At 67.1% G+C, this 56,990-nt stretch carries 51 protein-coding genes (2 of these 51 only partly in view); 23 read left to right on the top strand and 28 right to left on the bottom strand.

Translation table 11 applies throughout. The features are described 5' to 3' along the window. Positions 1–1,128, bottom strand: partial view of a PAS domain-containing sensor histidine kinase gene (locus E5790_RS21295; RefSeq protein WP_032961901.1) — the 5' portion only. Its footprint begins 975 nt before the window's first position; only the first 1,128 of its 2,103 coding nucleotides appear in the window; its start codon is at positions 1,126–1,128; its stop codon lies beyond the left edge, outside the window. 130 nt (positions 1,129–1,258) lie between these two features. Here E5790_RS21295 and E5790_RS21290 point away from each other — a divergent pair, with 130 nt between their 5' ends. Beyond that, positions 1,259–4,018 (top strand): GGDEF domain-containing phosphodiesterase, encoded by a 2,760-nt coding sequence (locus tag E5790_RS21290; RefSeq protein ID WP_136191799.1) that lies wholly within the window; start codon positions 1,259–1,261, stop codon positions 4,016–4,018. Positions 4,019–4,142: 124 nt separating this feature from the next. Here the strand turns inward: E5790_RS21290 and E5790_RS21285 are convergent, their stop codons facing one another. From E5790_RS21285 to E5790_RS21255, 7 genes are all read right to left on the bottom strand, one after another. Further along, positions 4,143–4,649, bottom strand: a complete 507-nt coding sequence (locus tag E5790_RS21285; RefSeq protein WP_111206874.1) for a hypothetical protein — start codon at positions 4,647–4,649, stop codon at positions 4,143–4,145. Positions 4,650–4,716: 67 nt separating this feature from the next. Beyond that, on the bottom strand, positions 4,717–4,932 hold the full coding sequence (locus tag E5790_RS21280; RefSeq protein WP_014647074.1) for a hypothetical protein: 216 nt from the start codon (positions 4,930–4,932) through the stop codon (positions 4,717–4,719). 98 nt (positions 4,933–5,030) lie between these two features. Further along, on the bottom strand, positions 5,031–6,221 hold the full coding sequence (locus E5790_RS21275) for a methyl-accepting chemotaxis protein (RefSeq protein ID WP_005416472.1): 1,191 nt from the start codon (positions 6,219–6,221) through the stop codon (positions 5,031–5,033). 218 nt (positions 6,222–6,439) lie between these two features. Then, positions 6,440–7,054 carry a high frequency lysogenization protein HflD gene (hflD, locus tag E5790_RS21270; protein WP_049439883.1) on the bottom strand — a complete coding sequence of 205 codons (615 nt, stop codon included), beginning with the start codon at positions 7,052–7,054 and terminating at the stop codon, positions 6,440–6,442. Positions 7,055–7,066: 12 nt separating this feature from the next. Then, the gene (mnmA, locus tag E5790_RS21265; RefSeq protein WP_111206873.1) at positions 7,067–8,194 is read right to left on the bottom strand and encodes a tRNA 2-thiouridine(34) synthase MnmA; all 1,128 of its coding nucleotides are present in this window, start codon (positions 8,192–8,194) and stop codon (positions 7,067–7,069) included. Next, a complete protein-coding gene (locus E5790_RS21260) occupies positions 8,191–8,652 on the bottom strand; it encodes an NUDIX hydrolase (protein ID WP_014647078.1) in 462 nt (153 codons plus the stop codon). Before E5790_RS21260 ends, mnmA begins: the two co-directional genes overlap by 4 nt. A 1-nt stretch (position 8,653) precedes the next feature. Further along, positions 8,654–9,127, bottom strand: coding sequence for a hypothetical protein (locus tag E5790_RS21255; protein ID WP_014647079.1), 474 nt, complete (start codon positions 9,125–9,127; stop codon positions 8,654–8,656). 112 nt (positions 9,128–9,239) lie between these two features. Between E5790_RS21255 and clpS the strand changes: the two genes are divergently transcribed. Continuing rightward, positions 9,240–9,566 carry an ATP-dependent Clp protease adapter ClpS gene (clpS, locus tag E5790_RS21250; RefSeq protein WP_006444529.1) on the top strand — a complete coding sequence of 109 codons (327 nt, stop codon included), beginning with the start codon at positions 9,240–9,242 and terminating at the stop codon, positions 9,564–9,566. Between the two features lie 161 nt (positions 9,567–9,727). Here the strand turns inward: clpS and E5790_RS21245 are convergent, their stop codons facing one another. Next, positions 9,728–10,540, bottom strand: a complete 813-nt coding sequence (locus tag E5790_RS21245; RefSeq protein WP_111206872.1) for an APH(6) family putative aminoglycoside O-phosphotransferase — start codon at positions 10,538–10,540, stop codon at positions 9,728–9,730. A gap of 138 nt (positions 10,541–10,678) precedes the next feature. Between E5790_RS21245 and clpA the strand changes: the two genes are divergently transcribed. After that, positions 10,679–12,964: an ATP-dependent Clp protease ATP-binding subunit ClpA gene (clpA, locus tag E5790_RS21240; RefSeq protein ID WP_032961881.1), complete on the top strand. Its 2,286-nt coding sequence runs from the start codon at positions 10,679–10,681 to the stop codon at positions 12,962–12,964. 72 nt (positions 12,965–13,036) lie between these two features. Here clpA and E5790_RS21235 read toward each other — a convergent pair whose 3' ends face one another. Beyond that, positions 13,037–13,411: a hypothetical protein gene (locus E5790_RS21235; RefSeq protein ID WP_229653760.1), complete on the bottom strand. Its 375-nt coding sequence runs from the start codon at positions 13,409–13,411 to the stop codon at positions 13,037–13,039. On the opposite strand from E5790_RS21235, the gene E5790_RS21965 reads away from it, so the two are divergent. Beyond that, entirely contained in the window at positions 13,404–13,565 is a 162-nt protein-coding gene (locus E5790_RS21965) for a hypothetical protein (protein WP_154344210.1), read from the top strand. The two genes, E5790_RS21235 and E5790_RS21965, sit on opposite strands and share 8 nt — an antisense overlap. A gap of 55 nt (positions 13,566–13,620) precedes the next feature. Here E5790_RS21965 and infA read toward each other — a convergent pair whose 3' ends face one another. After that, on the bottom strand, positions 13,621–13,839 hold the full coding sequence (gene infA / locus E5790_RS21230; protein WP_005409596.1) for a translation initiation factor IF-1: 219 nt from the start codon (positions 13,837–13,839) through the stop codon (positions 13,621–13,623). Positions 13,840–13,925: 86 nt separating this feature from the next. Next, complete coding sequence (gene aat, locus E5790_RS21225; protein WP_014647084.1) at positions 13,926–14,666, bottom strand: leucyl/phenylalanyl-tRNA--protein transferase; 741 nt, start codon at positions 14,664–14,666, stop codon at positions 13,926–13,928. A 72-nt stretch (positions 14,667–14,738) separates the two neighbouring features. Here aat and E5790_RS21220 point away from each other — a divergent pair, with 72 nt between their 5' ends. Then, the gene (locus E5790_RS21220) at positions 14,739–16,007 is read left to right on the top strand and encodes a hypothetical protein (protein WP_111206870.1); all 1,269 of its coding nucleotides are present in this window, start codon (positions 14,739–14,741) and stop codon (positions 16,005–16,007) included. Between the two features lie 90 nt (positions 16,008–16,097). Here the strand turns inward: E5790_RS21220 and E5790_RS21215 are convergent, their stop codons facing one another. Next, positions 16,098–17,222: a GNAT family N-acetyltransferase gene (locus E5790_RS21215; RefSeq protein ID WP_049439873.1), complete on the bottom strand. Its 1,125-nt coding sequence runs from the start codon at positions 17,220–17,222 to the stop codon at positions 16,098–16,100. 193 nt (positions 17,223–17,415) lie between these two features. Here E5790_RS21215 and E5790_RS21210 point away from each other — a divergent pair, with 193 nt between their 5' ends. After that, the gene (locus tag E5790_RS21210; RefSeq protein WP_229653761.1) at positions 17,416–18,948 is read left to right on the top strand and encodes an N-acetylmuramoyl-L-alanine amidase; all 1,533 of its coding nucleotides are present in this window, start codon (positions 17,416–17,418) and stop codon (positions 18,946–18,948) included. 78 nt (positions 18,949–19,026) lie between these two features. Here E5790_RS21210 and trxB read toward each other — a convergent pair whose 3' ends face one another. Next, positions 19,027–19,998, bottom strand: a complete 972-nt coding sequence (gene trxB, locus E5790_RS21205; RefSeq protein WP_014647087.1) for a thioredoxin-disulfide reductase — start codon at positions 19,996–19,998, stop codon at positions 19,027–19,029. 233 nt (positions 19,999–20,231) lie between these two features. Between trxB and E5790_RS21200 the strand changes: the two genes are divergently transcribed. The 5 genes from E5790_RS21200 to E5790_RS21180 all read left to right on the top strand — a co-directional run bounded on the left by E5790_RS21200 (position 20,232) and on the right by E5790_RS21180 (position 27,690). After that, positions 20,232–22,592, top strand: coding sequence for a DNA translocase FtsK (locus E5790_RS21200; RefSeq protein WP_014647088.1), 2,361 nt, complete (start codon positions 20,232–20,234; stop codon positions 22,590–22,592). A gap of 39 nt (positions 22,593–22,631) precedes the next feature. After that, entirely contained in the window at positions 22,632–24,575 is a 1,944-nt protein-coding gene (locus tag E5790_RS21195) for a DUF3857 domain-containing protein (RefSeq protein WP_111206869.1), read from the top strand. Between the two features lie 111 nt (positions 24,576–24,686). After that, positions 24,687–25,325 (top strand): outer membrane lipoprotein chaperone LolA, encoded by a 639-nt coding sequence (gene lolA / locus E5790_RS21190; protein ID WP_005413289.1) that lies wholly within the window; start codon positions 24,687–24,689, stop codon positions 25,323–25,325. A gap of 490 nt (positions 25,326–25,815) precedes the next feature. Further along, on the top strand, positions 25,816–27,093 hold the full coding sequence (locus E5790_RS21185) for a replication-associated recombination protein A (protein WP_229653762.1): 1,278 nt from the start codon (positions 25,816–25,818) through the stop codon (positions 27,091–27,093). A gap of 225 nt (positions 27,094–27,318) precedes the next feature. Then, positions 27,319–27,690: a DUF805 domain-containing protein gene (locus E5790_RS21180; RefSeq protein ID WP_111206867.1), complete on the top strand. Its 372-nt coding sequence runs from the start codon at positions 27,319–27,321 to the stop codon at positions 27,688–27,690. A 74-nt stretch (positions 27,691–27,764) separates the two neighbouring features. On the opposite strand, the gene E5790_RS21175 is transcribed toward E5790_RS21180, so the two are convergent. Further along, positions 27,765–28,139: a hypothetical protein gene (locus E5790_RS21175; protein ID WP_014647092.1), complete on the bottom strand. Its 375-nt coding sequence runs from the start codon at positions 28,137–28,139 to the stop codon at positions 27,765–27,767. 281 nt (positions 28,140–28,420) lie between these two features. Here E5790_RS21175 and E5790_RS21170 point away from each other — a divergent pair, with 281 nt between their 5' ends. From E5790_RS21170 to E5790_RS21130, 9 genes are all read left to right on the top strand, one after another. Beyond that, positions 28,421–29,449, top strand: a complete 1,029-nt coding sequence (locus E5790_RS21170) for an alpha/beta hydrolase-fold protein (protein WP_032961047.1) — start codon at positions 28,421–28,423, stop codon at positions 29,447–29,449. Between the two features lie 122 nt (positions 29,450–29,571). After that, on the top strand, positions 29,572–30,948 hold the full coding sequence (locus tag E5790_RS21165) for an ATP-binding protein (protein WP_111206866.1): 1,377 nt from the start codon (positions 29,572–29,574) through the stop codon (positions 30,946–30,948). A 51-nt stretch (positions 30,949–30,999) separates the two neighbouring features. Then, positions 31,000–32,046, top strand: coding sequence for an ABC transporter substrate-binding protein (locus tag E5790_RS21160; protein ID WP_111206865.1), 1,047 nt, complete (start codon positions 31,000–31,002; stop codon positions 32,044–32,046). After that, entirely contained in the window at positions 32,043–33,086 is a 1,044-nt protein-coding gene (locus E5790_RS21155) for an iron ABC transporter permease (protein ID WP_046430486.1), read from the top strand. Before E5790_RS21160 ends, E5790_RS21155 begins: the two co-directional genes overlap by 4 nt. Then, positions 33,083–33,844 carry a heme ABC transporter ATP-binding protein gene (locus E5790_RS21150; RefSeq protein WP_111206864.1) on the top strand — a complete coding sequence of 254 codons (762 nt, stop codon included), beginning with the start codon at positions 33,083–33,085 and terminating at the stop codon, positions 33,842–33,844. Before E5790_RS21155 ends, E5790_RS21150 begins: the two co-directional genes overlap by 4 nt. Before the next feature lie 63 nt (positions 33,845–33,907). Then, complete coding sequence (locus E5790_RS21145; RefSeq protein ID WP_111206863.1) at positions 33,908–34,657, top strand: hypothetical protein; 750 nt, start codon at positions 33,908–33,910, stop codon at positions 34,655–34,657. A gap of 445 nt (positions 34,658–35,102) precedes the next feature. Next, positions 35,103–37,139: an elongation factor G gene (fusA, locus tag E5790_RS21140; protein WP_111206862.1), complete on the top strand. Its 2,037-nt coding sequence runs from the start codon at positions 35,103–35,105 to the stop codon at positions 37,137–37,139. A 252-nt stretch (positions 37,140–37,391) separates the two neighbouring features. Next, a complete protein-coding gene (locus E5790_RS21135; protein WP_005409616.1) occupies positions 37,392–37,664 on the top strand; it encodes a hypothetical protein in 273 nt (90 codons plus the stop codon). Between the two features lie 110 nt (positions 37,665–37,774). Then, positions 37,775–38,530 carry a SapC family protein gene (locus E5790_RS21130; protein WP_032961063.1) on the top strand — a complete coding sequence of 252 codons (756 nt, stop codon included), beginning with the start codon at positions 37,775–37,777 and terminating at the stop codon, positions 38,528–38,530. Here the strand turns inward: E5790_RS21130 and E5790_RS21125 are convergent, their stop codons facing one another. The 12 genes from E5790_RS21125 to E5790_RS21070 form a co-directional block, all read right to left on the bottom strand. Continuing rightward, the gene (locus tag E5790_RS21125; protein WP_049439938.1) at positions 38,531–40,840 is read right to left on the bottom strand and encodes an ATP-binding protein; all 2,310 of its coding nucleotides are present in this window, start codon (positions 40,838–40,840) and stop codon (positions 38,531–38,533) included. A 14-nt stretch (positions 40,841–40,854) separates the two neighbouring features. Continuing rightward, the gene (locus tag E5790_RS21120) at positions 40,855–41,481 is read right to left on the bottom strand and encodes a response regulator transcription factor (protein ID WP_032961138.1); all 627 of its coding nucleotides are present in this window, start codon (positions 41,479–41,481) and stop codon (positions 40,855–40,857) included. A gap of 266 nt (positions 41,482–41,747) precedes the next feature. Then, entirely contained in the window at positions 41,748–45,227 is a 3,480-nt protein-coding gene (locus E5790_RS21115) for an AAA domain-containing protein (RefSeq protein WP_136191798.1), read from the bottom strand. Between the two features lie 306 nt (positions 45,228–45,533). After that, positions 45,534–46,067, bottom strand: coding sequence for a lipocalin family protein (locus tag E5790_RS21110; protein WP_111206860.1), 534 nt, complete (start codon positions 46,065–46,067; stop codon positions 45,534–45,536). A gap of 8 nt (positions 46,068–46,075) precedes the next feature. Then, positions 46,076–47,149 (bottom strand): class I SAM-dependent methyltransferase, encoded by a 1,074-nt coding sequence (locus E5790_RS21105; protein ID WP_111206859.1) that lies wholly within the window; start codon positions 47,147–47,149, stop codon positions 46,076–46,078. Beyond that, complete coding sequence (locus tag E5790_RS21100; RefSeq protein WP_111206858.1) at positions 47,146–47,931, bottom strand: DUF1295 domain-containing protein; 786 nt, start codon at positions 47,929–47,931, stop codon at positions 47,146–47,148. The genes E5790_RS21105 and E5790_RS21100 overlap by 4 nt, the downstream gene beginning before the upstream one ends. Next, a complete protein-coding gene (locus tag E5790_RS21095) occupies positions 47,928–48,473 on the bottom strand; it encodes a DUF2878 domain-containing protein (protein ID WP_014647125.1) in 546 nt (181 codons plus the stop codon). The genes E5790_RS21100 and E5790_RS21095 overlap by 4 nt, the downstream gene beginning before the upstream one ends. Position 48,474: 1 nt before the next feature. After that, on the bottom strand, positions 48,475–49,734 hold the full coding sequence (locus E5790_RS21090) for a cyclopropane-fatty-acyl-phospholipid synthase family protein (protein ID WP_049405283.1): 1,260 nt from the start codon (positions 49,732–49,734) through the stop codon (positions 48,475–48,477). Further along, on the bottom strand, positions 49,731–50,498 hold the full coding sequence (locus tag E5790_RS21085; protein WP_014647127.1) for a DUF1365 domain-containing protein: 768 nt from the start codon (positions 50,496–50,498) through the stop codon (positions 49,731–49,733). The genes E5790_RS21090 and E5790_RS21085 overlap by 4 nt, the downstream gene beginning before the upstream one ends. Then, entirely contained in the window at positions 50,495–51,772 is a 1,278-nt protein-coding gene (locus tag E5790_RS21080) for an FAD-dependent oxidoreductase (protein WP_049439856.1), read from the bottom strand. Before E5790_RS21080 ends, E5790_RS21085 begins: the two co-directional genes overlap by 4 nt. 1 nt (position 51,773) lies before the next feature. Then, positions 51,774–52,724, bottom strand: a complete 951-nt coding sequence (locus E5790_RS21075) for an acyl-CoA desaturase (protein WP_075075970.1) — start codon at positions 52,722–52,724, stop codon at positions 51,774–51,776. A gap of 81 nt (positions 52,725–52,805) precedes the next feature. After that, positions 52,806–53,573, bottom strand: a complete 768-nt coding sequence (locus E5790_RS21070; RefSeq protein ID WP_111206857.1) for a hypothetical protein — start codon at positions 53,571–53,573, stop codon at positions 52,806–52,808. 134 nt (positions 53,574–53,707) lie between these two features. Between E5790_RS21070 and E5790_RS21065 the strand changes: the two genes are divergently transcribed. The 3 genes from E5790_RS21065 to E5790_RS21055 are packed head-to-tail and all read left to right on the top strand — an operon-like array spanning position 53,708 to position 55,708. Next, positions 53,708–54,331, top strand: a complete 624-nt coding sequence (locus E5790_RS21065; RefSeq protein ID WP_111206856.1) for a sigma-70 family RNA polymerase sigma factor — start codon at positions 53,708–53,710, stop codon at positions 54,329–54,331. Then, on the top strand, positions 54,328–55,002 hold the full coding sequence (locus E5790_RS21060; RefSeq protein ID WP_111206855.1) for a ChrR family anti-sigma-E factor: 675 nt from the start codon (positions 54,328–54,330) through the stop codon (positions 55,000–55,002). The genes E5790_RS21065 and E5790_RS21060 overlap by 4 nt, the downstream gene beginning before the upstream one ends. Positions 55,003–55,015: 13 nt before the next feature. Continuing rightward, the gene (locus tag E5790_RS21055) at positions 55,016–55,708 is read left to right on the top strand and encodes an oxidoreductase (RefSeq protein ID WP_032961090.1); all 693 of its coding nucleotides are present in this window, start codon (positions 55,016–55,018) and stop codon (positions 55,706–55,708) included. Positions 55,709–55,710: 2 nt separating this feature from the next. Here E5790_RS21055 and E5790_RS21050 read toward each other — a convergent pair whose 3' ends face one another. Further along, positions 55,711–56,990, bottom strand: the 3' portion of a protein-coding gene (locus tag E5790_RS21050) for a response regulator (RefSeq protein ID WP_111206854.1). It continues 1,120 nt past the right edge of the window; only the last 1,280 of its 2,400 coding nucleotides appear in the window; the start codon falls outside the window, past its right edge; its stop codon occupies positions 55,711–55,713.

Raw genomic sequence — 56,990 nt, 5'->3', positions numbered from 1 at the left:
CAGCACGTGCTCGTCGGAGAGGATCACCACGCCGTCGGGCAGTACCCGCACCAGCTCGCGGAACTGTTCCTCGCGCTCGCGCAGCAGGCGCCGCGACTGCTCGCGCTCGGTCACGTCCTGCAGCGTCCCCAGCACGCGGCTGCGGCCGGCTTCGTCGATACCGCTGGCCGCCCGCAGGTGCACCATCAATGCACGGCCGTCCATCGACAGCAGCGGCAGCAGCACGTCCACCTGTACCGGCTCGCCGGAGCACAGTTCGGCCAGCAGCTGTTCGGTCTGGGTGGCGGTGGCCGGGTCGGCCGGCACCAGCAGCTCATCGAAGCGGTGCCAGCGCCGGGCCTCGGGCGGGCGGCGGCCGAGCAGGCGATAGACCTGGTTGGAATAGCGGCCCAGCCCGGTGGACGGGTCCAGTTCCCAGGCGCCGATGCGGGCCAGCTCATGGGCTTCCTCCACCCGGGCCAACGCCTGGTCGCGGCGCAGCTGGGCCAGATCCTCGGCGGTGCGGTCGATGGCGATCAGCAGGCGGGCGTTGTGGCCGTCGTAGCTGATGGCGTTGGAGCGCAGCTCCATCTGCCGCAGCGCGCCATCGCGCAGCTGCAGCTGAGCGCGCAGGATGCACAGCTCCTCGGGCGCCTCGCGGATCGCCTCCAGCTTGGTCTGCAGGGCCTGATCCTGGCCCGGCGGCCACAAGGCGTCGATGGTCTGTTCCAGCAGCTCGTCGCGGTCCCAGCCGAAGGCGCTGCAGGCGGCGGGGTTGGCATCGAGGATCGCCAGCGTGTCCAGGTCGTAGACGAGGATCGGCCCGGGGTTGCCCTCGAACATCTGCCGCAGGCGCAGCTCGGAGGCCTGCTGGCGCGCATGGGTATGCAGCACGTGTTCGGCCAGCGGGCGCAGCAGCAGATAGAGCAGGCCCGCGCTGGCCAGCGCGAAGAACGAGCCCTTCAGGCCCTGCCACAGGGCCGCCTGCTGCGGATCGGGCACCAGCGCCTGCACCACGCTGTCGGTGGAGATCATCCAGGCCAGCGCCATCACCAGGTAGCTCAGCACCACCCGGCGCCGGTCACGGCTCAGCGCCTGCGCCATCCGCGGGTCGGGAACTGGGGCGTTGCCGGTCGGTTCTGCGGGCATGGACGGGGCGGGTGACAGGGGCGCCGGTCATCTTACCCCGCAGCGTGCCGTGACCACTCAATTATCCGCCGCAGGCGCCGTTAACCACTGCGTGCCCCGCTGACGGGCGTGTCATCCGGAGCAAGATCGCGTGGACCAAGGGATCATCGCCAGCCTGCTGCAGCACCCGCTTGCGTCGGCGCTGGTCATCGTCGACCGTGCCGGGCGCCCGCTGGCGGCCAATCCGGCCGCGCGCGAGCATGGCCTGCCGGCCACCGTGGCGGCCTATGCGCCGATGCTGGAAGATCTGCGCCTGATGGCCGCCGATGGTGGCATCGTTGCCTGCACGCTGCCGGGCGGCCCACGGGGGCACTATGACGGCCACCTGCGTGCGGTGCACGACGGTGCCGGCAACCTGCTGGCGTTCACCCTGAGCATTCCCGAGCCGGTGCCGGTCGATGGGGGCGGGCGCTGGGAGCTGGCACTGGACAGCGCCGGCCACAGCCTGTGGGACTGGGACATCCCCAGTGACCGGGTGGCGCGCACGCCGGCGCCGGGCGACGAGACCGCCACTGAATTGCTGTCTCGCGTGCACGGCGAGGACATCGCCCAGGTGCGCGCCGCGCTCGACGAGCACCTGCGCGGGCACAGCGAGCAGTACAGCGCACAGTTCCGTTTCCGCCAGGCCGATGGCCAGTGGCGTTGGGTGCTCGATCGTGGCCGCGTGGTCGCTCGCACCGCCGATGGCCAGCCCCTGCGCATGGTCGGCACGCATACCGATATCGAGCAGCAGAAGCAGCTCGAATCGCTGCTGCAGGAACAGCAGCTGCACCTGAGCGAGGCCCAGCGCATCGCCAGCATGGGCAGCTGGTCGTTTGATCCCAACAGCGGGCATTTCTGGTGGTCGCCGGAACTGCGTTCGCTGCTGGCCCTGGAGCAGGGCGCCGTTCCAGGCCAGCGGCGGTGGCTGAAGCAGCTGCATCCACGCTCCCGCGGCGCGCTGCGCGCGGCATGGCGGCGGTTGTGGCGCGATGGCCGCGCTGCCAACCTCGAGCTGGAGCTGACCCGCGGCCATGAGCCTTCGCAGCACCTGCGCCTGTGGATGCAGCCGCTGCTGGACATGGACGGGCAACCCAAGCGCCTGCTCGGCCAGGTACAGAACATCACCGAACAGCACCAGACCGATGCGTTGATCCGCTGGCGCACCGAACTGCTGAACCGGGTCTCCGCGCTGGGCCGCATCGGCGGCTGCGAGATCGAAGTGCAGACCCGCAGCATGCAATGGACCGAGGAGTGCTACCGCATCCATGGCCTGCGCAAGGAACCGATCACCCTCGACCAGGCGCTGGCGCTGTACACGGAGGACTCGCGCAACGCGTTCGAGGCGGCGCTCGCCCGTATCGCCAACGGCGGCCTGCCCGAGCAGCTGGACCTGTGCTTCTACCGCCAGTCCGGCCTGCGCGTCTGGGTGCAGGTGCTGATCGAACTGGACCGCCGTGACGGCCTGCCGCCGCGGTTCGTTGTCCTGTTCCGTGACATCACCCGCGAGCGCGAAGCCAACGAACGCATCGAACTGCTGGCCCACTACGACCTGCTGACCGGCCTGCCCAATCGCGTACTGCTCGGCGAACAGACCGCCGAAGCCATCGAGGAAGCACGCGACCGCGGAACCTCGCTGGCCATGCTGTTCATCGACCTGGACGGCTTCAAGACCATCAACGACAGCTTCGGCCACGCCACCGGCGATGCGCTGCTGAAGGCCGCAGCCACCCGCCTGCACCAGAACCTGCGCAACAACGACCTGTTCGGCCGCTTCAGTGGCGATGAGTTCATCGTGGTGCTGCGCGACCTGGCCGAGCCGGAAGATGCCGGTCATGTCGCCCGCAAGCTGATTGCCTCGCTGGCTGAGCCGCTGCGCCGTGGCGAGACCACGTTGAAAGTCGGCGCCAGCGTCGGCATCGCGATGCTGGGCGATGCGCAGACCGATTTCGACTCACTGCTGCGCGCGGCCGACGCCGCGATGTATGCGGCCAAGGAAGCCGGGCGCAACACCTACCAGTACTACAGCCAGGACGCCCTGGCCCGCATCCAGCGCCGGCTGGACGTCGAGCATGCCCTGCATGGGGCGATCGAGCGCGACGAGTTCAGCCTGGCCTACCAGCCGCTGCTGCACGCCCACCACGGCGAGCCACCGGCGATCGAGGCACTGTTGCGCTGGCACCGCCCCGGCATCGGCTACTGCAGCCCGGCCGAGTTCATTCCCATTGCCGAAAAGTGCGGCGAGATCGTGCGCATCGGCGACTGGGTGCTGAACGAGGCCTGCCGCCAGGCGACCGCCTGGGACCGTGCCGGACTGCACTTTGATCGCATCGCGGTCAACGTGTCGGCGGTGCAGCTGCGTGATCGCGGCTTCGCCGAGCGCGTGATCGAGATCTGCCATGCCCATGGCTGGCCGCCGCAACGGCTGGAACTGGAGCTGACCGAGTCGGCGCTGATCCGTGATACCGACATCCTGCGCCATTGCTTCGACGTGCTGGAACGGCATGGCGTGCCGCTGGCGGTGGATGACTTCGGCACCGGCTTCTCCAACCTCAATTACCTCAATCGCTTCCCGGTGGGGCGCCTGAAGATCGACCGCAGTTTCGTGCAGGGCATGCTGCATGATTCGGGCACGGCCGAAGTCACCCAGGCCATCGTCCACCTGGGCCACGCGCTGGGCATGAAGGTGGTGGCCGAAGGCGTGGAAACCCACCAGGAAGAAGACATGCTGCGCCGCCAGGGCTGCGACGAGATCCAGGGCTACCTGTACTCGCGCCCGCTCAGCCCGCGTGATCTGGCGCAGTGGCTGCGCCAGCAGCGCCCGGCGCCAATGCGCACCGACGCCAGCGGCGAAGCGGTGCTGGTGCGCTGAGGGTCTGCGCTGGCGGATGCCGGCGCGGTGTGGCCTGACTCTGGTGCGCCCAGCCCTGGTGGGTGCCGACCGTTGGCCGGCACGGATGCCCTGGCGCTCGCGATCATCCACGCATGGCGTGGAACTACCTGGGAAACTCCGCCTTCAACTGCATGCGCAGGGCCTCGACGATGGCCGCATAGCGCCGCTTCTGGACCAGGTAGCTGGCCAGGAACAGCGGCAGCACCAGCAGCATCGGTGCCACCATCGGGCGCATCGCCACCAGTGGCAACAGCAGCAGTGACAGGATTGCCACGAACCAGCTGCACAGGCCGATCACCCGCACCTCGTGCCGTCGCGCGTTGAGAACGATGCGTCCACGCATCACCGGGAAGTAGCGCAGGCCGAAGCTCGGTGCGAAGCTCTCGCGGAACGCCATGCTGCCATCGGGCAGCGCATGGAAGGCCAGCCGCAGCCACTTGTCCTGCGGCAGGTCACGTTCCAGGCTGCCCAGCGAGAGCCGGGCCTGCATGGCCGGTGACGCCGCGATGCGTTCGTTGAACAGGGTGATGCCCCAGCTGAAATAGCCGGCCACCCAGGCCATCAGAAGGACGGCTTCGAACAGGAGCACTGCGATCAGGGCGATGGCCATCGGTCTTCCATGAACGGGACCGGTGGATCATGCCATGCGGGACGGCCCATCCACGCAGGACGTGGATCTACTTCAGGGCTTCGCCATCCAGGCCCAGGTCCCATGCCAGGCCCAGCAGTTCATCGTCGGCTCGGGAGGGGGTGGGGCGCGCATCGGCCAGCTGCTGCAGTTCGAGCAGTTCCTCGCGGGCCACGTCTTCCAGCCGCTGCAGCTGCTCACGCACGCTCGCGTTGCGCGGGCGCTCGGTGTCGGTGAGGGCGGGCAGGGCGCGGATCAGGGTCATGGTGCGCGTACAGGATGCATCCAATGGCAGGTTACAGGCAAAGGCCCCGGACGAACCGGGGCCTTGCGGGCTGCCGGCGAGGGCAGCGGACATCAGGATCAGAACAGCTCGACGGTGCCGGCGCCCATGCTCTGCTGGGCGACGGGCTTGTGCGGCGGGCGTTCCCATTCGCTGCGCAGCTCGCGCAGGCGGTTGCCGGTGCGCTGCAGCGCGGTGGCAATCTCTTCGTCGAACACGCCGCCATTGCGGTGCAGCAGTTCCTGCAGGGCCACCGCTTCGCGGTTGATGGCAGTCAGGCGGTCCAGGTGGGTGTGCACGCCGCCCAGCGCCTGGGTGGCGATGTCTTCGAACTGCAGGGCACGCACGGCTTCGGCCACGCTGCCATCGATCGCACGGGCGCACTCGGACACTTCGCGCATGCCGTCGCCCAGCGAGGCGTTGATCTGCGCGACGTTGTCGAGCATCGCTGCCGCTTCCTGGCGGGCTTCGCGGGAGCGGTCCATATCGCGCGAGGCCATGTGCGAGACCGTCTCGCGCACCTTGGCAATGGCGTCCTTGGAGCTGTGCGCCAGCTTGCGGATCTGCTCGTTGAAGGTGGTCGAGCGCTCGGACAGGTTGCGCACTTCGTCGGCGACCACGGCGAAGCCACGACCGGCTTCACCGGCGCGCGCCGCTTCGATGGCCGCGTTCAGCGCCAGAAGGTTGGTCTGGTCGGCGATCGACTTGACGTCTTCCAGCAGCGCGAAGATGCCATCCAGGTGCTGCGCCATCTGGTCGATGTGCTGCACGGTGGTGCTGCTCTGGCCGCTCACCTGCTCCAGCGCTTCCACCAGCTGTTCCATGCGGTGGCTGGCGTGCTGGGCGAAACGGGCAACGTCGAGGCCGGCATTGCCTTCATCACCGGCGCGGTCGACGATGCGCGACAGGGCCTGGCTCTGCTGGCGCGACTTGCGGTTCATGGCATCGAAGCTGCCGCCCAGGCTGGAGACGGCCTGGCGGATCAGGTCACGGGCGCGTTCCACTTCGCCACGCGAACCGTCGATCTCGTTGCCGACGAAGTTGCGCAGCTCGGTCAGCAGCTGGTCCTGTTCGCGCAGGACACGGGCGTGCTCGGGGGAACGATGTGCCTGGGCGCGGGTGGTCCACCACGCAAAGCCGAGCCAGCTCAGCGTCATCGTGGTCAGGATCGCCCAGCGCAGGGCGGCCGGCCATTCGAAACCGATGGCGAAGGGGAGCAGCAGGGTCAGAGCCAGGGGGGCGGCCAGACGGATGAAAATGCGTGAGTACATGGACGTTCTCGGGAGGTGCACGGAGGATGTATCGGCCGTACCCCCTTTCTCTTTAACGTCGATGTGCCTCGAAGTGCATTCTGAATGCGCCGGTTTTCCGGCGCCTTGGCGGCCTCGGGGTCAGAGCCCTTTCCGTGCCGGAAAGGGATCCGACCCCTTGGGCAGGCGCAACGGGGTCGGATCCCTTTTCCATGGAAAAGGGCTCTGACCCCACACCCTCAGGCCAGCAGGCGGTCCACGGCCTCGATCATCGCCTTGCGGCTGAACAGGAAGTCCCAGTAGCTGCCGCCCAGCTGGCGCCACAACACCGCCGAACGCACCGCGGCCAGCAGCAAGGCACGGATCTCCGCCACCACGCCGGCCTGGCCCAGGTAGTGCGGGTTGCCCTGCACCATCACCCGCGGTTTCAGGTGGCTGATGGTGTCGGCATACAGGCCGCCGAGGTTGGCCAGTACGTCCGGGTGGCCACTGTCGCCCAGTTCGGTGGCCTGGCGCTGGGCGCGCTCGATGCCCGAGGCGACCTTGTTCACGGTCGCCCCATCCTGCACGAAGCGGCGCTCCAGCTGCAGCACCGACAGGGCCAGCTTGGGCAGCATCGGGTCCTGGCCCTGGCTGCGGAAGTAGTTGTGCAGCAGGCGCAGGCCGGACTTCAGTGCATGACGGTCACCGAACACCGCCTGCGGCGAGGACGCATCCACGCGGAACACGCTGTCCACGGCGGTGCGCACGGCGGCGGCGTCGGAATGGCCGGTATCGGCGATGCGGCGCACCTGCTGCAGGGCCTGGGCAATGCCGGCCAAGGCCAGGACGCGGTCGTCGACAGTGAAACTCATGCAGCGATTACCTCAAAAGGGGAGGGGGGTGGTGCGCAGGCGTTGTTCCAGCGGCGCATCGGTGGCGGCGATCACCGCGCCGCCCAGGCACACATCACCGTCATACAGCACCAGCGATTGACCGGGGGTAACGGCACGCTGCGGGCGCGCAAAGGTGACCAGCACGCTGCCATCGTCCAGCACCTGGACCGTACACGGCTCGTCGGGCTGGCGGTAGCGGGTCTGGGCGGTGCATTCGAAGCGCCGTGCCGGCGGTGAGCCGGCGATCCAGTGCGCGGTTTCCGAACGCAGGCGGTCGGACAGCATCCACTTGCTGTCGCGGTCCTGGTCCACGTACAGCACGTTGCTGGCCACATCCTTGCCAACCACGTACCACGGCGCGGCCGGGCGGCCACGCACGCCGCCGATGTTCAGGCCCTCGCGCTGGCCCAGGGTGAAATAGAACACGCCCGGGTGTTCGGCAATCACGCTGCCGTCGGCCGGGTCGAGGATCTGGCCGGGCTTGGCCGGCAGGTAGCGGCCGAGGAATTCGCGGAAGTCGCGCTCGCCGATGAAACAGATGCCGGTGGAGTCCTTCTTGGCGTGGGTCGGCAGGCCGACGTCGCGCGCGATCCGGCGCAGGTCGCTCTTTTCCAGGTCGCCGATCGGGAACAGGGTGGCTGCCAGCTGTTCCTGGCCCAGTTGATGCAGGAAGTAGCTCTGGTCCTTGGATCGATCGGCGCCGCGCAGCAGCAGCCACTGGTGGCCGCGCTGGGTCACCCGTGCGTAATGGCCGGTGGCGATGCGCTCGGCGCCCAGCTCGCGGGCGGCGTCCAGGAAATGCTTGAACTTCACTTCACGGTTGCACAGCACGTCCGGGTTCGGGGTGCGGCCGGCCGCGTACTCGGCCAGGAAGTGCTCGAACACGCCCTGCCAGTACTCGCTGGAGAAGTCCCGGAAGTGGAACGGGATGCCCAGCAGGCCGCACACGGCCACCGCGTCGCGACGGTCATCCTCGGCACGGCAATCACCGCTGCCATCGTCGGCCCAGTTCTGCATGAACAGGCCGGCCACGGCCTCGCCCTGCTGTACCAGGCGCCAGGCGGCGACCGAGGAATCGACGCCGCCGGAGACGCCCACCATCACACGCGGAGTGCTCATGCGACCTCCCGGACCAGCGAAAGCGGGTGGCGCTGGCCACCCAGGTAATCCGCCACCACCTGCCACACCAGCGGGCTGCGCTGGCGCTCGCCGGCGGCCTGCAGCTCGGCCGGGGTCAGCCACAGCGCGCGGTCGATGCCGGTGTCCAGCGGCTGCGCCGGATCGTGCGAAACCGGGCGCGCCGCGTAGCAGAAGCGCAGGAAGGCCGTGCCGTCGCCGGCAGTCCACTGGTAGCAGCCAATGAAGTGGGTCAGCTGCACCGTCCAGCCGGTTTCCTCGCGGGTCTCGCGCAGGGCGGCCTCGGCCAGGCTTTCGCCCGGCTCGAGGTGGCCGGCCGGCTGGTTCAGCACCTGGCGGCCGTCAATGGTCTCCTCGACCAGCAGCACGCGGCCGCCGTCGATCACCACGGTGGCAACGGTGGCGTGCGGTGCCCAGCGCGGGTCCGGCGTGGCGTTCAACTCAGAACTCGTCCTTCTTGGTCAGTTCCAGCTCCATCGCGTCGGCGGTGCGGATGGCCGCATCGATGGCGTCGCTGAGCTGGTCGGCGGTGGCATCGGCGTCGATCTTCACCACGAACATGGCAGTGGTGTCCTGCTTTACCCAGCCGCCCATCTTGGCGTCCTGCGAATCTTCCAGCAGGCGGTTGGCCACGGCCACCGGGAACTGCTTGGTCTTGGCGCTGTAGGCCGGCGACCAGATCTCGCGGATGTTGTGGCTGCCGAAGTCTTCCACCGCCGAGCGCACGTAGACCATCTGGGTGCGGTCACCCTCGACGTCGAAGACCATGCGGTAGTCGCCATCCTCGTCGACCTCGTAGGTGTAACCCAGCTTGTCCAGGTGGCGGGCCACGGACTTGTCGGCCTGGGGCGCGGCGGTGGCAGCACCGGCAGCGGCCAGGGTGATCAGCAGGGCGGGCAGAAGGGTCCTTTTCATGAAGATCCTGTGAAGCAGTGTTGAAAGAAGCTGCAATTGTGACGTTGGGCGTGCGTGCCGTCCAATCTGCGGCGGGCCGACGCAGGCGCGGTGCAACCTCTATAATGGATGGATGCCCCATGAGTCCTCCCCCGATTCCCATCACGAGCACGGCGTTGCCGTGGAGCCCGCGCGCCCGGAAGTGGCGCCGCCGCCGTTCTACCAGGTGATGCTGCTCAACGACGACTACACCCCGATGGATTTCGTGGTGGATGTACTGCAGCAGTTCTTCAGCATGGACCTGGACAAGGCCACGCAGGTGATGCTGCACGTCCATACCCGCGGCCGCGGGGTCTGCGGCGTGTTCACCCGCGAGGTCGCCGAGACCAAGGTTGCCCAGGTCAACGAGTATTCGCGGATGAACCAGCACCCGCTGCTGTGCACGATGGAAAAGGCCTGACCGGCTGCCGATCCTCGTCCGGGTACATCGACTCCGAACACGGCGTGCCCACCAAGGTGGGCACCTACCAAGGCAGAAACCTGTAGAGCCGAGCCCATGCTCGGCTGCTTTTCGTCCCGGCGCAATGATCCCGGATGGAGTGCGCCCACCACGCGCGGAGGTCACGCCTCCGCCAACGCCTCCAGCGCCATCCGCGCCACCGCTTCGTCGATGTCGGCGGGGTCGCCATCGTCCCGGAACCACACGGCCGACAGTGCCGCGCTGGCGGCGATCCAGCGCAGCAGGCGCGCCCGTTCCAGCCCAGCCAGCGCGCTGACCTGTTCCAGCCGGGCGGCAAACCGCTCGGGCCGGGTGGCCACATGGATGCCCGGGCCACAGAGGTCCGGGTTGCTGAACATTGTCGTGTAGTCGAACGCGCGGTCGCCCAGCAGCCGCTTCGGGTCGATCGCCAGCCAGCCACGCGCGCCGAAATCCAGCACGTTGTCGTGGTGCAGGTCGCCGTGCAGCGGCCGGATCTCGTGTTCTTCCTGCAACACCCGCTCCGCCAGTGATCTGCACTGTTCCAGCAGTGGCGGCAGCGCGGCCCTTGGCTGCAGCAGGTCGGCGAACCATGTACGCAGGCAGACCAGTTCCGCTGGTGGCGCGCTCCGTGGCCGGTGCAGCTGCCGCAGGACCTGGCACAGGATCGTGGTACAGGCGTCATCGTCGCCCTCGATCGAACGTTGCCGCAGCGAATCGCCGCCGGCACGCTCGATCAGGATCGCCGGCCCCTCGTGGGCCAGCAGGCGGGCGGCACCATCGCCGTCCCACCAGCGCAGCAGGCGATGGCTGTTCTGCTCCTCGGTTTCGCTGCTGACCTTCAGCATCGCCGGTTCGCCGTCGGCGGTCAGCACAGGCCAGAGCTGGGCGTGGGGCGTCTCGATGGCCGCGCCATCACGCCGCAATCGCCAGCGGCTCAGGTAGGGTTCGCTCATGCTGGGTGGGCTGTCTTGGAGTGAATGAAGATCAAGCGATCTGCACTGCTAACGCCATCTGAACGCAGCAATCCGCTAGGGTGATGGAAATCGCGTAGTCAGGCCGCATATTGTCCCCATCTGCCGCCGGAGTAATCCATGTTCAGCAAAGACCTCGAACACACCATCGGCCAGTGCTACAAGCGCGCCCGTGAGGCCCGGCATGAATTCATGACGGTCGAACACCTGCTGTTGGCACTGCTCGACAACCCGTCCGCCCAGGCCGTACTGAAGGCCTGTGGTGCCGACGCCGAACGCCTGCGCCAGGAGCTGGAGCAGGCCATCGAGGCTTCCGTGTCCCGCCTGGCCGAAGATGACGGCCGTGATACCCAGCCGACCCTGGGCTTCCAGCGCGTGCTGCAGCGGGCCGTGTACCACGTGCAGTCCTCGGGCAAGAAGGAGGTCACCGGCGCCAACGTGCTGGTCGCCATCTTCGGCGAAAAGGACTCCCATGCCGTCTATTACCTCAACCAGCAGGACGTGACCCGGCTGGACGTTGTCAATTACCTGTCCCACGGCATCGCCAAGCTGGGCGAGGAAGGCGAGCAGCCGTCCTCCTCCTCCGAGGGCGAAGGCCGCATCGAAGGTGGGGAGGGCGAGCCGAAGGGTGATGCCCTGACCGAGTTCGCCAGCAACCTCAACGAACAGGCGCGGTCCGGCCGCATCGATCCGCTGGTCGGCCGTGCCGACGAGATCGAGCGCACCATCCAGGTCCTGTGCCGCCGCCGCAAGAACAACCCGCTGTACGTGGGCGAGGCCGGCGTGGGCAAGACCGCGATTGCCGAGGGCCTGGCCCGCCGCATCGTCGAGGGCTCGGTGCCCGACGTGCTGGCCGACGCGGTGATCTACTCGCTCGACCTGGGCGCGCTGGTGGCCGGCACCAAGTACCGCGGCGACTTCGAGAAGCGCCTGAAGAGCGTGCTGACCGCACTGAAGAAGGTCCCCAATGCGGTGCTGTTCATCGACGAGATCCATACCATCATCGGTGCCGGTTCGGCCTCGGGCGGCACCATGGATGCGTCCAACCTGATCAAGCCGGCGCTGGCCTCCGGCGAGCTGCGCTGCATCGGCTCGACCACCTTCCAGGAGTACCGCGGCATCTTCGAGAAGGACCGGGCGCTGGCCCGCCGCTTCCAGAAGATCGACATCGTCGAGCCGACCGTGGGCGAGACCTACGAGATCCTGCAGGGCCTGAAGTCCAAGTACGAGCTGCACCACGGCGTGACCTATTCGGACGAAGCGCTGCAGGCGGCGGTGGATCTGTCGGTGAAGCACATCGGCGACCGCCTGCTTCCGGACAAGGCCATCGACGTGATCGACGAGGCCGGTGCCCGCCAGCGGCTGCTGCCGGAAGGCCAGCGCAAGGAGCTGATCGACGTCGAGGAAGTGGAGGCGATCGTGGCCAAGATGGCGCGCATCCCGACCAAGCAGGTCAGTGCCACCGACAAGGATGTGCTGCAGCACCTGGAGCGCAACCTGAAGATGGTGATCTTCGGTCAGGACCCGGCCATCGAGACGCTGTCCTCGGCGATCAAGCTGGCCCGCTCGGGCCTGGGCAATCCGGAAAAGCCGATCGGCAACTTCCTGTTCGCCGGCCCGACCGGTGTCGGCAAGACCGAGGTGACCAAGCAGCTGGCGCTGCAGCTGGGCATCGAGCTGGTCCGCTTCGACATGTCCGAGTACATGGAGCCGCATTCGATCAGCCGCCTGATCGGTGCCCCTCCGGGCTATGTCGGCTTCGACCAGGGCGGCCTGCTGACCGAAAAGATCGTCAAGACGCCGCACTGCGTGCTGCTGCTGGACGAAATCGAAAAGGCGCACCCGGATATCTTCAACATCCTGTTGCAGGTGATGGACCGCGGCGTGCTGACCGATACCAACGGGCGTGAGGCCAACTTCAAGAACGTGGTGCTGGTGATGACCACCAATGCCGGCGCGGCGCAGGCCTCGCGGCGCTCGATCGGCTTCACCAAGCAGGACCATGCCACCGACGCGATGGAGACCATCCGCCGCAGCTTCACCCCGGAATTCCGCAACCGACTCGATGCGGTGGTGCAGTTCCAGGCGCTGGGCTTCGAGCACATCCTGCGCGTGGTCGACAAGTTCCTGATCGAGCTGGAGATGCTGCTGCAGGACAAGCACGTCAGCCTGTCGGCCACGCCGACCGCGCGCGACTGGCTGGCCCACCACGGCTTCGACCCGCTGATGGGTGCGCGCCCGATGGCCCGCGTGATCCAGGACAAGATCAAGCGTCCTCTGGCCGACGAGCTGCTGTTCGGCAAACTGGTCAACGGCGGCAAGGTGAACATCGATGTCCGCGACGACGAGCTGGTCGTCGAGACCCAGGCCGAGCCGGAGCGCCTGCTGCCGGTCACGGTGGAGTGAGCTGACGCCGGGCCTGGCCCGGCGGACCTGAAATGACAAGGGCGGCTTAGGCCGCCCTTGTCATGTGTGCCATCAACGGCCGCGCTGGCGGGCCTTCTTCTGGAAGGTGGCCGCGTCGATCGGTTCGATCTGCGCCACCCGGCAGTGGTCGGCATCGGTGCGCAGCTGGCTGCGGCCGGCGCTGCACAGCAGGCCCTGCTGGCCTTCGGTGATGAAGCTCAGTTTCCGCGAGTAGCCGGCAGTGGAGCAGTCGTTCTGGAAATGCACCACATAGTGGTCCTGGCCATTGCGCAGCAGGATGTTCCGCGAAACGCCGGCGCGCACGATCTGCTGGTCGCTGCCCAGCTGGATGCAGTCACTGGCCGTGGAGGGGGGCTCGGCGGCGCGCACAGGCGATGCGCTGGCGGACGTGGCAACGGCGACGAGCAGGGCGGTCAACGTGAGCATGTTCATGGCGAGGCAGGGGAATGGCGATCCGGACTGGATCGGGTCCCACGATGCCGCCACGGATGAAGATGCGAATCTGCCGCAAGCAGGGCTGACCGACGCCACGGTGCGTTCGGTCACGATGACCTCCGGCAGGGCCGGATTGCAGGCATGACAAAAGGCCAGCAACCAGGGCTGGCCTTGTCGAAGTGGCGCAACGCGCCGACCGCTTACTTCATGCGGTAGGTGATACGACCCTTGGTCAGGTCGTACGGGGTCATTTCAACCTTGACCCGGTCACCGGTGAGGATGCGGATGTAGTTCTTGCGCATGCGGCCGGAAATGTGGGCGATGATTTCGTGCCCATTTTCCAGGCGAACGCGGAAAGTGGTGTTCGGCAGCGTCTCGCTGACGGTGCCCTCGAACTCGATGGAATCGTCTTTCGACATGTAGTCCTGTGCGGTTCAGAAAACGGCCACGCTGGGCCTAAGGCGCAGTATTTTACGCGTGACCGGCCCAGCTTGCAAAGTTTGTGTTAACCCCCGGCCAAACGCTGTGCCGGCAGGCGTCCGACCGCCTGCGTCCAGGGGCCTTCACGGCCGTCATGGCGCACCGCGTGGCGCACGTGCTGCAGGAACGCCGCGCGCGGCAGGTGCTCGGCGCCCATCCGCAGCAAGTGCGGATTCTCCACCTGGGCATCGATCAGCGCCCAGCCCCAGCCGTGAAGCGTGGATGCCAGCGCGGCCAGGGCGATTTTGGAGCCGCCGCTGGCGCCACTGAACATGCTCTCGCCGAAGAACATCGTCCCGATCGCCACCCCGTAGATGCCGCCGACCAGCGTCTGCCGGTCCCAGACCTCGAAGGAGTGGGCAAAGCCGAGGTCATGCAGCTGGCTGTAGGCCTCGACCATGTCGGGGCTGATCCAGGTGCCGTCCTGGCCGGGCCGCGGTGCCGCCGCACAGGCGCGCATCACCCGGCTGAAGGCGGTGTCGGCGGTGACCTCCCATGTGCTGCCGCGCAACTGGCGCCGGAAGCGGCTGGACAGATGCACGCCATCGGTACGGAACACCATGCGCGGGTCGGGCGACCACCACAGGATCGGCTCGCCCTCGCTGAACCATGGAAAGATGCCGCCCGCATACGCGTTGAGCAGGCGCGCCGGGTGCAGGTCGCCGCCCACGGCGAGCAGGCCGTCGGGCTGGCGCAGGGCAGTCTCGGCCGGCGGGAAGGGGGCGTCCGGCGCGTCGGCCAGGCGCCAGGGCAGCTGGCGGGTCATGCCGCCATTGTATTCGCCGTGGTGATGGATGATGTCTGGCACCATCACGCTTCACCGGCAAGGAGCCTGCGAATGAGCGACCCGATCTCAGCCATCCTCGACCTGCATGACACCCCGCGCACGCGCAACGACAGCCAGGGCATGCTGCTGTCGCTGGCCACCGAGCATCCGCACCAGCTGGGTGAGTTGATGCTGCAGGCCATGGCGCGTCGCTCGCCGGGCTCGGCCTTCCTCGATATGGCGCTGGACCTGCTGCCGGACGAGGCGGTGCCCGCAGTCGCGGCCGAGGCCTGGCGCCGCTATCGCGAGGGCGAGCGAGGTGAACTGCTGGCCAGCGTGATGGAGTTCGCCAGCTACCAGGCGCCGCAGGTGCTGCAAGACGATTGGGAGGCGTTGCTGGTGGTGGCCCATGAGGATGAGGTGCAGTTGGCCTCGCAGGTCTGGCGGGGCTTGCCCGGCGCGATTGCCGCGCACTGGGCGCAGTTGCTGGCCGAGGCCGGGGACGATCGGGAGATGGTGCGCGCGAGGGTGCTGCTGCTCGCTGCTCAGCCCGAAACCTATGCCGTTGCCCGGGGCTACCTCGTCGACTGGGGCCAGCTGGATGCCGACATCTGGGCGCACTGGGCTGGCGTGGCCAACGGTCCGCGGCCGCGTCGCCTGCACGGCGAGAAGCCGCTGCACATCCGCTTCGGCCGTGAGCAGCACCGCGCGCAGTTGGCCGACGAGCCAAGCTGGCGCAAGCGCATCTGGCACCTGCACCCGACCTGGAATGGCGGACAGGTGCAGCACGCCGGCCACATGGGCGGACCGCTGGAAGCGCTGTGTGGCAGCTGCCATGCGCCGCTGCAGCGCCTGCTGCGAACCGATGCTGCCGCGCTGCAGCCGGGCGCGGCGGGTGAGATCACGCTGGGCCTGTGCCTGGACTGCTGCGGTTGGGAAGATCCGCCTGTGCGTTTCTATCGCCACGATGCTGCCGGCCTGCCCAGCTGCCACCCCAGCCAGCGTCTGGAGGTGCCGGCCACGCCGACCGACAGCGGTGATCTGATGCAGGCCGAGGTGGGTCTGGCCGCCATGGACGGTGCGCGCTGGCAGCAACAGGACTGGGGCCAGTCCAACCATCGGCAGAACCTGTCGCGTGTGGGCGGCGCGCCCAGCTGGGTGCAGAGCGCCTGGTATCCGGCATGCATCGACTGTGGCGAGGAGATGCCCTTCGTGATGCAGCTCGATTCGACGCTGCCGACCACGGGTGAGGGCACCCTGCTGTGGGGCAACGGCGGCATGCTCTATACGTTCTGGTGCGCGACGTGCCGGGTGAGCGGACACTTCTGGCAGTGCACCTGAGCCTGGCGCGCGCCATTGCTCTGGCAGACGCCAACGTTGTCCCCGCCCAATGCACTGGTGGGTGCCAACCTTGGTTGGCACGCCTTCCCGCTACGGCTCTACGCGGAACGGCCCATGCCCCTGCAGCTCCTGCTGGTAGCGCCGCACATCGCGCCGTTCCTGCCGGCACCAGTCCTGCAACGCCTCGGCGAACTCCGGATCGGCTACCCAGTGCCGGCTGCGCACCAGTGTAGGCAGGAAGCCGCGCGCCAGCTTGTGCTCGCCCTGTGCGCCGGGTTCGAAACGGCTCAGGCCTTCGCGCAGGCAGTACTCGATGCCCTGGTAGTAACAGGCTTCGAAGTGCAGGCCGGGCAGGGTGGCGCCGCCCCAGTAGCGGCCGTACAGCGTGTCACCGCCGCGCAGGCACAGCGCGCCGGCAATCGGCTGGCCTTCCTGCTCGGCCAGGAACAGCACCAGCCCGCGTCCCAATGAAATGGCCAGATGGCGCAGGAAGGGCTCGGTCAGCGCCGGGGCATTGCCGTATTCCAGGAAGGTCTGCAGGTAGAAGCGGTACATCGCCTGCAGGTCGGCGCGACTGGCCTCGTCGCCGTGCACCACGCGGAAGCTGATGCCCTGGCGGGTGACCTTGGCCCGTTCCTGGCGGATGTTCTTGCGGTGCTTGTGGTTCATCGCGCCGAGGAGCTGGTCGAATGTCGCCCAGTCACCCGGGTTCTGCCACTGGAACTGCACGTCCTCGCGCAGCAGCCAGTCATCGCCGAACAGCGCTTCGTCCGCTGCGGTGTGGAAGTTGATATGGGCCGATGACACCTCCAGTGCCGGCAGTGCATCGCGCAACGCCGACAGCAGCGTAGTGCGCTCTGAATCGTGACGGGCCAGCAGGCGCGGCCCGGTGACCGGCGAGTACGGCACCGCGCCCAGCCACTTCGGGTAGTAGTCGCGGCCATGGCGGGCATAGGCATTGGCCCAGGCGTGATCGAACACGAATTCGCCGTGGGAGTTGGTCTTCAGGTAGCCCGGAATTGCGCCGATCAGGCGCTCGCCCTCCCACAGCGTGAAGTGCCGGGGTTGCCAGCCCCAGTCCTCGCGCAGGCAGCCGTGCTCTTCCAGGCCTGAGAGGAAGGCGTGGCTGATAAACGGATTCTGGCCGTCGTGCAGGGCATCCCAGTCGGTGGCGGGAATGGACTGAAGGGAGTGGAGGAAGCGGGTGGAGGGCATGGTTGGCAAGGATAGGCCAGGTGGATCGCGAACGGTGTTGGCGGAGCTGGGTTGGTTTGTTTCGGTTGGAGGTGAGGAAAATTTGAATTCTCCATCCGTGTGCGCTGTGTTGCGGAATCGCCGTCGCGCGGCTGGGCAGGGTGGCGGGACGCCGCATGAGCGGCGTGTGTCCCACCACATGGAGGAATCAACAATGAAGGGATTGAAGCTTGCAACTGCCGCGGTCGCGTGCGGCCTGATCTTTGTGCCGCCCGTGTTGGCTTCTGGAGATCAGCCGGCGAAAGTGCTTGAGGATGCAGGTGCTCACGCGGAGGCGGTTGCGCTGTTGGAGCGTGAAGCTTCGAACCAGCTGACGCGTCATTTGCAGGAGAGGGGTGAACTGCGACAAATCAGCGTCAGCATCCGTCTGGATGTGAAGGCAAGATCGATGGTGATCAGCTTTGGGCCTGGATACCTTCCCGGCCCGGATCGCGGTTATGACGAGCTCTTCCTGATTCCGATGGCGTCTACGTTGAGGTACTACGCCGAGAAGTCGGGACTGGATGTGAATGATATTGACTTCCTGTTTGACGGAAAAACCCTTGAGGAATACTACCCCGAGGATCTGGCCGTTCCGCCGAAGACGAACGAGAAGTCGACGCATACATCAGCTTTGGTGTCAGCAAGCCATGGCTACATCAGCTTGCATCCCAGCAGAGAATGGAAGTTTCAGCGCCCAGCGCCTCTCGGCATTCAGGAAGACACGCTGAGTCCACTGTTTGGTGACGAACTGCAAGGATTGATCGAACAACGTAGCGGTTTGACGGTGCGCCGGGCACGCAGCCGCTCCACGGAACTCCATCCGGAGTCCGGGAAGCCATGGGAGCACATGTCATCCCGCTACCACCTCAAGGCGCTTTTCCCCGAACGCACCGACATGTGGAATGAGTTTCCGAACAGCCCAGAGTCTGCTCGCGAAAAGGAAGAGGACATACGGGCTCGCCCCAACTACGCAAACCATCTGGGTGTGGATGTGATGCTGAGCCTGCACACCAATGGCAGCGATTCAGCCAGTCTGCGTGGAACCGAGGTCTACTATCATCAGGACAAACCGCAGGACAAGGCGCTGGCGGATAGCATTCTCTGTGGGATGCGTGAAATCATCCGAGCGCAACCGGGCTATCGGGATTTCCCGATTCGCGAGAGTTCGACCTCGGCCAGGCACGGCGAGAACCGCATCGGGAAGATGCCCTCGGTGATCATCGAAACCGCCTACCACTCCAATCCTGACGATGTGGCCGCCTTGCAGGACCCCGTCTTCCGCTCGGCGTCGATGAAAGGGGTGGAGAAGGGCTATCGCCTGTGGGCAACGGGAAAGTCGTGTGAGCCGCTGTCCGGGCAGCCGATCGCAGATGTCGACGTTCCATCCGGCGACTCGCGCGAGGTGGACGTGGCGTTTGCGGGCCATCCGCAATTCCCGATCAGCCTGATCACCCGCAATACGCTGTGCCCATCAGGGTGGAGCTGCAGCGGACGGACGGTGGTCATCGATTCGCCTGACCAGCCCAGCAGGATGCAACTCAGCTGCGGTCGCGACAGCGTGGGGACGCTCGGCTGGGAGACGCATGTGTTGGATGCGGATGGGGTCAAGTCGCAGCCCGTGCCTCACACCGTTCGTTGTGTTCCCGATGCGGCCGGCCCTGATCGAAATGGCTTGCCTGAGAATACGGCTGCCGCAGGGATGTAACGAGAAAGGCCGACGCTTTCGCGTCGGCCTTTCTCCTGAGTCGAGCATGGCTCGACTCTACAGAGCATAATCAGCGCTTCAGCTGGCCTTGCCCTGCGCGTCCAGATAGCGCTCGGCGTCCAGAGCGGCCATGCAGCCGAAGCCGGCCGAGGTGATCGCCTGGCGGTAGTGCTGGTCGGCCACGTCGCCGGCGGCGAACACGCCTTCCACCGAGGTCTGGGTAGCGTTGCCGCCCAGGCCCGAACGGATTTCCAGGTAGCCGTTGTTCATCGCCAGCTGGCCGTCGAACAGGGTGGTGTTCGGGTGGTGGCCGATGGCCACGAAGAAGCCGTGGGCATCGATGTCGCGGGTGCCGCCGTCCAGGGTGGACTTCACGCGCACGCCGGTCACGCCGGCGTCGTTGCCCAGCACTTCCTCCACCTGGTGGTGCCAGACGGTCTCGATCTTGCCTTCGGCCACCTTCCTGAACAGCTTGTCCTGCATGATCTTCTCCGCCTTCAGGGTGTCGCGGCGGTGGACCAGGTAGACCTTGCGGGCGATGTTGGACAGGTACAGGGCCTCTTCCACCGCGGTGTTGCCGCCGCCGACCACGACCACGTCCTGGTCGCGGTAGAAGAAGCCGTCACAGGTGGCACAGGCGGACACGCCGCGGCCCTTGAACTCGTCTTCGGTCGGGATGCCCAGGTACTTGGCGGTGGCGCCGGTGGCGATGATCAGCGCGTCGCAGGTGTACTCGTGGCTGTCGCCGATCAGCTTGAACGGGCGCTGCGACAGGTCGGCGGTGTGGATGTGGTCGAAGATGACCTCGGTCTCGAAGCGCTCGGCGTGGGCCTGCATGCGCGCCATCAGGTCCGGGCCCATCAGGCCGTGGGCGTCACCCGGCCAGTTGTCCACCTCGGTGGTGGTCATCAGCTGGCCGCCCTGCTGCAGGCCGGTGATGACGACCGGCTTCAGGTTGGCACGGGCGGCGTAGACGGCGGCGGTCCAGCCGGCCGGTCCGGAACCGAGGATGACGAGGCGCTGGTGGCGGGAGGGCAGGCTGGTGCTCATGTAGACTCGCGAAAAGGTAGATGGGACAAGGCGCTGGCGATGTTTGCGCAGCATCCGTGGCTGGTCATAGAGTGGCGGCTGGGGCAGGGCGATTCAAGCCGATGAACAGAACGCCGTCATCCAGCGGTGGTTTCGGCCCTGTCCGGGCCCGGTCAGAAGTCGCATAACTGAAAACTGACGCCGTCTCATTTATTATCAATCACTAACAGCGCATTCCAAAGGTATGGTCTAAGGTGGCGAAGCAGGTCCCTGAACGCTCCAAGTCGGACGACAGCAAGGCGTCACGTCGCACGGCCGCGGCGGCGACGACCGACAATCCACGCCGCCAGCGCCTCTGGCGCGACCTGGGCCTGATCGCGATCGCGCCGGCCCTGCTCTATCTGGCGGCGAGTCTTTTCACCTATTCAGCGACGGATCCGGGCTGGTCGCATACCGGCAGCGTGGTCGCGCCGGTGCACAACCTCGGTGGTCGCGCGGGCGCCTGGATCGCCGACGTGCTGCTGCAGTTGTTCGGCTACATCGCCTTCCTGCTGCCGGTGGTGCTCGGTGCGCTGTCGTGGATTGCCATGTTCGGCCTCAAGCGCGAGAGCAAGGGCGAGAACGACCTGGACCCGGCGCTGCGCCTGGTCGGCCTGGTCGGTTTCCTGATTGCTGGCACCGGCTTCCTGCATGTACGCCTGTTCAGTGGCGATGTCTCCAGCGCCGGCGGCATTCTCGGCAAGCTGGTTGGCAATTCGCTCACGGTGGGCTTCGGTGCGCTGGGCGCGAACCTGTTCGTGCTGGTGCTGCTGCTGGCCTCGATTACCCTGGCCACCGGGCTGTCCTGGTTCACGGTGATGGAAAAGATCGGCCGTGGCGTGATGTCGCTGGCACCGTTGCTGGCGCGCAAGAAGGAAGAAGTCACCGAGTGGCAGCAGACCCGGGTGATGCGCGAGGAGCGCCAGGAAGTGCGCAAGGCCGATGCCGAGGTCCGCGCCAAGCGCGAGCCGGTGAAGATCGAGCCGCGCCCGGAACCGGTGATCGAGAAGAGTGACCGGGCCAAGCGCGACACGCAGATCCCGATGTTCCGTGGCGTCAACGGCGACGGCTCGGACCTGCCGCCGCTGGCCCTGCTGGACGACCCCAAGCCGCAGCCGGTGGGCTACGACAAGGAAACCCTGGACGCGCTGTCACGGCAGATCGAGTTCAAGCTGAAGGATTTCCGCATCGACGCCCAGGTGGTCGGCGCCAACCCCGGGCCGGTCATCACCCGCTTCGAGATCGAGCCCGCGCCGGGCATCAAGGTCAGCCAGATCAGTTCGCTGGACAAGGACATCGCGCGCGGCCTGTCGGTGAAGTCGGTGCGCGTGGTCGACGTGATTCCGGGCAAGTCGGTGATCGGCCTGGAAATTCCCAACGTCACCCGCGAGATGATCTACCTGTCCGAGCTGTTGCGCTCGAAGGAATACGACAAGTCGGCCAGCGTGCTGACCCTGGCGCTGGGCAAGGACATTGCCGGGCGCTCGACCGTGGCCGATCTGGCGCGCATGCCGCACCTGCTGGTGGCCGGTACCACCGGTTCGGGCAAGTCGGTGGCGGTCAACGCGATGGTGCTGAGCCTGCTGTTCAAGGCCTCGCCGAAAGACCTGCGGATGCTGATGATCGACCCGAAGATGCTCGAACTGAGCGTCTACCAGGGCATTCCGCACCTGCTGGCACCGGTGGTCACCGACATGAAGGAGGCCGCCAACGGCCTGCGCTGGTGCGTGGCCGAGATGGAGCGCCGCTACAAGCTGATGAGCGCGGTGGGCGTGCGCAACCTGGCCGGCTTCAACAAGAAGGTGAAGGAAGCGCAGGATGCCGGCCAGCCGCTGATGGACCCGCTGTTCAAGCCGAACCCGGAGCTGGGCGAGGCGCCGCGTCCATTGGAGACGCTGCCGTTCATCGTCATCTTCATCGACGAATTCGCCGACATGATGATGATCGTCGGCAAGAAGGTGGAAGAGCTGATCGCGCGCCTGGCACAGAAGGCGCGTGCGGCCGGCATCCACCTGATCCTGGCCACGCAGCGCCCGTCGGTGGACGTGATCACCGGCCTGATCAAGGCCAACATCCCGACCCGTATCGCGTTCCAGGTCAGCTCCAAGATCGACTCGCGCACCATCCTCGACCAGTCCGGCGCGGAGACCCTGCTGGGCCACGGCGACATGCTGTACCTGCCGCCGGGCACCGCGCTGCCCGAGCGCGTGCATGGTGCGTTCGTGTCCGATGACGAAGTGCACCGCGTGGTCGAGCACCTCAAGGCGATGGGCCCGGCCGACTATATCGACGGGGTGCTGGACGAGGTGCAGACGATGGGCGACGGCGTGGTCGTCGGTGCCACCGGCCTGCCCGAGACCAGTGCGGCCGGCGACGAGTCCGACCCGCTGTATGACGAAGCGCTGCGGGTGGTCACCGAGACCCGCCGCGCCTCGATTTCCGGCGTGCAGCGCCGGCTGAAGATCGGCTACAACCGTGCAGCGCGACTGATCGAGGCCATGGAAGCGGCCGGCGTGGTCAGCCCGCCCGAGCACAACGGCGACCGCACGGTGCTGGCACCGCCGCCGCCGAAGTAAGGCCCGACGTATCCCCCACGACGTCCAAGGAACCGACGCATGCTTCACCCCGTACCAAGCGCGCTGGCGCTGGCGCTGGCAGCCTTCCTGGCTGCCGGCCCGGCACTGGCAGAATCCGCCACCTCCGCGCCCGCCACGGCGCCGCCTTCCACCAGCGGCGATACGGAAGCCAGCAATAATTTCAGCATTGTCCGTTACCGCGCCGACTACCAGGTGCGGCCGGATGCGGGCAATGTGCAGACCGAAACCTACGAAGTCCTGCTCAAGACCAAGGCCTCGGTCGAGCAGTTCAGCCAGGTGCGGCTGAGCTACAGCGAGAAGATGGAAACCCTGGAGGTGCTTGGCGCCTACACCATCACCGCCGACGGCCAGCGCCGCGACGTGCCGGCCGATCGCATCTACACCCAGGAGAGCTACTCCAGCGCCTCGGCGGCGATGTATGCCGACCGCAAGGTGCGGGTGATCGTGTTCCCGAACCTGGCCCCGGGCACGCGCCTGTACTACCAGGTGCGCCGCACCCAGGCCACGCCGTACTTCCCGGGCTATTTCGGCCTGTGGGAGACCTTCAACGTCTTCACCGAGTACGAAGACGCCGAGGTCACCCTGACTGCGCCGGCCAACCTGCCGATGTTCGTCGACAGCCGCGGCGTGCAGGGCAGCGATCGCCCGACGGTGAAGAACGGCCAGGCACAGTGGCGCTGGCGCTACCAGCGGCGCGAAGCCATGCCGGCACAGAACTGGTCGGCGGCGGGCTGGGAGTTCGGCCCGAACATCATGGCCAGCACCTATCGTGACTGGTCGCAGATGGGACGCGCCTACCAGCTCAAGGCCGGCCCGGCGGCCGACGTGACCCCGGCGCTGCAGGCGCTGGCTGATGAGATCACCGCTGGCATCAGCGACCGGCGCGAGCAGGCCGATGCGCTTTACCGCTGGGTGGCGCAGAACATCCGCTATGTGGCGGTGTACCTGGGCAATGGCGGCCTGGAGCCGAACAGCGCGCAGAGCATCCTCGACAACCACTACGGTGACTGCAAGGACCATGTGACGATCCTGGAGGCGCTGCTGGCGGCCAAGGGCATCGCCAGCTCGCCGGTGCTGATCGGTGCCGGCGGCGGCCCCACGCTGCCGAAGATTCCGGTGCTGGGCCGCTTCAACCACGCCATCACCTACATCCCCGAGTTCGATCTGTATCTGGATTCGACCACCGCGTGGGCGCGCTTCGGGCAGCTGCCGGAAGGCGACCTCGGCGCACCGGTGATGCGTACCCGCGACGCCTCGTTGGCGCGCACCCCGGCCAACACGCCGGAGCGCAACGCCACCTCGATGGAAGTGCGTTTCACCTTCGACGCCAACGGCAACCTGCGCGGCGAGACCATTCCGAAGCTGGGCGAGAACGCCGAGATCGGCATGCGCGCCCAGTTCTCCCAGCTCAACGCGCAGAACCGTGCGCGCGCCGAGGAGCAGATCATGGCCGCGTCCGGTTTCGACGGGCGAGGGCAGCTGCAGATCCAGGGCGTGCCGGTCGACCTGACCCGGCCGTTCGGCTATCGCATGGCCTTCCAGGCCGAGGACTACGCCGACTTCAGCGTGGCCGGCGGCATGGCCGTGCCGGATCCGCCGGGCGGCGAGTCGGTGCGTGGCCTGTACGCCACCGCTTCTGCGCCGGCCAACGAGACGCCGTTCTACTGCAATGCCAGCCTGCGCGAGGAAACCTATCGCCTGCAGTTCCCGGCCAATGCGCCGATCATCGCCATCCCGGCCAACCAGCGTTTCACCAACGCCGCTGGCGAGTACCGCGTGGACTGGAGCCGCGAGGGGCAGGACGTGATCGTGCGCCATCGCTTGCAGCAGAACGCGGTGCGTGGCCCGGAGGCGCTGTGCCAGCCGCAGGACTACACCGCGTTCCGCGCGTTGTATCGCGAAGTGCGGCGTGGCTTCCGTGGCCAGGTGCTGTACGGCAAGCTGCCGGGCTCGGGCGGCTGAATCGCCGATGGACGTTCAGGGCGGCATAATGTCGCCCTGATCGCCCATTCATCTTTCCCCGGGCACACTGGCAACCACCTTTCCTGGCGCCCGCGCCCACAGGATTCCCGCATGAACTTCCGCTTCCGTCGTTTCCTTGCCACCACCACCCTGGCCGTGGCCTGCGCCGCCGCCGGCAGCGCCTGGGCAGGCGCCCGCGATGACCTGAAGACCTTCACCAGTGGCCTGAAGGGCCTGGATGGCCAGTTCAGCCAGCAGGTGTTCGACAGCCGCGGCAAGGTGAAGGAATCGACCAGTGGCCGCGTGGCCCTGTCGGCGCCGCGCCTGTTCCGCTGGGAATACGTGCGCCCGCACGAGCAGTTGATCGTGGCCGACGGCAAGAAGGTCTGGATGTATGAGCCGGACCTGGAACAGGCCACCGTGCGCGAGCAGGGCAAGGAAGAGCAGAACAGCCCGCTGACCGCGCTGATCAACCCAGCGCTGCTGGAACAGCAGTACGACGTCAGTGAAGAGGCTGCGCAGCGCGACGGCCTGCAGTGGCTGTCGCTGTCGCCGAAGCGCGAGACCGAAGCCAGCTTCCAGTACGCCGCGCTGGGCTTCAATGCCCAGGGCCTGGCCAAGATGGAAATCACCGATGCGGTTGGCCAGCGCACCGTGATCAGCTTCAGCGGCTGGAAGCGCAACCCGGGCTTTGCCGCCGGTACCTTCAGCTTCACCCCGCCGAAGGGCACCGACGTCATCGGTAATTGACCTGTGGGCGGAGGCGCCTTGGTGGGTGTCAACCTTGGTTGACATGCCTTTGATCTGCCGGCCAGCGGCCGGCACTACCGATCCTGTGGCCTGATCTGCCGGGCAGGGTTCGGTGCTGTCTGCTCTGGCGGGTGTCAACCGGCACCGTCATGGTGGGTGTCAACCTTGGTTGACACGCTCTTGATCTGCCGGCCAGCGGCCGGCACTACCACCCGTGCGGCCTGATCGCCGGCATGGCCCGGCGCTTTCTGCTCTGGTGGGTTTCAACCGGGACCGCCTTGGTGGGTGTCAACCGTTGGTTGGCACGCTTGGGATATGCCGGCCAGCGGCCGGCACTACCAGACATCGCGTCCCGCCGCCGGGCACGGCCCGGCGCTACCGTTGGGCGCCGCGGTACAATGACCGGGTGGCAAGACATCGTTCAACTTCCTTCCCTGGTCCCGATCTGCTGAGCGTCGATCGGGAACACCTGCGCCCGCTGGCCGAGCGCATGCGGCCGCGCACTCTCGACGAAATGGTTGGGCAGAAGCGCCTGCTGGCGCCGGACAGCGCGCTGCGTCGCGCGGTTGAATCCGGTCGCGTGCATTCAATGATCCTGTGGGGGCCGCCGGGCTGCGGCAAGACCACGCTGGCGCTGCTGCTGGCCGAGTACGCCGATGCGGAATTCCGTGCCATCTCTGCCGTGCTGTCCGGGCTGCCGGAGGTGCGCCAGGTGCTGGCCGAGGCCGCGCAACGCTTCGCGGAGGGCCGGCGCACCGTGCTGTTCGTGGATGAGGTGCATCGCTTCAACAAGGCGCAGCAGGACGCCTTCCTGCCGCACATCGAGCGCGGCACGATCCTGTTCGTCGGTGCCACCACCGAGAATCCGTCGTTCGAGTTGAATTCCGCATTGCTGTCGCGTTGCCGCGTGCATGTCCTGGAAGGCGTTTCGCCCACCGACATCGTCGAGGCGCTGGAACGTGCGCTGGGTGATCGCGAGCGCGGCCTGGGCGAAGAGGGTATCGAGGTCGCCCCCGAACTGCTTCTGGAAATCGCCACCGCTGCCGATGGTGATGTGCGCCGTGCGCTGACCCTGTTGGAAATCGCCGCGGAACTGGCGGGCGGGGAGGGAGGGCGCATCACGCCGCAGACCCTGACCCAGGTGCTGGCCGATCGCACCCGTCGCTTCGACAAGGGCGGCGAGCAGTTCTACGACCAGATCTCGGCGCTGCACAAGTCGGTACGCAGCTCCAACCCGGATGCCGCGCTGTACTGGCTGACCCGCATGCTCGATGGTGGCTGCGACCCGTCCTACCTGGCGCGCCGGCTGACCCGCATGGCCATCGAGGATATCGGCCTGGCCGATCCGCGCGCGCAGAGCATGGCGCTGGAAGCCTGGGACATCTACGAGCGGCTGGGCAGCCCGGAAGGCGAGCTGGCGTTCGCCCAGCTGGTGCTTTACCTGGCCAGCACCGCCAAGTCGAACGCCGGCTATGCCGCCTTCAACCAGGCCAAGGCCGACGTGCGCGAGAGTGGTACCGAAGAAGTGCCGCTGCACCTGCGCAATGCACCGACCAAGCTGATGAAGGAGCTCGGCTACGGCGCCGAGTACCAGTACGACCATGACGCCGAGGGTGGCATCGCGCTGGACCAGACGGGTTTCCCGGATGCGATGGGCGAACGGGTGTACTACAACCCGGTGCCGCGTGGCCTGGAAATCAAGCTGAAGGAAAAGCTGGACCGGCTGCGTGCCGAGCGCGAAGCGGCGAGGGCGGCAAAGGGTCGCTGACCCGGCTTATGTAGCGTCGAGCCGCGCTCGACTCCGCTCTGGACCGGGCCAGCAGCGCCTGCGGCAACGGCAGCCGAGCATGGGCTCGGCTCTACAGGGCCAATGGCAGCCGAGCATGGGCTCGGCTCTACAGGGCCAATGGCAGCCGAGCATGGCTCGGCTCCACATTGTTCCCGGCGCCGGTCTTTGGCACACTGCGCGGCCACTTTTTCAAGGATTGATGCCGTGCAGGAAATGATTCTGCCGTTGCAGCGCTACGCCCAGTTCGAGGGGCGTGCCAACCGTCGTGAGTACTGGATGTTCCAGCTGTTCATGCTGATCGTCTCCGCCGTCCTGATGGTGCCGCTCGTTGCCGGGCTGGTGATGCAGTCCGACGTCCTGGGCATCGCGTCGATCATCCTGTTTGTCGTGTTCTGGCTGGCCACGTTCGTGCCGGTCATCGCCGTCACCGTGCGCCGCCTGCACGACTGCAACCAGTCGGGCTGGATGTACCTGCTGGCCTTCGTTCCGTTCGGCGGCCTGGTGATCTTCGTATTCGCGCTGCTGCCGGGCACGCCGCAGGAAAATGCTTATGGTCCGGTGCCTTCGGGGCCGTGACATTTCGCGAGTCGAGCATGGCTCGACTCCACAAGAGGCAAAGAAAAGAAGCCGGCATTTCGCCGGCTTCGTCTTTACTTGATGGTGCAGTCGCCGAAGGACAGGTAGTCCGTGCCGGAACTGAACTGCAGCGTGCAGCTGGCGGTGAACGTCGCGCCTTCTTCCAGTGCGCCCAGCTTGGCCGCCTGCTGTTCGTCGTCGCTGGTCAGTCGGGCCAGGACATTGCCCTGGTCGTCGCCGGCCTCGATCAGCGGCTCGCCCGCCAGGTTGCTGGAAACGCTCAGGGCTACGGCAGTGAATGTCACCGTCTGGTTGAGTTGGTCCATGCCCAGTGACGAATTGCCGGCTTCTTCAAAGGCCTGGTAGAGCGTTGGCAGGTCCTGTGCGGCATGGGCGGCCAGCGGCGCAAGCAGGCCGAGGGAGAGGGCGATCAGGGTGGTGTGCTTCAAGGGAGTCTCACAATCATGGGATCCAATCCCATGCCGGTTGTGTGCAGATGAACGCGACCCGGATGGCGGCAAGTGCCCGCCATCCATGGCTGCGCTGGAAGCGGGGCGATCCAATGCCCCGATGGGCGGCAAAATAGGGGAATTGCTGCCCCTTGCGCAACCCGGGCATGCGCGCGCGTGATACACAGCGTGACGTTTGATCGATGTGATAATCATTCGCGTTTAAGGTAGACTGCGGTCCCTTGTGAACCGGCGGCCCTGGGCCGCTTCTGCCGCCGCTGATGAAGCACTTTGTTCCGCCTTCGCGCCGTGGTCCGCTGGCCCGCGGCTTGGCCGCCTTGATGATGGGTCTGCTCCTGGTCACCCCATATGCCCATGCACAGCAGCGCAACCCGCTGCAGAAGATCGGCCGCACCGTGCTCGACGAGCCGGCGGCCAGCTATCGCTTCGAGCATTTCGTGGTGGACAGCCCGGACCAGCAGCGCCGTTGGCGGGTGAACCTGGCGATCCCGGCCAAGGCCGGCAAGGTGCCCTCTCCGGTGCTGTACGCGCTGGACGGCAACGCCGTCGCGATGGTCCTGGATCAGCCGTTGCTGGCCGAGCTGGCCGCGCGCAAGGCGCCGCCGGTGCTGGTGCTGATCGGCTACGACAACGACCTGCGCATCGATTCCAAGGCGCGCACCCGCGACTACACCGCATGGATCGACCGTGCCGACGATGAGAGCGGTACGACCCAGGCGGTCGGCGGTGGTGCTGCGGCCTTCCTGGATGTGATCGAACGCCGCATCAAGCCGGAAGTCGAGCGTCGCGCACGCATCGATACGCAGCAGCAAGCGCTGTGGGGCCACTCGCTGGGTGGATTGTTCGTGCTCAATGCGCTGTACACGCGTCCGGCCGCCTTCCAGTCCTATCTGGCCGCCAGCCCGTCGCTGTGGTGGAGCCAGGGTGCGGCGCTGGGGGATCCGGAACAACAGTTCGTGCAGAACGTGCACGGCCAACCGGCAAGGCTCTGGCTGATGCTGGGCGGTGCCGAGCGTGTCGGTGATCGCGGCAAGCGCGACATGAACAATCCGCGCGTGGTCGCGCACCTGCGCCGCATCGGTGGCGCCACCCCGGATGCGGCGATGCAGCTGTCCGAGCGCTTGGGCAAGGTGCCGGGCCTGAGCGTGCAGTACCGCGAGTTCCCCGGCCTTGGCCACGGCCCGATGCTGCCGGCGTCCTTCCATGCGGCGCTGCATGAGCTGTACGGCGTGACCGATCGCAGCGCCGGCGATGGCGCGCCCAATGGCGGTGACAACGCCGCCGAATGAATCCCTTCGCACGCGCTGCCGTGCGACCCCACTACCCAGGCGAGGCTGCCGACGTGCAGCGGCCCAGGCAACCGATGACCCCCGCGCCACGTGGCGCGGCCTACGTGTGCAAGGAGCCTGCCATGTCGTTCCGTCCGTCTCTCCGTCTTACCTCTCTCGCTGCCGGCGTGCTGCTGACAGTGACCGCCACCGCGCAGCCGGTGTTCGACCAGCCGGCCAACGCCACCTTCAAGGGTGAGGTCGTCTCACGCGGTGAGAACGTGGTTCCCGGCAGCACCGCCGACGTGGTCGGCCGTGGTTTCGTGCCGGGCCAGAAGGTCAGCCTGCTGCGTGGCGACAGCGTGCTCAACGCACAGCCGGTGGTGGTCGATGCCGATGGCAACTTCAAGACCCAGCTGAGCATTCCGGCCGACGCGGTGCCGGGCACCCACCCGGTGGTGGTGCGCGCCAGCCAGCCGGCTGCGGCCACGGTGCTGAAGCTGCGCGTGTCGCCGCAGTTGCCGCTGTCCGGCCAGGCGCAGTTCGCCACCCGGTCCAGCAAGCTGGTGCCGGGCCTGTACCAGTCCGCCTACAGTGCCGCCAGCAACGCAGTGTTCGTGACCTCGGCGGTGGGTCGCCCGCCGGTGACCCAGTCACAGCTGCTGAAGCTGGACCCGACGTCGCTGAAGGTGACCAAGGCGATCACCCCGGCGCAGGTACCGGGCAGCACCAATGGCGCGGTCTATGCGGTCTACGGCGTGGGCGTGGATGACACCAACGGCAATGTCTGGGTGACCAACACCCGCCAGAACTCGATCGCGGTCTACCGGCAGAAGGACCTGTCGCTGGTCCACCAGTTCCCGGCCGACACTGTGCCGCACGCGCGCGACGTGGTGGTCGATGGCACCCGCGGCAAGGTGTTCGCCTCGGCCACGGGCGAGGACCACCTGTCGGTGTTCGACGCCAGGACCTTCAAGGAGCTGCCGGCAGTGACGCTGGAATCCGGCGTGGACGACGGCACGTTCACCCCGATGAGCCTGGTGCTGGACGAGAAGGGCGGCAAGCTGTTCACCGTCAGCATCGGCACCCCGGAAGCGGCGGTGATCGATGTGGCCAGCGGCAAGGTCGAGAAGGTCATCGATCTGGGCAATTCGATCAGTGCCTCGGGCGTGGCCTTCGATGCGGCACGCAACCGCCTTTACGTCGCCTCGCAGGGCACCGACAACCTGCTGATCGTCGACGTGGCTGCCGGCAAGGTGCTGCATGACGTGCCGGTCGGCGCCGGTGCGCTGAACGTCGCCTTCGATGATGCCTCCGGCCTGGCCTATGTCAGCAACCGTGGCGCTGGCACGGTCACCGTGGTGAATGGTGACGGCAAGGTGGTCGCCAATCTTGATGGCGGCACGCTGCCGAACCACGTCCGCGCCGATGGCAAGGGCAACGTGTTCGCGGTGAACAAGTCGCGCGGCGCTGAGGACCCGAAGGGTGACCGCATCACCCGCATCACCCCGAAGCAGTAAGTCACACGGTGGGGCGGCGTGCGCGCCGCCCTGCCAGCAAGGAGAACGAGCATGAACATCGCGTCCCGTCTGCGCCTGTGTGCGCTTCCGTTGGCTGTTTCGCTGGTACTGGCCGCCTGTGGCGGCGCGTCGACACCGCCTGATGGCCAGAAGGCCGCCGAGCCGCCCGCCGCACCGGCCGCTGCCGAAACCGCGTTGCCGGCAGGCTGGCAGCGCGTGGCCGGTGCCGAGCTGCCGGCCGTGCATGACCAGAAGGCGATGCTGCCGGCCAAGGTGCATTCCGATGACGGCGCCGATATCGAGGTGACCGATACCAGCCGGATCATTGCCGGTGGCGACGACGTCATCGCGGTGATCGAAGCACTGGGGCTGGGCACGCAGGTATTCGCCGCGCCGACCAACACCACCACCCAGGCCGGCCTGGCCGCGCCGCACCAGTTCCTGTTCAACCGCACCACCGGCGTGGAGGGCGTGCTGAGCCTGCAGGGCTCGCTGTTCCTCGGCAACAGCCTGCGCCGCCACACCGAGCTGGCCAAAAAGCTGCGCGAAGTCGGTGAGCCGGCGGTGGTCATCGATGATCTGCAGCCGGCCCCGGACAAGGTGCGCAAGGTCGCCGCCGCACTAGGGCTGGCCGAAGCGGGGCAAACATTGGCCACGCAGGTGCAGCGCCAGCTCGACGAGGCTGCAGCGATTGGCAAGGGCCTGGGCCATGCGCCACGACTGATCCACGTATCGGCCACCGGCGCTGGCGGCTCGCCCACTGTTGCCGGTGCCGACAGCGCGTCAGCGCAGCTGATCGCGCTGGCCGGCGGCATCAACATCGGCACCGAGGCCGGGGTGAAGAACTACTCGCAGCTGAGCAACGAGGGCGTGGTCGCCGCGGCACCGGAGGTGATCCTGGTGACCGAGCATGACCTGCGGCTGTTCGGCGGTGCCGAAGGCCTGTGGAAGGCGTACCCGACGCTGAGGCAGACGCCGGCCGGGCAGGCCAATCGGGTCTGGGTGATGCCGGATGTGCAGCTGAAGTACACCAGCGTGGGTTCTGGTGCGGGCGCGCTGGCGCTGGCCAAGGCCCTGGCGGCGTTGCCGGAGGCATGAGTCCGGCGGATCGGCGCCGCCGTCGCGGGCGGACGATGTTGATGGTGGCGTTGCTGGCGCTGCTGGGGGCAGTGCTGGCGTCGTTCGCCGTGGGTCCGTTGCGGTTGCCGCCGCTGGAGGTGATGCAGGCGCTGGCGGTGAAGCTGGGCCTGCTTGACCCAGGGGCAGTTAGCAGCCGTGATCTGGCCGTGGTCTGGCAGCTGCGCATTCCGCGCGCCCTGTTGGGCGCGATGGTCGGTGCGTCGCTGGCGATGGCCGGTGCCAGCCTGCAGGGCCTGTTTGGCAATCCGCTGGCCGACCCCGGCATCGTCGGTGTCAGCCAGGGTGCTGCGCTGGGTGCGGTGGCTGCCATTGTTCTCGGCGCTGCCGGTGCGGCCGGCTGGCTGGTGCCGGTGGCAGCCTTCGTCGGCGGCGCGCTGGCGATCGGCCTGACCTATGCGCTGGCCCGGCCCGGCAAAGGCAGTGGGAATGCCACGCTGCTGCTGGTCGGCATCGCGATGGCCGCGTTCTGCTCGGCGCTGATCGGTTTCCTTACTTACATCGCCAGCGAAAGCGAGCTGCAGTCGCTGGTGTTCTGGCAGATGGGCTCGCTGGCGCGCGCCAACTGGGCCGACGTGGCCGCGGTGGTGCCGCTGTTTGCGCTCGGCGTGTTTGCGCTGCAGCGACTGGCCACGCCGCTGGACATGCTGGCGCTGGGTGAGCGCCAGGCGCAGCACCTGGGGCTGGACGTGACCCGTACGCGGCGTCGCCTGGTCGCGTTCAGTGCGCTGCTGGTGGGCGCAGCGGTGGCGTTCGCGGGCTCGATCAGCTTCGTCGGCCTGGTGGTGCCGCACGTGGCGCGACTGCTGGTCGGCCCGGGTCATCGCTGGCTGCTGCCGTTGTCCGGGCTGCTCGGTGCGCTGCTGATCGTGGTGGCCGACACCGCCGCACGCACGCTCGATCCACCTGCGGAGATTCCGCTGGGCCTGTTCTCGGCCGCGCTGGGTGCGCCGTTCTTCCTGTGGCTGGTGCTGCAGCAGCGCCGCAAGGCGGCGCCATGAGCGTGCTGCTGAAGCTGCACGAGGTGGTGGTGCGCCGCCAGCAGCGCGAGATCCTGCATGGCATCTCGCTGGCGTTCGAGCCGGGCACGGTGACCGCGCTGGTTGGCCCGAACGGCGCGGGCAAGTCTACGTTGCTGGCGGTGGCGGCCGGTGACCTGCGCGCCGATGCGGGGGAGGTGAGCCTGCTGGGCAAGCCGTTGGCCAGTTACAAGGCGGGGCCGCTGGCACGCGAGCGCGCGGTGATGCCGCAGGAACATGGCGTGCGCTTCGCCTTCAGCGTGGAAGAAGTGGTGGCGATGGGACGGTTGCCGCATTCGCCGGATCCGCGTGTGGACGATGCACGGGTGGAAGCTGCCATCGATGCCGCCGAACTGCAGGCGCTACGCCTGCGCGAAGTGCAGCAGCTGTCCGGTGGCGAGTCCGCCCGGACCACGTTCGCGCGCGTGCTGGCGCAGGACACGCCGCTGCTGTTGCTTGATGAACCGACCGCGGCGCTGGATCTGCGCCACCAGGAGCGTACGTTGCGCAGTGTGCGTGCCTGTGCCGAAGCCGGTGCGTGCGTGATCGTTGTGCTGCACGATCTGAACCTGGCCGCCGGCTATGCCGACCGCATCGTGTTGCTGGAACAGGGCAGGGTGGCCGCCGATGGCACGCCGCTGCAGGTGCTCACCGAAGACAACCTGCAGCGGGTCTATCAGCAGGATGTGGTGGTGCTGGAGCATCCGCGGCGCGGGGTGCCGTTGGTGGTGGTGACGTAGTCCGGATCTGCTGCCGTCGCCGCGTATCATGTCTGACCGGTATTCCCTCAATGGACTGATGCAATGATCTGTAGCATTTCGCGCGGCACGCTGCTGGCCGTGTTGGTTGGCTTCGCAGGCGCTGCGACTGCGGCTTCCACCTCTCCGGTTTCGCTGACCGATGCGGCGGAGAATGCCTCGCTGATCGAGATACGGCATTCCGCTGGCGCGGGTTCTCCTGTTGCGTCCATCCGGACGCAGTACTTCGCCAGCGAGGAAATGTCCGTGAGTTGGGATGACCAGCAGGTGCTGGTGCTTTGCAAGGAGGCGGCATACCTGCAGATTCCCGCTGCCAAGCTCAAGGCCGCTGCGTTGAGCACCGAGCAGCGGCAGATGATCGTCTACCAGGCGCTGATGTCCGGCCTGGGTGCTGTCGCGGGCGTGGTCGGGCCGGCGGGCGAGGTGGTGGCTGTGGCGGATGACGGAAGCGAGACCCGCAGCATTGGTGAAAGCCATTGGGCGTACGGTATCGAGCGCTACGACGTCACCACCCAGCGCATGCCGGGCGGCGCGCTGCGTGTGCATTCCCGCAAGACCGAGACCGTGAACATGACGCCCCCGGCGAGCCCGGACGACACGTTCAGCACCGAGGATGACCAGGCGGCACGCCTGTCCGAACTGGCGCCGGTGGGGAGCTGGACCGAGGTGCTGATCCATGGTGGCCCGCGGCTGCCGCACATTGACCCGGCGACGTCGCTGAAGGGGTGGATTCCGATGGGGGATGACCAGGCGGCGACCGTGGCCGAGGCGCGCACGCTGCACGGCTGCAAGTAAAGGCTGAGAGGTCAGAACCCTTTGCCCAAGGGAAAGAGATCTGACCCCGATCATTGTCGGCCTCATCGTTCCATTTATGTTTGCAATATTCACTTGCGCGCCAGATTGGCAGGTCTAGAATGCGCCCCATGAATCGGATGCCGCTCCTGAAGTTTTTCACCCTGACCCGCGCCAACGCGGAACGGGCGTGTCTGCCTGGAGCCCCACGAGGCCGTTGAAGCGGCCATCGCTGGACCTTCGACAGAGCGCCCCCCGGGCGCTCTTTTTGTTTTTGTTAGTCGACTAACAGTCGACTCTACCCAGTCGACGCTACCCAGCCGACGCTACCCAGCACCGCAAAGGAGAACGTGCCATGCACCAGATCGCCGAGACCGAACGCTAGCCGCGCACCCTGTCGCCAACCGGGGTGCGCGGCCCCTGAAGTTGGCCTTGCAGGAACCTCTTTATGAACACCCAGACCCTTTCCCGTCGTCGCAACCTTGGCATCATTGCCCACATCGACGCCGGCAAGACCACGCTGACCGAACGCCTGCTGTGGAAAAGCGGCGAGATCCACCGCGTCGGTGAAGTGCACGACGGCAACGCGACCACCGATTTCTCGGCGATCGAACGCGAACGCGGCATCACCATCGGCGCTGCCGCCGTGCAGGCGCAGTGGGCGCCGCGCGACCTGCCGCCGCATCGGCTGACCCTGATCGACACCCCTGGCCACATCGACTTCGCCATCGAGGTCGAGCGTTCATTGCGCGTGCTCGACGGCGCCGTGGCCGTGTTCTCGGCCGTGGATGGCGTGCAGCCGCAGTCCGAAACCGTGTGGCGCCAGGCGCGTCGCCATCGCGTGCCGCTGATCGCCTTCGTCAACAAGATGGACCGCGTCGGCGCTTCGTTCGAGCGCGTGCTGGAGCAGCTGCAGGACAAACTGCGGGCGCGGCCGTGGGCGCTGGGCGTGCCGTTGGGCAGCGAAAGTGGCTTCAACGGCTGGGTCGATCTGGTCGATGAGCGCGTGCTGCAGTGGCAGGATGGTGCCGCAACCACGGTGACCCCGTGGGACCAAGCGGCGCGGGCCCAGTGGCAAGCCCAACGCGATGCGCTGGTCGAGGCCGTGGCCGATCACGATGAGCAACTGGCCGATGCCTGGCTGGAAGGTCGCGTGATCGATGCCGGGCAGCTGCGCGCGGCGATCCGCCGGGCGACGCTGGCGGGTGCGGGCGTGCCCGTGCTGGCCGGTGCTGCGTTCAAGGACAAGGGTATCGAGACGCTGCTGGACGCCGTGGTCGATTACCTGCCGTCGCCGCTGGATCGCCCTGCCGTCAGCGCCGAAAGCGATGAGGGCGAGGTCGTGCTGCCGCCGGACCCGGACGGTCCGCTGGCCGGCCTGCTGTTCAAGATCACCCACCAGCAGCACGGCGCGTTGAGCTTCGTGCGGCTGTACTCGGGCACCTTGAAGGTGGGTGATGCGGTGGCCAGTTCGCAGCATCCGCAGGGGCGGCGTGTCAGTCGCCTGGTGCGGGTGCAGGCCGACCAGACCCACGACATCGAACAGGCCGTGGCCGGTGACATCGTTGCAGTGCTGGGCTGGAAGGATGCGGTCAGTGGTGAAACGCTGAGCGGTCGTGCGCAGCCGCTGCGCCTGGAGAACATCCAGGCACAGGCACCGGTGCTGGCGTGGCGGTTGGAGCCGGCGCGTGCGGGCGACCTGATCCGGATGGCACAGGGTTTGGCCAGTCTGGCCCAGGAAGATCCCTCGTTCCGCGTCGAAACCGATCGCGACACGGCGGAGACCCTGGTCTGGGGCATGGGCGAACTGCACCTGGAGGTGATGGTCGAGCGCCTGCGCAGCGAATGGAAGGTCGACGTAGGCGTAGGTGCGCCGCGCGTGGCCTACCAGGAGACGCCGATGCGTGCGATGACCGGCGTCGTCGGGCGGCTGGTCAAGCAGACCGGCGGCCAGGGCCAGTTCGCGCACGTGGTGCTGGATGTATCGCCGCGCGAGGACGACCAGGTCGTATTCAACGACCGCATCGTCGGTGGCGTGGTGCCGCGCAGCTTCATCGCGGCGGTGGAGAAAGGTGTGCGTGCTGCGCTGTCGGAAGGCCCCCAGGGCCATCCGGTGGTCGGCATCGAGGTCAGTCTTGTCGATGGCCAGACCCATGCCAAGGACTCCTCGGAGATGGCGTTCCATCGCGCAGGCGCCGAGGCGATCAAGGCGGCGCTGGCCGAAGGCGGCACGCAGCTGCTGGAGCCGGTGATGGCGGTGACGGTGCATTCGCCGTCAGCGTCGGTGGGTGATGTGGTCGGCGACCTCAACCGCCGCCATGGTCGCATTGCCCGCATCGACGATCAGGATGGTCGCGCCGAGGTCAGTGGCTTCGCACCGCTGGCGCAGCTGGTGGGCTATACCACCTCGCTGCGTTCGCTCAGCCAGGGGCGGGCCAGCAGCGAGGCGCACCTGCATGGCTACGAGCCGGTGCGCGCTGCATGAAGAAGGTGAGGGGAGCCCGTTCGCGGGCTCCCTTTTCTGTGGGTTCGGGTTTCCGCATCCATGCATGGCGTGGATCTACCGGGTGATCGGGTCGCGAGCTCTGCACTAGATCCACGCCATGCGTGGATGGGGCCCTCGCGATGCGTTTTTTTGCATTGCGATGCAACAAAACTGCAGAAAAAGCTGGATTAAAGTGATGCCTCACGATAAATTGCGCACCCCCCGTTGCTCGCCGCCGCCCGCACCCCTCTCATGCGTGATGACAAAGACCCCGGAACCCTGGAGCTGACCCTGCCGCGCAAGCGCGGTCGTCCGCCCAAGTTCGGGTATGCGATGAGCGATGCGCAGCGGGCCGCACGCTATCGTGCGCGCCGGGCAGGGCAGGCCAACCACGCCGATGTGCGCTCCTGCAGCGACATGGTGCTGCTGGACAAGATCCGTGCAGCGGTGAGCGCGCGCGACACCGAACTGGCCGGATTCCTGGTCCACGTGCTCTGGCAGCGCTACCCCCTGCAGCTGAAATAGTTCGCTGGCGGGGTGGCCGTTGTCATCGAGCTTGTTGATAATGCGGGATTCAGGTTGTTCCCGCTGGCGTGCCCGGGATGGCAGGCGCGCATGATCGAACGGTTCCCAAGATGACCACCACCAGCGACACCACCACCGAAGCGGCGCCGAGCGGCGCTCCCCTGTTCTATACCCGTCCGGTGCCGCTGCAGGCCGATGTGCACGCCGATCTGCGCATCCTGCCGGGCAAGCTCGAGTTCGCCGCCGGCAACAACGCCATTCCGCTGGTGCTGGGCGAGTTCTCGCTGGCGCTGCATCATTTCCCGATCCTGTTCGCCGGCCCCGGTGCGGTTCCGATGGCTGCCGTCGGCGTGTCCGACCAGAACCTGTTCATCAAGGACGGCCTGTGGGAAGACGAGGCCTATATTCCGGCCTACCTGCGCCGCCACCCCTTCATCTTCATCGACACCGGCGCGGAGAATGACTTCCTGCTGGGCATCGACGAAGAAAGCCCGCGCGTGGTCAAGGGCGGCGAGGAAGGCCAGCCGCTGTTCGTTGACGGCAAGGCCACCGAAATGGTGCAGCAGGCGCTGGAGTTCTGCGGCCAGTACACCCGCGAGCACGAACAGACCCTGGCCTTCTCCAAGGCCCTGACCGACAACGGCCTGCTGGTCGAGCGCAACGCCACCGTGCGTACCCCGGATGGCCGCGAGTTCAACCTCAATGGCTTCCTGGTGGTGGACGTCGAGAAGTTCGTTGCGCTGCCGGAAGCCACCGTGGTCGAGTGGCACCGCAGCGGCTGGCTGGCACTGATCCACCAGCACCTGATGTCGCTGGGTCGCTTCAATGACCTGACCCGTCGCCAGGTCGAGCGCCTGGCCGCCTGATCAAGGCATTGGCAGGGTTCCCGCTGGGCGGGAGCCCTGTCCGGCCTTCAGCACGTCCAGCAGGCGCCGCGCATCGGCCCAGTCCGGCGCGGCGTCATGCGCCAGGTCGACCAGCTCCGCCGCGATGGCCGCATGCTCGCATTGGCCCAGCATCTGCAGCGTGCCCTGCAATCGGTGCGCGTGATGGCCCAGTGCCGATGCATCCGCTCGATCAATAACCCGCTCCATGTTGCCGAGCTCATCGTGGATGTCGGCGATGTAGGCCGCGTCCATGTCAATCGTCTGCGCGGCTGCGCCCAGGCCCTCTGGTCGCGCAATGCCGAGCGCAGGCAGCAGCTGGGCGGCGCGCAGCGGCTTGGCCAGCACCGCGTCGAAGCCCGAGCGGTGGCAGCGTGCGCGATGACGCCGTCCGGTGCGGGCAGACAATGCGATCAGGCGAACGGTGCGCCCGGCAGACCCGCGTAGCTCGCGCGCCAGCACGTGACCATCGGCGCCAGGCAACCCAATGTCGATCAGAGCAACGGAGCGGGGCTGTCGTGCCTGTTCGGCCAGGGCACTGGCCGCATCTTTCACGGCGCACACCTCTGCGCCCCAGCGCCGCAGCTGTTCGGCGATCACGTGGCGATTGAGCTCGTGGTCCTCGACCAGCAGCAGGTGCAGTCCGGCCAGTGGCGTATCGCCCACGGGCATGTCCTGGGCATCCACGCCGGTGCCAGCCGGGCACACCGGCAGGCGCAGGATGAAGCGACTGCCACGGCCCAGCACGCTGTGCACGGTGAGGTCGCCGCCCATTGCGCGGGCCAGCTCGCGCGCGATGGAAAGCCCCAGCCCACTTCCGCCACGCCGCTGTCCGCTGCTGCCTTGCTGGAAAGGCTGGAACAGGGTGGCTACCTGCGCCGGCGCGATGCCGATGCCGCTGTCGATCACCTCCAGCAGCAGCGCCCGAGGACGCGCCGCCGGCATCAGTTGCAGGCGCAGCTCGATGCGGCCGGAATCGCTGAACTTCACTGCGTTCGCCAACAGATTGCTGGCAATCTGGCGTAGCGCATCGGCGTCCACCAGGATGTTCGACGGGGATGCGCCCTGGGCATCGAGATGCAGCTGCAGGCCTTTCCGCTGGGCCTGTGGCCGGATCGCCTCCAGAGCCTGCCGGCACAGCTGGGTTGCATCGCAGGGTTGCGCATGCGGCTTGAAAGCGCCGCTCGCAAGGCGCGAAAAATCCAGTGCGCGATTCAACAGGCTGCGCAGGGATTGGCTGGCGCTGCTGGCAGCGGCGAGCAGGTCACGCTCGCCCTTGGGCAATGTCGATTGCCCCAGCAGCTCGATCGAGGTCAGCACGGCCTGCGCCGAGTTGCGCATCTCGTGGCTGATCACGCCGATGGCATGCGCGCTGCTTCGGTCACCGCGCGCCCGCAGGTGGCGCATTGCGAGCCACAGCAGCGGCAGGGCAATCAGCAGTGGGCCCAGCAGCAGCCACCCGCGCGGGGGCGACGCCTGCATCCAGTCCAGTGCATTCCCGGCCGCGGCAGGCAGGGTCTGGCCTGCCCATAGGTGGAGCAGGCCTGCGTGCTCTTCCAGTGTGATCTCCCGCAATGCCTGTTCGATGCGCCCAAGCAGTTGCTGGTCTTCCCGGCGAACCAGCAGGTAAAGGTCGGTGGAGAAACCGCTATCGAACGGCTGCAGGCGCAGGCTGCCATTGAAATGGCGTCGAACCAGGGGGCGCAGCGTGGGCTCCAGGCCAATCGCCACGTCCGCCAGCCCGCTTTCGACTGCCGCCAGTGCTGCATGCCGGTCTGGCAGCTGCCGCAGCCGGACCTGCGGGTGATGCGCGTGCAGCCAGCTGGCGTAGGGCCCGCCTTCAACGACGGCGATGACCCGGCCGTCGAGTTCGCGCATCTCCCGTGGCAGCCACTCGCCGGCGCGTCCGGCCAACAGGGTGGCGCCGCCACGGAATGCGGTGGACGCGGCAAGGCCGGGGCAGGGCAGCGGCTGGTGCCTTGCGCCGCCAAACACCATGACCAGGTCAGCCTCGTGATGGCATACAGCGAGGATTGATGCGGCGGTTGTCGGGTAGGGGTGTTCCAGGAAACGGAATTGGGCGTGCCGCGCCACCAGGTTGGCATAGCCATGGGCGAGCGTTGGCGGTGATGACGGATCGGCCAGGGCCGCGGGCAGGGGGCGCAGGGAGGGAGTCGTGGCGACCCGTACAGTGCTGCCCGGCAGCCAGCGTGGCGAGCGGATATCTTCGGCCGAGGCAGCCGGCAGGAGAAGGAGCGCCAGCAGCCCCGTGGACAGGAAGCGGCGGCGCAACGGCGGCTGGCGCCTCACGGTGTCTCCAGTCGTTCGCGCAGTGCGTAGATTTCCACGTCGCTGCGCAATCCCAGCTTGCGCAGCACAGCAACCTTCTGCGTGCTGACAGTCTTGATGCTGCGGTGCCGCCGCAATGCGATCTCGGAGACCGTCAAGCCTTCCAGCAGCAGGCCCAGCACTTCGCGCTCGTTGCGGCTGAGCTCGCCGCGGTCGCCGGCCAGCCTGACGTCCGGTGGAACCCGGGTCAGGCCCTGGGAAACACGTACGATGGCGTCGGACAATGCAGCAAGCGGTTCGGCCTTGCTGACGAATCCGTTGAGTCCGGCATCGATCAGGCTGTTGAGGTTGGTGGTGGGGCAGAGCGTGGCGAAGGCCAGCAATGGCGTGCGCGGGAATTCCCGGCGGAGCAGCGCAACCAGCTCGAGGCTACCCAGGTCGTCACGGGCAAGCGTGAGATCGATGATGGCCACATCCACTGGTGTGCGTTGCAGGCTGCAGAGCAGTTCGTTGCTGCAACCGTGGCTGGCGACGATGTCGAAGCGGAGATCGCCTGACAGGTGCAGGGCGGTGCCGCGACGGACGACTTCGTGATCGTCCAGGAGCGCCAGGCGAAGCCGACGCGGTGCAGGAAATCCATTCATGCGCGGGAGGTGGTCGGCGCCCATGGGCGTGGCCGCCATTCTGGCGCCGCTGTCGCGTCGAACATCGAATTCGTTGCGTTTTTACGACTATTCCTAAAGATCGATGGATGCAGTTGATCGGCCGAGGCTTACGCATTCGTGACGTAAATGGATGGGGTGCTGCAGGCGTCCCGTCGTGGCTGCCGGAACCATTAATGTGACGCGTCACGCCGGCGTGACCCTGCGCCCCTGACCTGACTGGTTGACGCCGTCAGGGCAGGGCAGGGCTATCGAGTCTGCACGCGGGGGATCGACATGCGACCCAGGAACTGCGCCGGGGTGATGCGGGGCAACTGTTTGGCATGGGCGTCTGAGAAGTGGCGCAGGCCGCCCCAGAGTGCGGTGTCTCCGATCAGGAAGCAGCGGTGCTGGGCACGGGTGACGGCGACGTTGAGCAGATTGAGCTTGCTGGAGGCCCAGTGCGCCGCGCCCACCGTGTCCGTGTCGCAGCCCAGGACCATCCAGACAATGCTTTCCTCCTTGCCCTGGAAGGTGTGCACGGTGCCGACGCGCTCCCTGCACCACGTGCGCAGTTCGGTGGTGCGTGGCGCCTGCGTGCCGGGTGGGGCATCCGGGCCAAGCCAGGCGTCCTGGCTCCGCAGTCGCTCGAGCAGGGCATTCTTGATGCGCTTGAAGGGCGAAATGATGTAGACCGGGGGAAGGCTTCCGGTGCTGTGATAGAGCGCGGCCAACGCCTGCTGCACCAGGTCGATCTGGCACGGCACGACCTGCTTGTCGCTGGTGCGGCCGGGGGCGTGTACCCAGGCGCTGCTGCCGATGTCCAGGCTGTCGGCGGGTGGCCGCGCCGCACTGGGTTCCCAGGGGTTGGAGAAGATCATCTTCCCCTCGTAGGCAATCGTGTTGGCAATGGAGAACATCGGTTCGACGCAGCGACGATGCACGCGCAGCGGACTGCCGATCCAGAGCGGCGAGCCGCCGGACTCCATGCGGGCACCGAGCGGGTTGGCCTCGTCGGCCAGTACCTGTACGGAGGTCTTGTCGGGCGAGACGTTCACGCCTGCGGGCAGTGCGCTGGTTCGGCCCAGCGCCTGCAGCAGCTTGACCGGCACGGTGAACACCGGCTCGATCTGCAGCGGATCACCCACCACGACCGCGCGCCTGGAGCGCAGCAGTGCACCGACTGCCGCCTGCGGCACGGCCTGGCCAGCTTCATCGATGAACAGCCAGCCGATCGAGTCCGGCCCCAGATGTCGGAACTGGCGTGCGACCGAGGCGAACGTGCTGGAGACAACCGGCACGATCATGAACAGGCTCTGCCAGATGGCCAGCGCATCGCGTGGCTCCTGCAGCCGCTTGCCACTCAGCAGGTGGCACAGTGCAATGACGTTCTGGGCGAAGCCGCCGCCCTTCTGCACGACTTCGTGCAGCCAGGCCTGGTGAAGCTGCAGTGCCGCCACGAAGAGGTTGGCGCGCTGCTCGTTGAGCTGCTCGCTGTTCCAGACTCCCTTGATCTGCCAGTCCTGATCTTCCAGTTCGGCCGCGTTGGCGGGATGGGACGCGGTGCCGAATTCGGCTTTCAGTTGTTCGAGCTGTTGCGTCATTCCAGCCCATTGCTGCGCCCGTGCCTGCGCGGCGGCCGATGCCTCGGCCAGGGTGCTCGCGGTTCGGCCCAGGTGCTGTTGCGCCGTATCACATTGCGTCCCGAGTTCGAGCCCGCGCTGGGTCCATCGGTGCTGATGATCTGCGTTCTGCACCATTGCGGCCGCATGGCTGTGCGCGCGCTGCCGGTCGAAGATGCGGGCCCACCAGCCAGGCTTCTCTTCCCTGAGCAGGATGCGTTGCGCCTTGAGCAGGGCGAGCTGTTCATCGGATCTGCTGCGCTGGCCCTCGAGTGCACGGCACTGCTGTGCAGCTTCCTCATGCGCGCGCTGTGCATCGCGAAGCTGAGAAGTCGTTTGCCGGCAGAAGCTCTCCTCATCGTTGCCGCTGATCTCACGGCTGAGCGAGGCGAGCCGATCAAGCTTTTCGACCAGGCCATTGACGATCGCATCGGCCTTGCCGAACGCCTGCCTGGCCTGCTGGAAGCTCATGGCTGCTGGGTTGTCCCGCCACTCCCAGAGCGACTGGTGGCGGGCGCGGTCGTAGCCCTTCGGTGCGGGGGTTTTGCCATCTTTTGGGGCGCTCCTGCTGATGGCCCGCACAAGTGCCTCGCGGTTGGCCTTCCTGCCCAGCGCGCAGCTGATCAACCCCCAGGCATCGCTGTCTGCCGCCGGTCGTTCATAGGCGCCCCTGCCGTTCCATTCGAGCAGGTTGCGGGCCAGTGGCCGCAGGTAGTCGAAGGTCACGTCCCCTGTGCTGTTGCGCCAGCGCGACCCTCCGGGCTTGCCCAGTGACCGGCTCTTCGGCAGGTCACGCGAAATATTCTCCACGGCGGCATTGTTCGACGATGCGACCACCATCTCGAAGCCGGTCAGGTCGGCCTTCAGTGGCGAGACCCTGCACGGCTTCTCACCTTCGAAGTTCACTTCGCGGGCTGGGCCGAGCGCAGCGGCTGGCGTCGCGTACTGTGACAATGCACGTGCACGCCGCACGATGTTCTCAGCGAAGACCTCACGCAACAGCGTGGTCTTCCCGGTTCCGGGCGGGCCATTGACCGAGAAGATGCCTGAATCGCGCACCTGCTCGAAGATGCTGTTCACAGCGAACTGCTGCATCAGGCTCATCGTGTGTGCAGGATCGCCGGGCCAGTGGCCCCGATTGATGTGGCGCGGGCGCAGCCGGTCGGCAATCAGCGCATGGCCTTCTGGGGTGTAAAGGTCTTCGCGTCGGCTTTCAGGCAATGGGCTCAGATAGGCGCGTAGGGGCGCACTGGCCTTGCCCTGGTCGAGTGCGCCGATGGCCCGCGCGATATCCTCGACGAAGAAACTGTTGAGAATGCTGATCTCCGCGTCCTCTTCGGGCTGGGCCTCGTCGTCCTCGGCGTCGTCCGCTTCCGCCGTTGGCTCGTTGTCCGGCTCTGGGGGTGTGGCTTTTGCTGCCCGTTCCGGCTTCGGCTTGTCTTCAACGCTTTTCGCCCGGATGACCAGCAGCGGAGCGGACGCGTCGCCCGCGGAAGGGTCATGACCCGACCAGTTGCACAGGATGTCGAGCAGGCGCAACAGGTCGTCGGGGCTGCAGGGCGTTGGGCCCTCACCCTGTTCGGCGGGGGTGGCAGCGGCGCTGCGGAACGTTGCTACGTCGCGCTTGAGTGCTTCAAGGCTTGCCTGGAAGGCGTCGAAGTCCAGGCCCTGCAAGCCACGCCTGGAGATCGTGCCCAGTGCCCACGGAACGGTCGATACCGAGATTTCACCCAGCTGCAGCACGCCCTCGGCGCTTGCCCGCAGGCTGGCCGCGCAGGTCAGGCCTTCCAGCTCGGCCCGTTCGTCCTGTTCCAGCGACTCGTCTCCGCTTGGCGTCTCAGCCAGTACCCGCTGGGTGATATCGGCCAGCTGGGCTTTGTCGAATATGCCGAGGTAGACATCGAATCCGCTCAGCCTGCGACCGAATGGCAGGGGTGGGGACCACAGATCCTTCGGGTCCAATCGCTCGAGCTGATCCCTGGACAGCTGCCGTACGCTCCAGTCCGCGTCCTTCGACTCAAGGACCTGGCCCTGCAGATCGTAGGGTATGAAGAACTCAACCCTGTGCCAGAAGCTGAGGATCGCGCGATGACTGGCCTGCAACGTGTTGCGTCGTTCTTCCTTCAACTGCCTGTTCCTTCCATTGTGAAATCGGCCACGACCGGAATGCACCCTTCGTCGGCCATTGTGGCCGGCGCGCACAGCCCTGCATTGGCCATTAGCGGCCGCCGCGGTCGAGTCTTGAGTGTTCGCGACCCCAGCGCCAGCTACTGCAGGCAGGGCAGGTGCGGCGTCGCTGTACGCACGGGTCCGGCAGCGGCTGCGCGCGTGCCGGATGAACAATGCGGCAGCGGTGATGAATGCGACATCCGGCGCAAGCAGATGTCGACACGCCCTGCCGTCAGCAGGTGCTGCGTGGGGATGACCGATGGCTCAGCGCACCGACTGCGGCACGCGCCTCAGCTTTGCGGTGTCGTAACCCATGGCCGCGATGCGCTGCACGGCCTGCTGGTAGTCGCTCTCGGACACCTGTGGCGTGCGTGCCATGTACCACACGTAGTCGCGCTTGCTGCGCGCGACGATGGTCTGGCCGTAGTCATCGCGCAGCCAGGCAATCACATACTCGGCCTGGATCGGCCAGATGAACTGCATGCCCCAGATGGCGCCGTTGCCGTCCTTCTCGACCCGTCCCACAGGGTGCATCGACTTCTGGGGGGCGTCGAAGCTGCCCTTGCGATAGGTGAAGGTGGTCTGGATGCGCCCGTCGGGCTTCAATGCGTAGCTCTCCACCGCGTCGAAAGCTTTGCGCTCCGGCCATGAGGGGATGTGGGCGATCACATACCAGTCGCCCATGAAGCGTGGCACGTCCACTGAGGGCGGGCGGGGCAGGGGACGGGTATCGGTGGAACTGCAGCCGGAACCAAACAGGCTCAATGCCAGCAGGGGAAGCAGCGAGCGCATGCGCATGTCACACCTCAACGGGGGCGGAACAGATAGTGGGCGACCAGCCACTGCTGGCCGTCGTCGTAGCCGAACAGCTCGGCGCATGCCATCCAGAACATGCGCCAGCGCTGCCACCAGATCTTCGCGGCGGCCTGGCCGTAGGTCGCGACCAGCACCGGCATCACCGCCTCGCGTGCTGCATCCTGGTTGGCCAGCCAGTGGTCGGCCGTGCGCTGGTAGTGGGTGCCGTCCAGCAACCAGCGCTGGTCAAGCCGCAGGTCGCGCTGGAAATGCAGCAGCGTGTCGGCCGCCGGCATCAGGCCACCAGTGAAGAAATGGCGGCCCATCCAGTTGTCGCCGCCCTCGGTCTCGAACGGGTACATCAGCGTGCGGTGGGCGAAGATGTGCACGAACAGCGCGCCGTCGGGCTTCAGCCACTGGCTGATGCGCGCCAGCAGGCGCTCGTAGTTGCGCACATGCTCGAACATTTCCACCGAGACGCAGCGGTCGAAGCGTGCGGTTGGCAGCTCGAGCTGGTTGACGTCGCGGGTGATCACCTCGACGTTGTGCAGCCCCCGGGCCTGGCACTGCGCCATGATGTGCTGGCGCTGGCTGTGCGAATTGGACACGGCGGTGATCGCGGCGGCGGGATAGTGCTCGGCCATCCACAGGGTCAGCGAACCCCAGCCGCAGCCCAGTTCGAGGATCTGCTGGCCATCGGCCAGTCCGGCGCGCTGGCCGTACAGCTCCAGCATGGCGTCCTCCGCCTGGTCCAGCGTTTCGCGCCCGGTGGGGTAGTAGCAGCTGCTGTACTTCAGGCGCCTGCCCAGGCAGGCCTGGAAGAAGGCCGCCGGAACCTCATAGTGCTGGCGGTTGGCCGCGTCGGTATGCAGCGCGAGCGGGCTGTCGGCCAGCTCGGCGATGCGACGGCCGAAGCGTGCGGACTGTGCTTCGATACCGCCCAGCATTTCCTCGTGCAGGCGTTGCGCGCACAGGCGACGGATGCCGGCGCGCAGCGCGGCATCGGGAACCAGGCCGCGTTCGGCCCAGGCGATCAGCCCAGTTTCCGCGTCGTCGGCCGGGGTCAGTGACGGAATCGCGCTCATGCGGAATGCTCCTTGGAAGGACGAGGGAACCAGGGGAAGAACATCGGCGTGCTGCGCTGGTAGGCGCGGTAATCGTCGCCGCGGCTGCGCAGCGCCTGCTTTTCGGTGAACGGAATGCCGCTCAGGTAGCGCAGGAACACATACATCAGCAGCGGGCCGGACCACGCCAGCCACCACAGCGGCGAGCCGACCGCGAGCAGGACATAGCTGAACCAGTGCAGCCACTCGAAGAAGTAGTTGGGGTGGCGGGAGTAACGCCAGAGCCCGGCGCGGCAGGTGCGACCCTGGTTTGCAGGATCCGCGCGGAACCGGGCCAGCTGATGGTCGGCCAGGCTCTCGCCACCGACGCTCAGCAGCCAGACGAGTGCGGCGGCCACGACCCACAACGTCATGCTGGTCTGTGGATTGGCAGCCACCGCGACGAAGGGCAGGGCGAACAGCACGACCAGCAGTGCCTGGGCCATGAAGAAGCCGAAGATCTTGGCTTGATGCCCTTGCCAGTACTCGCGCAGATAACGGTAGCGACCGTCTTCCTGTTCATGGCGGACCCGATGCCACAGGTGCAGTGCCAGTCGGCTGCCCCACAGGCCACCGAGCACGCCCAGTGCAATCCGTGGCGCCGCCGCACCATCGCCGAGCCACGCCAGCAACAGGGCCGAAGCACCCACGCCCTTGGCCCAGAGCACATCGACCACGCCGATGTTGCGGTGGCGCCGCTGCCAGGCCCAGCCCCAGCTCATCACAAGCACGGCATACAGCAGTACCCACACCAGATTGATCATGACGGCGCTCCGGCCAAGGGCGGCGGGATGGTGCGGGAGCCGCGACGAGCGGCCATGCACAGCAGCGAAAGCGCGATGCTCCAGCCCACCCCCAGTACCAGCAGGCCTTGCCACAGCGGCGTAGTGAATCGAACCGCATCGAAACCGCGCGCTGCGGAGAGATAGGCCAGCGGGGCCAGCAGCAGGCCGAACGCGGCTGGCAGGGCAGGGTGGCGAAGCAGGAAGCGCATCGAAGTGGTCAGCGTCATCGCAAACGCGGCCCACAACGCCATGATCCAAAGGGGTGGCGTCCAGCCCAGCGGGGCCGCGGCGTAGCGTACGGTGCCGCTGGCGGCGGCACTGGCGTCGACCAGCCACGCGCAGGCCAGCGCCAACAGCATCAGCCGAAGATCCAGCCGAGGTTGCGGCGAGGTCAGCAGCTGGCTGCCGATGTAGAGCGACGCTGCCAGCAGCGCCGGCCATTGCCAGCCGCGCCCGGCGCCGGCCACGGCGCACAGCCAGACCAGCTGGTTGCCAAGCAGATTGGCCCAGAACCGGCGCACCTCAGCCGCCTTGACCCGATGCGCCAGCGGGACGATGCCCGGGGCGCGCCAGCAGCAGATGCGAAACGCCGATCGAACGCTCCAGGAAGCCGCCCTCGCAATAGGCCAGGTAGAACTCCCACATCCGGCAGAAGCGCGTATCAAAGCCCTGTGCCTGCACAGCGGGCAGCTGGGCAAGGAAGCGTTGGCGCCAGGCGCGCAGGGTCAGTGCGTAGGAGTGGCCGAAATCCTGCTGGGCGACCAGCTGCAGGTCACTGGATCGGGTCTTGGCCGCCATGATCGCGTTGATCGACGGAATGAAGCTGCCCGGAAACACATAGCGCTTGATGTAGTCGACGCTGCGCCGTGCCTGCTCGTAGCGGTGATCTTCGATGGTGATGGCCTGCAGCAGGGCGACACCATCGGGCTTGAGCAGGCGCTGCAGCGTTGCCATGTAGGTGTCCAGGTATTCGGCGCCGATGGCTTCGATCATCTCGATCGATACCAGCTTGTCAAACTGGCCCTGCAGGTCGCGGTAGTCCTGCATCAACAGCGTGACCTTGTCCTGCAGCCCGGCGACGCGGACGCGCTCTCTGGCCAGTGCATGCTGCTCGGCGGAGATCGTGGTTGTGGTGACGTGGCAGCCGTAGTGCTGCGCCGCGTGCAGCGCAAAACCACCCCAGCCGGTACCGATCTCCACCACGCGGTCGCCCGGCTTGAGCTGCAGCTGTTGGCAGATGCGGTCCAGCTTGCGCCGCGAGGCGGATTCCAGCGATTCGCCCTCTTCGGCGAACAGGGCCGAGGAGTACATCAGGTCCGGTGACAGGAACAGGGCGAAGAAGTCGTTGCCGAGGTCGTAGTGCGCGGCGATGTTGCGGCGGCTGCCTTCACGGCTGTTGCGGCGCAGGCGGTTCCAGCCGCGCAGCAGCCAGCCTCCCACGCGCGCCGGGCCGTGTTCCATGCTGTCGAGCAGATCGCGGTTGCGCACGAGCAGCCGTATCAGGGCGACCAGGTCGTCACAGCGCCATTCGCCATGGATGTAGCTTTCGCCGGCGCCGACGCTGCCCTGGGCCGCCACCTTGCGATAGAACGCCGGGTCCTCGATGGTGACGGTGACATGCAGCTCACCGCGGGCATCGCCCAACCAGACTTCGCCCAGCGCGTCGCGCACGCACAGGCGGCCGTCGCGCATCGGGGCGAGCTGGGCCAGCAGGCGGCGGCGCAGGAAGGCATCCAATGCGCCGGGGCGCGGCAGCGCGACCGAAGGAATCATCGAATTCATCGCGGTTTCTCGGCAAGGGTAGGGTGGTCGTGTACGGGATTGCGTTTCAGCCACAGCCGCAACGCATGCCAGTGGATGGCGGCCACCACCTGGGTGGTCATCAGTGGATAGCAGGCCAGGACGCGGGCCAGCCCGCGGCCATCCAGGGGGTGTCGTTGCATGACCTGGGTGGCATCAAACTGGCGCGCGCCGTCGCGCCAGACCTGCATGTGCACGCGCAGGTCCTCATCAGGGCAGTTGAACCGCCAGTCGTAATGACAATCCATCGGCATGAAGGGCGAGACATGGAAGCATTTGTCGAACCGCCAGCGCAGCGAGGTGCCTTCCTGCGTGGCCGTTGCGACCGGCAGCACGTAGGCGTGACGTTCCTTCCAGGGTGTGTTGGTGATCTCGGCGACGATGCAGTCCAGCGTGCTGCCATCGGCCCGGTAGCAGTAGTAGAAGCTGACCGGGTTGAACACGTGACCGGCGAAGCGCAGATGGGTGAGCAGGCGGACCGGGCCGGTGGGCCGGTAGCCCAGGGTTGATGCAGCGTGGTCGCGCACTGCATCGGCCAAGGGCCGCGCGGGATCGCCGAAGTAATCGCTGCGACGGAACTCGGCCAGATTGCGGCGATTGATCGACCACAGCCAGCGCCCGGCGAACACGCTGTCGAGTTCATCCAGGTCGAGCAGCAGCTGTGCGATCGGATAGCGGAACGCATGCGGGTGTGGCAGGTGCCTGCGGTGCGCCACCTGCCCGAAGTAGAGCGCACTGGCGCTCATGCGGCCACCTCGCCGGGAGCCGCCATGACGTGGTGCGGTTCACAGGTGCGCAGTGCATCGACCACGCGGCGGGCGCTGCGGATGCCGTCCTCATGGAAGCCCCAGCCCCAATAGGCGCCTGCGAACCAGGTGTGGCGGCGGCCCTGCAGCTCGGCCCAGCGCTGTTGCGCGCGCACTGCGGCATGGTCGTGCACCGGGTGCGCATAATGCAGGGTGCGCAGCACCTTGCCGGGGTCGATTGCTTCGCTGCGGTTGAGCGTGACCACCAGGGGCGTGCTGCCGGGCAGGCCCTGCAGCTGGTTCATGCAGTAGCTGACCGTGCAGGGCGCAGCAGGGTCGCGGGGCACATGGGCATTCCATGCCGCCCACGCCTTGCGGTTGCGCGGCAGCAATGACGCGTCGGTGTGCAGCACCGCTTCGTTGGCCTGGTAGCGGATGGCGCCGAGCACGTCGCGTTCGATGGGGTCGGCGTCACGCAGCAGCGCCAGGGCCTGGTCGCTGTGGCAGGCCAGGATGACCTCATCGAAGCCTTCCACGCCGGCCGCGCTGTGCACGCGAGCGCCCCACGGCATCCGCTCGACCGACTGTACTGGGCACTCCAGCCGCTCATGCACCCGCCAGCGGGCGCGCAGGGCGTCGACATAGCGGGCCGATCCACCGCTCACCACCCGCCACGGTGCACGCCCGGTCATCTGCAGCATCTGGTGGTTGGCCATGAACTGGGCCAGATAGCGCGCCGGGAAGTCCATCACCGTGGCCGTCGGGGACGACCACAGCGCGGAGGCCATCGGCAGCAGGTGCTCGTCGATGAAGGCATCGCCGTAGCGCTGGCTGCGCAGGTACTGCCCCAACGTTGGGCCCTCGTCTTCTGCCAGCAACAGGGGGGCATCGCGGTAGAACCGGCGCAGGTCGGCCAGCATGCCCCAGAACCGCGGCGACACCAGGTTGCGGCGCTGGCAGAACAGGCCATCCAGCGAGGTGGCGTTGTACTCCACGCCGCTGCGCTCGCTGTGCATCGAGAAGCTCATCGTGGTCGGCTGCGAGGCGACGCCCAGCTCGTCGAACAGTGCGGTCAGCAGCGGGTAGTGCTGGGGATTGAACACGATGAAGCCGGTGTCCACCGCCATGCGGACGCCATCCACCTGCACGTCGTGGGTGTGGGTATGGCCGCCCAGATAGTCGTTGGCCTCGAACAGCGTGACGTCGTGTTCGCCGTCCAGCCACCAGGCGCTGGCCAGTCCGGCAATGCCCGAACCGATGATCGCGATGCGCATGTCAGTACCTCGCCTTGGCCAGCACCCACTCGGGAATCGGCTTGAGCCCTTTGACCAGCCCAAGCGCCGCCATCGCGCGCAGTCCATACCAGGTCAGGTCCACTTCCCACCAGCGGAAGCCCTGGCGGACGGTGCCCGGGAAGAAGTGGTGGTTGTTGTGCCAGCCTTCGCCGAAGGTGAGCAGCGCCAGCCAGAGATTGTTGCGGCTGTCATCGCGGGTCTCGAAGCGGCGGCGACCGAAGCGATGGGCCAGCGAATTGATGGTGACCGTGGCGTGGAACAGCACGATCGTGGAGATGAAGAAGCCCCACACCAGCAATTGCGAGCCGGAGGTATGCAAGCCTGGCGCCCAGCGCTCCAACCCGGCGCCCAGTGCATACAGCGCTGCGGCCAGCAGTACCGGCACAGCCGTATCGAAGCGGTCCAGCCAGCGCAGCTCCGGGTAGCGCGCCAGGTCGGGCACCCGCGACAGGTCGGTGGCAAAGGCCTCGCGGGTGAGGAACCAGCCCATGTGGCTGCGCCAGAAGCCGCCCTCACGGGGGGAGTGCGGGTCCAGCGGCTGGTCGGCGTGACGGTGGTGGTGGCGATGGTGGGCGGCCCACCACAGCGGCCCGCGCTGTACGCTGGAGGCGCCTATCACCGCGAACACGAACTGCACCGGCCGCGATGCCTGGAAGGTGCGATGCGAGAAGTAGCGGTGGTAGAACGCCGTGATGGCGAACATGCGCACCGCATAGAGTGCTGCAGCCACGATCACCGCTGTCCACGAGATGCCCACCCAGATCACTGCGATGCAGGCCAGGTGCATCAGCGCGAAGGGCACGGCGCGCACCCAGTCGATCCGCCCCGGCCGCTCGCCGGTGGCCTCTGCGGCGTTGCCGGTATCGAACCAGCGCTGCAGCGTGCGCAGCAGGCGCCAGCGTCGACGGGGGAGGGGCGCTACAGAGGCCATGGCGGATCTCGGCGGGTTTCGTGTCTTCCTCTACGCGGCAGAAGGCCCACTGGATGCGGAGCGCGGCAGGAAATTTAGATTTCACCTGGCCGTAACGGTGCAGCGATCTGTCAGCGGCTGCGCCCAGGCCTGCTGCCATTCGCTGGCGGGGCGACCAGCCGCTGCGGCGATGAAGCGCACCGTCACCTGTGGATAGGCACCGCGTTGATCGCGCAGGTTGCTGGTGCCACGGAACTCCAGCAGGCGCTGGTCAGCGCTGGCATATACCAGCGCAAGGCGTGGCGCGATGCCGCCGTACCAGGTGTCCAGGCTGACCTCGATCGACTGCGCATCGATCCCCTGCCAGCGCTGCGGGCCGGTGCGCCTTACCTGCACCGGGAAGTAGCGCTGCCGCGCTGGGACCAGGAAGGGCAGGGTCACACGCTCGCCGCGCATGAGCGCCTGCCAATGCAGGCGCACCGCCGCGTCGAACCCTGCGTCGATGACCGCGCCGGTCGGCAGGTCGAGCTCGCGCTGCACCGGTGGGCTGCCGGCATCCTCCTTCCACGCGATCGAGACCCTGCCGCTGGCGGCCTCGACGTCGGCCTTCTGGCCGCTGCGCCGGTCCTCCAGGGTATAGCCGCGCGCCTGTGGGTCCGCGCTGGCCGGCAGGTGCTTGCGGGCGAAAGGCCGCCCGTCCGCGCATTGGTACAGCACCCAGCGCTCGGCACCCTCGGCCGCATCGCGTCGCCAGTGCACCTCGCGGTAGAGCAGGTCGCCGCGCGACGACGTTGCTACCCCCTCGCTTCGCAGCCAGGGCGCGGCCAGCGCGGCATGGGGCAGGCACAGCAGCAGCCAGGCGGTACGCATCGCGTTCATCCGGGAAAGGAGGGCTGAGGTCATACGGCGGGGATGGGCGGTTGGATGCGTCTGCAGCGGCTGCATCCAATCACGGCCCCTGCGCGTACAGAGGACAGACCTTCACCCGCCCGCCGCGAACGCCGATGTACCCTGACGCCGCCAGCAACCCCCTCAACTTCGATACCGCACGCATCGTGTCCAGTTCCCAGCAGCCGAGCAGCGAGCCGACGAACTGGGCCGGTGACATGGACGGCGTGGCACGGCTTCGTGACCGCGACTGTTTCATGCGGATCTATGATTACTTCATGCCGCGGCTGTGCGTATACCTGCGGGGCCTGGGCGTGCCTGACGCGGTGGCCGAGGAACTGGCGCAGGAGAGCCTGCTGCGGCTATGGCTGCGCGCGGCCGACTTCGATCCCGCGCAGGGTGCGCTGAGCACGTGGCTGTATCGCATCGCCCGTAACCTGCACATTGACCGCATCCGCCGCGAGCGCGCCTGGATGCAGGTGCAGGCAGCCGTCGAGGACGCAGCAACCCTGGATGTGATCGAACGCAGCAGCGCCGAACAGTTTGCCGACCAGGCCCGGCTGCGCCAGCGCATCAACGAACTGCCCGCCGTGCAGGCGCGCTTGGTGCGCATGTCCTATTTCGAGGCCAAGAGCCACAGCGAGATCGCCGAGGCGATCGGCATGCCCTTGGGCACGGTCAAGTCGCATCTGCGGCGCGCGTTCCTGCAGCTGCAGGCCAAAGTGGGAGGTGCGCTGTGAACCCGCGCCACCACCTGCACGAATCGACGTTGATGAGCTATGCCGCAGGCGCGCTGCCCGCGCCACTGAGCGTGGTCGCTGGTACGCATCTGGAGCAGTGCCCGCACTGCCGCCAGCGCCTGCGCGAGGCCGAGGCGATCGGCTCGGTGCTGCTCGAGCAGACCCAGCCGCCCGCGCCTGATCCACGCCGCGAACAGCTGCGCGAGGCCATGCTGATGCAGCTGGCTGCGGAAATGCCGATTGCCATGGACCAGGCCGCGCGTCCCGTGCCGAAGGAGCGGCCCGAGGCCGACCCGGACCATCTGCCTGCCTCGCTGCACCCCTACTTCGGGGCATCGCTCAGTGGGTTGCGTTGGCGCTGGATGGCACCCGGCGTGCAATGCATCCGTGCCGAGCAGATGCCTTCGCTGATCATGCTGAGGATCGCCCCGGGCAAATGCCTGCCCATGCACAGCCATGGCCGCAGCGAGCTGACCCAGATCCTGCGCGGTTCCTACAACGATGCGCTGGGGCTGTTCGCACCCGGCGACGTGGCGGACCTGGATGAAGACGTGGAGCATCAGCCGGTGACCGCGCCGGGGGTGCCGTGCATCTGCGTGTCGGCGCTGGATGCACCGCTGGTGTTCAGCGGGTGGCTGGCGCGCAAGATCCAGCGGTTCGTGAAACTCTAGTGCGGCCCTGGCCATGGCTCAGGCACGGACATTGCGGATTCTCCTGACCGGCGCTGCAGGCCTGGTGGGGCAGGGCGTTGCCCTGGCCTGCCAGCGTTCGCCGCAGGTTGCCGGCTTGACCGCGCTGGTGCGGCGCCCGGGCAGCCTGCGCGGACCCGGCAGCGAACGGGTGGTCCCGGACTTCCTGCACATCGACGCGCAGCGTGATGAACTGGCCGGGTACGACGCATGCTTCTATTGTGCCGGTGCGCCACCGGTTGGCACTGCCGAGGCCGAGTACCGGCGCGTGACCCTGGACACCACACTGGCAGTGGCCCGCGCCTGGGCTGCGGTGAATCCGCAGGGGTCCTTCCTGTATGTCTCCGGCGCAGGCGCGGACCCGCAAAGCCGGCTGATGCCGCTGCGGGTGAAGGGCGAGACCGAGCGGGCGTTGCAGGCGCTGCCGCTGCGCGCGGTGATGCTGCGTCCGGGCGGGGTCCGGCCGGTGCCGGGGACAGGTACCCGGCATGCCCTGTTGAAACCCCTGTACTGGGGCGGCGCACCGTTGATGAAACTGGCCGGTGCGCTCGCGCCCTCGCTGATGACCAGCAACCTGGCGCTGGGCATGGCCATGATCGCCCTGGCCGGAAGAGAAAACCCGCCGGCCACGATCGAGTGCGCGGATATCAACCGGATCGCGGCAGGCATGCGCGATGCGTCCGCCTGACCTCAGCGCGGCGCAGCCTCCAGCGCGGTGCGCACTGCCAGCGCAAGGTCACTGCGGGTAAATGGCTTTGGCAGCAGGGCGGCTGCACGCCCCTGCGCGCCAACCGCATCGTGGTCGCGTGGATAGCCTGACGTGAACAGGACCGCGATTGCCGGCCAGCGTTCACGCACCTCACGCACCAGCTCCCAGCCGGACATGCCCGGCATCACCACGTCCGAGAACAGCAGGTCGACCTTGGTGTCCGGCCGTTCCAGCAGCCGCAACGCCGAGGGGCCGTCGTGCGCTTCCAGCACGCGGTAGCCCAGCAGGCGCAGCGCATCGACTGTATGCGCACGGACATCGTCGTTGTCCTCGGCCACCAGCACGGTTTCCTCGCGTGGCGAGTAGCCGGCCAGGCCCGTCTGCGGGACGCGAGCCTCGCAAGGCAGCGCCAGAGGCGTGCGCGGGAACATCATGGTGATGCTGGTACCGCCGCCTTCCACCGAATCGATCAGCACGTGGCCACCGGACTGCTTCACGAAGCCGTGCACCATCGACAGGCCGAGCCCGGTGCCGCGGCCGACCTGCTTGGTGGTGAAGAACGGCTCGAACACGCGCGCCAGGGTGGCCGCGTCCATGCCGTGGCCGTTGTCGCGCACCCGCAGCATCACATACTCGCCGGGGGAAGCATCCGGGAACAATGCGGCGTAGTCGTGGTCGAGGTGGCTGTTGTCGACTTCGATCACCAGGCGGCCGCCGTGCGGCATCGCGTCGCGCGCATTGACCGCCAGGTTCAGCACCGACGCTTCCAGTTGGCTGATGTCGATCTCCACGCACCAGATGTCCTCGGCGGTGCGGATGTCCAGTTGCACCAGTTCGCCCAGCGCCCGCCGCAGCATGTCCTGCATGTCCAGCAGGCACTCGTTGAGGTTGGCTGCCTGGCTGTGCAGCGGCTGGCGCCGGGCAAAGGCGAGCAGGCGCTGGGTGAGGCTGGCGGCACGGCCAACCCCCTTCAGGGCATTGTCCAGGGCACGGCTGGCCATCGCGCCGGCTTCGCCGGCCCGTTCGCTGAGCAGCATGGCGTGCTCGATGTTGCCCGAGATCACCGTCAGGATGTTGTTGAAATCATGCGCGATGCCGCCGGTGAGCTGGCCGACCGCCTCGATCTTCTGCGACTGGCGAAGCGCATGCTCGGCCTGCCGCCGCGCAGTGGTTTCCACCGCCTCCGATACCACGGCAGTGGCCACGCCGTCGGCGTCCAGCAGCGGGCGCAGCGAGACGTCGAAGCTGCGCCGGCCGGTGG

Source organism: Stenotrophomonas sp. PAMC25021 (assembly GCF_004795795.1).
Taxonomy (GTDB): domain Bacteria; phylum Pseudomonadota; class Gammaproteobacteria; order Xanthomonadales; family Xanthomonadaceae; genus Stenotrophomonas; species Stenotrophomonas muris.
Note: the sequence above shows the minus strand (reverse complement) of the source record. Positions and strands in the feature narration are given on the sequence as shown.

Excerpts from the sequence above, each read along its gene's own strand:
- E5790_RS21210 (WP_229653761.1), top strand. The coding sequence starts at position 17,416 with ATGAAGGGATTGAAGCTTGCAACTGCCGCGGTCGCGTGCGGCCTGATC.
- E5790_RS21160 (WP_111206865.1), top strand. The coding sequence starts at position 31,000 with ATGAACATCGCGTCCCGTCTGCGCCTGTGTGCGCTTCCGTTGGCTGTT.
- E5790_RS21065 (WP_111206856.1), top strand. The coding sequence starts at position 53,708 with ATGTACCCTGACGCCGCCAGCAACCCCCTCAACTTCGATACCGCACGC.
- E5790_RS21105 (WP_111206859.1), bottom strand. The coding sequence starts at position 47,149 with ATGAGCGCGATTCCGTCACTGACCCCGGCCGACGACGCGGAAACTGGG.
- E5790_RS21075 (WP_075075970.1), bottom strand. The coding sequence starts at position 52,724 with ATGGCCTCTGTAGCGCCCCTCCCCCGTCGACGCTGGCGCCTGCTGCGC.
- E5790_RS21245 (WP_111206872.1), bottom strand. The coding sequence starts at position 10,540 with ATGAGCGAACCCTACCTGAGCCGCTGGCGATTGCGGCGTGATGGCGCG.
- hflD (WP_049439883.1), bottom strand. The coding sequence starts at position 7,054 with ATGAGTTTCACTGTCGACGACCGCGTCCTGGCCTTGGCCGGCATTGCC.
- E5790_RS21130 (WP_032961063.1), top strand. The coding sequence starts at position 37,775 with ATGACCACCACCAGCGACACCACCACCGAAGCGGCGCCGAGCGGCGCT.
- trxB (WP_014647087.1), bottom strand. The coding sequence starts at position 19,998 with ATGAGCACCAGCCTGCCCTCCCGCCACCAGCGCCTCGTCATCCTCGGT.
- E5790_RS21085 (WP_014647127.1), bottom strand. The coding sequence starts at position 50,498 with ATGAGCGCCAGTGCGCTCTACTTCGGGCAGGTGGCGCACCGCAGGCAC.
- E5790_RS21110 (WP_111206860.1), bottom strand. The coding sequence starts at position 46,067 with ATGCGCATGCGCTCGCTGCTTCCCCTGCTGGCATTGAGCCTGTTTGGT.
- E5790_RS21220 (WP_111206870.1), top strand. The coding sequence starts at position 14,739 with ATGAGCGACCCGATCTCAGCCATCCTCGACCTGCATGACACCCCGCGC.
- E5790_RS21080 (WP_049439856.1), bottom strand. The coding sequence starts at position 51,772 with ATGCGCATCGCGATCATCGGTTCGGGCATTGCCGGACTGGCCAGCGCC.
- E5790_RS21150 (WP_111206864.1), top strand. The coding sequence starts at position 33,083 with ATGAGCGTGCTGCTGAAGCTGCACGAGGTGGTGGTGCGCCGCCAGCAG.
- lolA (WP_005413289.1), top strand. The coding sequence starts at position 24,687 with ATGAACTTCCGCTTCCGTCGTTTCCTTGCCACCACCACCCTGGCCGTG.
- E5790_RS21255 (WP_014647079.1), bottom strand. The coding sequence starts at position 9,127 with ATGAAAAGGACCCTTCTGCCCGCCCTGCTGATCACCCTGGCCGCTGCC.
- clpS (WP_006444529.1), top strand. The coding sequence starts at position 9,240 with ATGCCCCATGAGTCCTCCCCCGATTCCCATCACGAGCACGGCGTTGCC.
- E5790_RS21165 (WP_111206866.1), top strand. The coding sequence starts at position 29,572 with ATGTCGTTCCGTCCGTCTCTCCGTCTTACCTCTCTCGCTGCCGGCGTG.
- E5790_RS21280 (WP_014647074.1), bottom strand. The coding sequence starts at position 4,932 with ATGACCCTGATCCGCGCCCTGCCCGCCCTCACCGACACCGAGCGCCCG.
- E5790_RS21135 (WP_005409616.1), top strand. The coding sequence starts at position 37,392 with ATGCGTGATGACAAAGACCCCGGAACCCTGGAGCTGACCCTGCCGCGC.
- E5790_RS21090 (WP_049405283.1), bottom strand. The coding sequence starts at position 49,734 with ATGAATTCGATGATTCCTTCGGTCGCGCTGCCGCGCCCCGGCGCATTG.
- infA (WP_005409596.1), bottom strand. The coding sequence starts at position 13,839 with ATGTCGAAAGACGATTCCATCGAGTTCGAGGGCACCGTCAGCGAGACG.
- E5790_RS21275 (WP_005416472.1), bottom strand. The coding sequence starts at position 6,221 with ATGTACTCACGCATTTTCATCCGTCTGGCCGCCCCCCTGGCTCTGACC.
- E5790_RS21170 (WP_032961047.1), top strand. The coding sequence starts at position 28,421 with ATGAAGCACTTTGTTCCGCCTTCGCGCCGTGGTCCGCTGGCCCGCGGC.
- E5790_RS21145 (WP_111206863.1), top strand. The coding sequence starts at position 33,908 with ATGATCTGTAGCATTTCGCGCGGCACGCTGCTGGCCGTGTTGGTTGGC.
- clpA (WP_032961881.1), top strand. The coding sequence starts at position 10,679 with ATGTTCAGCAAAGACCTCGAACACACCATCGGCCAGTGCTACAAGCGC.
- E5790_RS21195 (WP_111206869.1), top strand. The coding sequence starts at position 22,632 with ATGCTTCACCCCGTACCAAGCGCGCTGGCGCTGGCGCTGGCAGCCTTC.
- aat (WP_014647084.1), bottom strand. The coding sequence starts at position 14,666 with ATGACCCGCCAGCTGCCCTGGCGCCTGGCCGACGCGCCGGACGCCCCC.
- E5790_RS21185 (WP_229653762.1), top strand. The coding sequence starts at position 25,816 with ATGCGGCCGCGCACTCTCGACGAAATGGTTGGGCAGAAGCGCCTGCTG.
- E5790_RS21055 (WP_032961090.1), top strand. The coding sequence starts at position 55,016 with ATGGCTCAGGCACGGACATTGCGGATTCTCCTGACCGGCGCTGCAGGC.
- E5790_RS21155 (WP_046430486.1), top strand. The coding sequence starts at position 32,043 with ATGAGTCCGGCGGATCGGCGCCGCCGTCGCGGGCGGACGATGTTGATG.
- E5790_RS21100 (WP_111206858.1), bottom strand. The coding sequence starts at position 47,931 with ATGATCAATCTGGTGTGGGTACTGCTGTATGCCGTGCTTGTGATGAGC.
- E5790_RS21120 (WP_032961138.1), bottom strand. The coding sequence starts at position 41,481 with ATGAATGGATTTCCTGCACCGCGTCGGCTTCGCCTGGCGCTCCTGGAC.
- fusA (WP_111206862.1), top strand. The coding sequence starts at position 35,103 with ATGAACACCCAGACCCTTTCCCGTCGTCGCAACCTTGGCATCATTGCC.
- E5790_RS21215 (WP_049439873.1), bottom strand. The coding sequence starts at position 17,222 with ATGCCCTCCACCCGCTTCCTCCACTCCCTTCAGTCCATTCCCGCCACC.
- E5790_RS21235 (WP_229653760.1), bottom strand. The coding sequence starts at position 13,411 with ATGCTCACGTTGACCGCCCTGCTCGTCGCCGTTGCCACGTCCGCCAGC.
- E5790_RS21285 (WP_111206874.1), bottom strand. The coding sequence starts at position 4,649 with ATGGCCATCGCCCTGATCGCAGTGCTCCTGTTCGAAGCCGTCCTTCTG.
- mnmA (WP_111206873.1), bottom strand. The coding sequence starts at position 8,194 with ATGAGCACTCCGCGTGTGATGGTGGGCGTCTCCGGCGGCGTCGATTCC.
- E5790_RS21070 (WP_111206857.1), bottom strand. The coding sequence starts at position 53,573 with ATGCGTACCGCCTGGCTGCTGCTGTGCCTGCCCCATGCCGCGCTGGCC.